Source organism: Micromonospora sp. KC213 (assembly GCF_004348325.1).
Classification (GTDB): domain Bacteria; phylum Actinomycetota; class Actinomycetes; order Mycobacteriales; family Micromonosporaceae; genus Micromonospora.
On the sequence record NZ_SMKF01000030.1, the window covers coordinates 1 to 42,170 of the forward strand.

At 70.8% G+C, this 42,170-nt stretch carries 27 protein-coding genes and 2 pseudogenes; 8 read left to right on the top strand and 21 right to left on the bottom strand.

The annotated features are described in order from the left end of the window. The 5 genes from E1166_RS09575 to E1166_RS09595 all read left to right on the top strand — a co-directional run. Positions 1–485, top strand: a 485-nt coding sequence (locus tag E1166_RS09575; protein ID WP_132337664.1) for a dihydrofolate reductase family protein, incomplete at its 5' end; no start/stop codon positions are given. A gap of 473 nt (positions 486–958) precedes the next feature. Further along, complete coding sequence (locus E1166_RS09580; protein WP_165944298.1) at positions 959–1,834, top strand: MEDS domain-containing protein; 876 nt, start codon at positions 959–961, stop codon at positions 1,832–1,834. Continuing rightward, entirely contained in the window at positions 1,831–2,766 is a 936-nt protein-coding gene (locus E1166_RS09585; protein WP_132337668.1) for a sensor histidine kinase, read from the top strand. The genes E1166_RS09580 and E1166_RS09585 overlap by 4 nt, the downstream gene beginning before the upstream one ends. Positions 2,767–3,056: 290 nt before the next feature. Further along, a complete protein-coding gene (locus E1166_RS09590; RefSeq protein WP_132337670.1) occupies positions 3,057–5,846 on the top strand; it encodes a DEAD/DEAH box helicase in 2,790 nt (929 codons plus the stop codon). An 11-nt stretch (positions 5,847–5,857) separates the two neighbouring features. Next, the gene (locus E1166_RS09595) at positions 5,858–7,156 is read left to right on the top strand and encodes an SWIM zinc finger family protein (RefSeq protein WP_243710264.1); all 1,299 of its coding nucleotides are present in this window, start codon (positions 5,858–5,860) and stop codon (positions 7,154–7,156) included. Between the two features lie 500 nt (positions 7,157–7,656). Here E1166_RS09595 and E1166_RS09600 read toward each other — a convergent pair whose 3' ends face one another. After that, positions 7,657–9,135, bottom strand: coding sequence for a non-reducing end alpha-L-arabinofuranosidase family hydrolase (locus tag E1166_RS09600; RefSeq protein ID WP_132337674.1), 1,479 nt, complete (start codon positions 9,133–9,135; stop codon positions 7,657–7,659). A gap of 1,131 nt (positions 9,136–10,266) precedes the next feature. Here E1166_RS09600 and E1166_RS09605 point away from each other — a divergent pair. Further along, a complete protein-coding gene (locus E1166_RS09605) occupies positions 10,267–12,996 on the top strand; it encodes a beta-L-arabinofuranosidase domain-containing protein (RefSeq protein ID WP_132337676.1) in 2,730 nt (909 codons plus the stop codon). A 94-nt stretch (positions 12,997–13,090) separates the two neighbouring features. Here the strand turns inward: E1166_RS09605 and E1166_RS09610 are convergent. From E1166_RS09610 to E1166_RS09620, 3 genes and pseudogenes are all read right to left on the bottom strand, one after another. After that, a pseudogene (locus E1166_RS09610) lies at positions 13,091–13,243 on the bottom strand (transposase); the annotation flags it as partial. A 39-nt stretch (positions 13,244–13,282) separates the two neighbouring features. Continuing rightward, positions 13,283–15,694, bottom strand: a complete 2,412-nt coding sequence (locus E1166_RS09615; protein WP_132337678.1) for a SpoIIE family protein phosphatase — start codon at positions 15,692–15,694, stop codon at positions 13,283–13,285. 866 nt (positions 15,695–16,560) lie between these two features. Further along, positions 16,561–19,311, bottom strand: coding sequence for a BTAD domain-containing putative transcriptional regulator (locus E1166_RS09620; RefSeq protein WP_132337680.1), 2,751 nt, complete (start codon positions 19,309–19,311; stop codon positions 16,561–16,563). Positions 19,312–19,688: 377 nt separating this feature from the next. On the opposite strand from E1166_RS09620, the gene E1166_RS09625 reads away from it, so the two are divergent. Then, positions 19,689–25,793: a DNRLRE domain-containing protein gene (locus E1166_RS09625; RefSeq protein ID WP_132337682.1), complete on the top strand. Its 6,105-nt coding sequence runs from the start codon at positions 19,689–19,691 to the stop codon at positions 25,791–25,793. Between the two features lie 491 nt (positions 25,794–26,284). Here E1166_RS09625 and E1166_RS09630 read toward each other — a convergent pair whose 3' ends face one another. The 12 genes from E1166_RS09630 to E1166_RS09690 form a co-directional block, all read right to left on the bottom strand. Then, positions 26,285–26,905: a YdeI/OmpD-associated family protein gene (locus tag E1166_RS09630; protein WP_132337684.1), complete on the bottom strand. Its 621-nt coding sequence runs from the start codon at positions 26,903–26,905 to the stop codon at positions 26,285–26,287. Between the two features lie 176 nt (positions 26,906–27,081). After that, positions 27,082–27,315: a hypothetical protein gene (locus E1166_RS09635; protein WP_132337686.1), complete on the bottom strand. Its 234-nt coding sequence runs from the start codon at positions 27,313–27,315 to the stop codon at positions 27,082–27,084. A 736-nt stretch (positions 27,316–28,051) separates the two neighbouring features. Further along, complete coding sequence (locus E1166_RS09645; protein WP_132337690.1) at positions 28,052–28,414, bottom strand: nuclear transport factor 2 family protein; 363 nt, start codon at positions 28,412–28,414, stop codon at positions 28,052–28,054. 9 nt (positions 28,415–28,423) lie between these two features. Further along, positions 28,424–29,431: an amidohydrolase family protein gene (locus E1166_RS09650; protein WP_132337692.1), complete on the bottom strand. Its 1,008-nt coding sequence runs from the start codon at positions 29,429–29,431 to the stop codon at positions 28,424–28,426. Then, a complete protein-coding gene (locus E1166_RS09655) occupies positions 29,428–30,120 on the bottom strand; it encodes a ubiquinone/menaquinone biosynthesis methyltransferase (protein WP_132337694.1) in 693 nt (230 codons plus the stop codon). Before E1166_RS09655 ends, E1166_RS09650 begins: the two co-directional genes overlap by 4 nt. 11 nt (positions 30,121–30,131) lie before the next feature. Beyond that, positions 30,132–30,548, bottom strand: coding sequence for a VOC family protein (locus tag E1166_RS09660; RefSeq protein WP_132337696.1), 417 nt, complete (start codon positions 30,546–30,548; stop codon positions 30,132–30,134). After that, the gene (locus E1166_RS09665) at positions 30,541–30,753 is read right to left on the bottom strand and encodes a Trm112 family protein (RefSeq protein ID WP_132337698.1); all 213 of its coding nucleotides are present in this window, start codon (positions 30,751–30,753) and stop codon (positions 30,541–30,543) included. Before E1166_RS09665 ends, E1166_RS09660 begins: the two co-directional genes overlap by 8 nt. Positions 30,754–30,776: 23 nt before the next feature. After that, a complete protein-coding gene (gene menD, locus E1166_RS09670; RefSeq protein ID WP_132337700.1) occupies positions 30,777–32,474 on the bottom strand; it encodes a 2-succinyl-5-enolpyruvyl-6-hydroxy-3-cyclohexene-1-carboxylic-acid synthase in 1,698 nt (565 codons plus the stop codon). Then, positions 32,465–33,448, bottom strand: a complete 984-nt coding sequence (locus E1166_RS09675) for an o-succinylbenzoate synthase (protein ID WP_132337702.1) — start codon at positions 33,446–33,448, stop codon at positions 32,465–32,467. Before E1166_RS09675 ends, menD begins: the two co-directional genes overlap by 10 nt. Continuing rightward, a complete protein-coding gene (menB, locus tag E1166_RS09680; protein ID WP_132337704.1) occupies positions 33,448–34,263 on the bottom strand; it encodes a 1,4-dihydroxy-2-naphthoyl-CoA synthase in 816 nt (271 codons plus the stop codon). The genes E1166_RS09675 and menB overlap by 1 nt, the downstream gene beginning before the upstream one ends. Next, positions 34,260–35,441 (bottom strand): AMP-binding protein, encoded by a 1,182-nt coding sequence (locus E1166_RS09685; protein ID WP_132337706.1) that lies wholly within the window; start codon positions 35,439–35,441, stop codon positions 34,260–34,262. Before E1166_RS09685 ends, menB begins: the two co-directional genes overlap by 4 nt. Continuing rightward, on the bottom strand, positions 35,441–36,997 hold the full coding sequence (locus tag E1166_RS09690) for an isochorismate synthase (RefSeq protein WP_165944299.1): 1,557 nt from the start codon (positions 36,995–36,997) through the stop codon (positions 35,441–35,443). The genes E1166_RS09685 and E1166_RS09690 overlap by 1 nt, the downstream gene beginning before the upstream one ends. A gap of 617 nt (positions 36,998–37,614) precedes the next feature. Here E1166_RS09690 and E1166_RS09695 point away from each other — a divergent pair. Beyond that, positions 37,615–37,695, top strand: a pseudogene (locus tag E1166_RS09695) (IS5/IS1182 family transposase); the annotation flags it as partial. Positions 37,696–37,786: 91 nt separating this feature from the next. On the opposite strand, the gene E1166_RS09700 reads toward E1166_RS09695, so the two are convergent. The 5 genes from E1166_RS09700 to E1166_RS09720 all read right to left on the bottom strand — a co-directional run. After that, positions 37,787–38,698 carry a Gfo/Idh/MocA family oxidoreductase gene (locus tag E1166_RS09700; RefSeq protein WP_165944300.1) on the bottom strand — a complete coding sequence of 304 codons (912 nt, stop codon included), beginning with the start codon at positions 38,696–38,698 and terminating at the stop codon, positions 37,787–37,789. A 4-nt stretch (positions 38,699–38,702) separates the two neighbouring features. Then, positions 38,703–39,755, bottom strand: a complete 1,053-nt coding sequence (locus tag E1166_RS09705; protein ID WP_132337712.1) for an NAD-dependent epimerase/dehydratase family protein — start codon at positions 39,753–39,755, stop codon at positions 38,703–38,705. Then, the gene (locus E1166_RS09710; protein WP_243710266.1) at positions 39,756–40,994 is read right to left on the bottom strand and encodes a class I SAM-dependent methyltransferase; all 1,239 of its coding nucleotides are present in this window, start codon (positions 40,992–40,994) and stop codon (positions 39,756–39,758) included. It lies immediately after the preceding gene. Between the two features lie 5 nt (positions 40,995–40,999). Continuing rightward, positions 41,000–41,482, bottom strand: coding sequence for a cupin domain-containing protein (locus E1166_RS09715; protein WP_165944301.1), 483 nt, complete (start codon positions 41,480–41,482; stop codon positions 41,000–41,002). Positions 41,483–41,589: 107 nt separating this feature from the next. Beyond that, positions 41,590–42,170 (bottom strand): GMC family oxidoreductase (locus tag E1166_RS09720; RefSeq protein WP_243710265.1); only part of this gene is annotated, 581 nt, incomplete at its 5' end.

Genomic DNA, 42,170 nt, shown 5'->3' on the forward strand with positions numbered 1-42,170 from the left:
TCGCGACCCACTACCCGGAGACCCTGCCCGCCCCGGCCCGCACCGCCCTGTCCGTCACCGCCGAAGGCACCCACTTCGACACCGTGCTGGAAGGGCGCCGCAGCTACGAGATCGGACTCAAGGCCGGGGTCACCAACGCCTTCCCTCACCTTCGCCACCTGGTCTTCTCTCGGACCCTCACCGAGAGCCCCGACCCGACCGTCGAGCTGGTCGCCACCGACCCGACCCAGACGGTACGTGACCTCAAACGCCGGGACGGCAAGGACATCTGGCTGATCGGCGGCGCCGAACTGGCCGGCGCGCTCTACCACCAGATCGACCGACTGATCCTCAAAGTGGGCGCACTGACCGTCGGCACCGGCATCCCGCTGTTCTCCCGCACCGCCACCTTCGACCCCCGCGCCTGGCAACTCACCGACCACACCGTGCTGGACAGCGGTGCCGCCTTCCTCACCTACAACCGCCCCGCCGAATCCGCCGCATAAGGGGATGTGCGCCAACCATCCCTCCTCGCTTCGATCGGCCAACCACGCCGCCACAGCCTGAGATGCTCCGGATAGCCCCGATCAAGAGGTTGATCTAGGGGCGGGAAGGGGGTTCGCGGGCGCGTCCCGAGAGTCGTTCCGATACCCGGCGCGTCATCGGCATCCTTTCAGGGCGACAATGCAACGAACGACCCGACCCCATCGGTCGTTATCGCTTGACCCTGGCCTGACGCGATTTCCCGAACGTTGGTCCGCAAGCGCCGGTGCGGACTCCGAACAGCGCCCGGAAGTCGACTGCGGACCCGATCGTGCCGACGCCCGCAGGTCGATAGGTTCCAGCAAACCGGACACGCCCGAAGGGGCGTATCAGCAGCCTGCGGCGGGATGGTGTGAACACAGTGACGCTGTTGGCGTCGTTAGCGTGCACAATGGGACCGACGACACGCGAGGTGATCGAGGCGAGGGTGTGGACGGTGGAGCGGCTCCAACTCGGTGATCACGTCTGTGTCCTCGTCGACGGTGTCGATGACGGCCTCGAGGTGATCGCGCAAACCGTCGCGGCCGGCCTTGCCGCCGGCGACCGGGTTATCGTGTTCACCGAGTTGGTGCCGCCGGCGCAGGTGCTGGCCGGTCTGGAGGCCCGAGACATCCTGCCCGGCCGCGAGGGTCGGGCCGGGCAGGTACAGGTGGTGTCGGCTCGGGAGGCGTACCTGCCGGCGGGCCGCTTTGAGCCGGCCCGTCTCATGGAATCGCTGCGGGATCACGTCGAGCGGGCGACGCTTGACGGCTATCCGGGGTTGCGCCTGGTCGGTGACATGGCTTGGGCGCTGAGCGCTCCGCCCGGTGTCGACCAGTTGGCCGGCTACGAGGCGCAGGTCAACCACCTGTACATGGATGGGCGGGCGCTGGGTGTCTGCGTTTACGATCGGCGTGCTTTCGACGGTGACCTGCTGCAGCGGATTTCGTGCGCGCATCCCGCGACGCGCGCGACGGCGGTGGGGACGGGCTGGGCGCCGCTGCTGCGTATCCGCCGTACCAGCGATCCGTACGGGCTGCGGCTGATCGGTGAGGCGGACTTCAGCAGCGGCCAGGCGGTGGCCGCTGCCGTCGAGGCGCTGGTGGACCAGCAACCCGACCCACCCGCGCCCATCCACATCGATCTGGCGGGCCTTCGGTTCGCCGACGCGGCTACCGCCGCGCTGCTGACGCGGCTCGCGCTGCGCACGCCTGCCGGCGTGCACCTGTTCGGATGCCACGGCCCGGTGGCAAGGATCCTGGACTGCCTGGGGGCCACCGGGCTGCCGGCGGTACGCTTCAGCCGCGCCGCCGGGACGGAGCTGATCGCATGAGTACGACGACCGCGGACCCGTTCACCCATCCAGCGCTGCTGTACCGTGACGACGACGAATACCTGGCCGGTACCGTGCCATTCATCCGCGAGGGCCTGGCCGTCGGGGAACCGGTCGCGGTGGCCGTGCCCGCCGCCAACCTTGCACTGATCCGGGATGCTCTCGGCGCGGACGCCGAGCGGGTCCTGCTGCGCGACATGATGGTGGCCGGCCGCAATCCGGGCCGGATCATCCCCACCGTTCTGCTGGCCTTCGCCAACGCCAACCCGGGGCGGCGGGTGCGGTTGATCGGTGAGCCGATCTGGGCAGGGCGCAGCGCCACCGAATATCCGGCATGCGCCCAGCACGAGGCGCTCATCAACGCCGCGTTCGCCGGCCGGCCGGCCACGATCCTGTGTCCCTACAACACCCGCCTGCTCGACCCGGTGTGGATCGAGGACGCGTACAAGACCCACCCGGTCATGGTCGACGCCGACGGTGGCTTCGACAGCGTCCACTACGACGAGCCGTCCGTGGTCGCCGCGGCCTTCAACCTGCCGCTACCCGACCCGCCACCGCATGCCACCACCCTCACGATCGACGTGTTCGCCCTACCGGTCGTGCGGCGCATGGCCGCCGAGCACGCCGAGCGGGCCGGGCTGCCACCGCAGCGGATCGCCGACCTGGTCCTGGCCGTGAACGAGCTGACGACCAACACCCTCCGGCACGGCGGCGGAACCGGGAAACTCGCGCTCTGGACCGACGACGACCAGCTGGTCTGTCAGCTCGCGGACAACGGCTACCTCAGCGATCCCCTCGCGGGACGCATCCCCGTGCCGGCCGACGCGCTCGGCGGCGGCCGGGGCCTGCTGCTAGTCAATCAGCTGTGCGATCTCGTCCGGGTCTATACCAGCTCGGCCGGCACCACCATCCGCGCCTACCTGCACCGCTGAATCGACCGACGGCCCACAACGGCAGGACCGGTCTCCGGTCATGCTTCGCCGATGCGACGTCGCACGCCTCCTCGGCGCGTGCGCACGAACGAGCATCTGATCTTGAGCTGACGTGCGCGGCGTGTGCTCTCCAGTCGGTGTCATCGTCGGTTGACCGACGCCAGCGCAGGCCAGCATGGCCGATCGCGGTCAGTTCGTCCGGGAGATCATTCCTGTCACTACGGTACGGTGTACGTTAGCGTGTCGACTGCGGTAGGCGACGTGATGCCTGCCCGATTCCTGGAGGTACGGTGCAACTCGGGCGGTTCGCGGTGATCTTCGAACCGGGCGATCCGCCCCGGACCGGCACGGTCAATGTCTACAACGCCGCCGGCGGCGCCCTCCCGGCTGAGTTCGACGAACTGGGTGAGTGCCGCGAGCTGGATCTCGCGCTCCCCATCGACGGCCCGGTGGCGGCCTGGACGGTGCCGGTCTGCGCAGTGCCGATCGGCGACGCCGTCCGGCACCTCGTCGCGCTGCGCGACCTGGCGGACGTCACCCCCGCCGCCGCCTTCTGGTCCACCGTTGCGGTGACCGGCCTACACCTGGTCGCTCGCGGGCGCCTGCTGCCGGGCGTCTCCCCGAAGGGGTATGACGCCTGGCGGGCGGGCCCCTTCGACATCGCCGACATGGAGCTCATCCGGGCCCTCGCTGCGGCGATGCCACCCGAAGCCCGTGCGGCGCCAATCGACATCGCCGCCGCTCAGCTCGTCCTGCCCGATGCGCAGGCGCTGGTCCGGGCCTTCCTCGACGCGGTGGCCGACACGCTGCCGCGCACCCCGGCGGCTCCCTGGCTGACCGGGGACGTGCGTTTCACCGCCCTTGAACCCCAGCCAGTGGAGGACCTGCGTGGCTGGGCGCGGGAAGTCTCCGCCGGGGTGGACACCGGCCTGCGGGTGGCGCTGCGGCTGGAGGGCCGCGGGGATTTCGACACCACCCCGGTCGTCGCCGTCGTCCGGCTGCGCAGCCTCTCCGACCCGACGCTGGTCAGTGACGCGGCGGCGCTGTGGGAGGGCGCCGACCACGGTCTCGGCCGCCGGGCGACCTTCGAGGCGATGCTCGCCGTCCGCCGGGCCGCTGCGGTGTGGCAGCCGTTGCAACGGCTCCTCGACGAGGCCGCGCCGGTCGAGTTGGAGCTGCTCGACGAGGATCTGGTCGACCTCCTCGGGGGTGCCGAGGAACAGCTGGCCGGTGCCGGCATCGACATCGAGTGGCCACCCCAGCTCTTCCGCGAGCTCAACGCCCGGGCGCTGGTCAGTTCCCCGCCGGAGCGGCCGGCCCACATGGCGGAGTTCTTCCGTTCTGCCGTGCCGATGCCACTGAGTTGGCAGCTCACCCTGGCCGGCGTGCCGCTGACCGATGGGGAGATGGATCTGGTGGCCAGGTCTCGGCCGATCCTCCGGTTACGGGACCAGTGGGTAGCCGTCGAGCCGGAGCTGGCCCGCAAGGCCCGAGAGCGGCAGTTACGGCCCCTGACGGCGTACGACGCGCTGGCCTCGACGTTGATCGGCAGCGCCGAGATCGACGGTGATCAGGTCGAGGTGGTGGCTGACGGTTGGTTGGGCACGCTGCACGAGTGGATCGCCGATCCGGAGGGCGGCCCCGAGCCCCTGGCCCCACCGTCCGGTCTCCAGGGCACCCTGCGTGACTACCAGCTGCGTGGTCTGCGGTGGCTGGAACGGATGACCATGTTCGGCTTCGGTGGCTGCCTCGCCGACGACATGGGCCTGGGTAAGACCGTCACTGTCATCTCGCTGTACCTACGACGCCAGGAGAACCCGCCGACCGCTGGTCCGGCGCTCGTGATCTGTCCCGCCTCGGTGCTCGGCAACTGGGAGCGGGAGATCCAGCGGTTCGCCCCCGGCGTCCCGGTCCGCCGCTTCCATGGCAGCGCCCGATCTCTGGACGGGCTGACCGAGGGATTCGTGCTCACCAGCTACGGAACCATGCGCGTCGACGCCGGTTTCCTCGCCCGCCAGGACTGGGGCCTGGTGGTCGCCGACGAGGCGCAGTACGTGAAGAACCGGCTCAGCAGCACCGCGAAGGCGCTGCGGGAGATCCCTGCCCGATCGCGGATCGCGCTCACCGGCACGCCGGTGGAGAACAACCTCTCCGAGCTGTGGGCCATCCTCGACTGGACCACGCCCGGCCTGCTCGACAAGGTCGGCACGTTCCGGGCGCGGTGGGCGCGGCCGATCGAGGTGGACCGCGATGGCGCGGCGGTACAGCGACTGTCCCGGTTGGCGCGGCCGTTCCTCATGCGGCGGCGTAAGTCCGACCCCGGCATCGCACCCGAGCTGCCGCCCAAGACCGTCACCGACCATCTGGTCCCGCTCACCGGGGAGCAGACCATCCTGTACCAAAAGGTGGTGGGTGAGGTGATGGCGGAGATCAGGGCCAGCACCACCCAGATCGCCCGCCGTGGCCTGGTGCTCAAGCTGCTGGTCGGTCTGAAGCAGGTGTGCAACCACCCGGCGCACTACCTCAAGGAGCCGCACGGCAAGCTCAGCGGCCGGTCGGAGAAGCTCCAGCTCCTCGACGATCTGCTGGAGACGATCCTCGCCGAGGACGGTGGCGCGCTGGTCTTCACCCAGTACGTGCAGATGGCCCGGCTACTGGAGCGGCACATGGCCGAGCGGGGGGTGGCGGCGCAGATCCTGCACGGTGGCACACCGGTGCCCCAGCGGGAGGAGATGGTCCAGCGGTTCCAGGCCGGCGAGGTACCGGTGTTCCTGCTCTCGCTCAAGGCGGCCGGTACCGGCCTGAACCTGACCCGTGCGGACCATGTCATCCACTACGACCGCTGGTGGAATCCGGCCGTCGAGGAACAGGCCACCGACCGCGCCTACCGGATCGGGCAGACCAAGCCGGTGCAGGTTCACCGGCTGATCGCCCAGGGCACGCTGGAGGATCGCATCGCCGAGCTGCTGGAGGCCAAGCGGGAATTGGCCGACGCGGTGCTCACCGGCGGGGAGAGCGCCCTGACCGAACTGTCCGAGTCCGAACTGCTCCGGCTCGTGCAGCTCCGCGACGAGGGATGAGGAGCCAGGACGTGGATTTCGACGTCGAATTGGACGACGAGCTGGACGGCGCCGACGACGCGGAGCCGTCCGAGGACGACAGGCGGGCTCGTAGCTTTCCGACGTTCGGACCGGGCAAGCGGATCGGCAAGAAGTTCGCCGACACGTGGTGGGGCAACGCCTGGATCGATGCGATGGAGCGCACCGCGCTCGGCCCGGAGCAGCTCAAGAGGGGCCGCCGGTACGCGTGCGCGGGTCAGGTGGGGTCGATCACGGTGAGCCCGGGCCGGATCTCCGCTCCGGTGCACGACGGTGACCAGTACGCGCCACACGAGACGGTGGTGCGCATCGGAACCCTCTCCGAGGTTCAGTGGGACCGGCTGCTGGACAAGGTCGCCGCGAAGGCGGGACACATCGCTGCGCTACTCGACCGGGAGATGCCGTACGACCTGGTCGACACCGCCGACGACGCCCGGGTCCGGTTGCTGCCCGGTTTCGGTGATTTCGAGCCGGCATGCGACTGCCCCTCCTGGGACCACCCGTGCCGGCACGCCGCGGCGTTGTCGTACCAGGCAGCGTGGCTGCTGGACCGGGACCCGTTCGTGCTGCTGCTGATGCGCGGACGCGCCGAGCGGGAGCTGATCGAGGAACTGCGCGAACGTAACGCCCGCCGCTCGATTGCCGCGACGGACGACGACGGCCTCCTCGGCACGCGCGCGGAGGAGGCGTACGCGGCCCCCCGGGTTCCGCTGCCGGCGCCGAGCCGACCGGTGCACGGCGAGCCGATGGCGCTCGCTCCGCTCCTCGAAGACCACCCGGCGCCCGGCATCCACGCGGAGGCGCTGGGGGTGCTCGTCGCCGACACCGCTTCTCGTGCCCGGCACATGCTCGCCGCGAACCGTTCGGAGGTGCCCGCCCCCGAGCACGACGCCTGGCAGGACGCGGTGCGGCTGGCCTCCCGGATGCCGCGTTCCCGGGTCGCGAAGCGACTCGGTGAGGCCAGCGGTCGGGCTGACGAACTGCCCAGGGCACTCAAGGCATGGGAATACGCCGGGGCAGACGGCGTGGACGCCATGGACGCGGTGTTCAGCCCACCCCGGGAGGTCGCGGCCCGCGCCACGGACGCGTTGCGCGAGGCTTGGGAGGGCGACGGCCCGGCACCCGACGTGAAGAACTGGCGCAACCGGTGGACCGTCGGGCGGGACGTGCAGCTACGGTACGGCCGGGACGGGCGCTGGTATCCGTTCCGGCGTCGCTCCGGGGAATGGTGGCCGGCCGGGCCAGCCAGCCACGACCCGGCCGATGCCCTGCTCGACACGTCCCGCGACTGACCACCGCCACCGAGCGACGTCCGGTCGGCTGGTCGTCACCGTTCTTCCCACTGATGCGGCCACCGGCGCGACGGCCGCGTCAGCGGGCGGGTGCGCCCGCGGCGGATCGAACCTGCTGCAGGGCGGCGTTGGTCGGTGCGGCCGCACCAGTGACGGGCGGCGGCGGGTACGAGGGCGGTGCCGGCCGGCTCACCGCGGCCGGCCCGGTTCCTTCTTCCTTACCCGGCTCATCCAGTGGGCCACGTCCCGCACCGACAAGGGCGCCGCCTTCGCCCGCCACCTCGCCGTTTTCGACGACCAACGGCCGTAGCTCGACGGCGCGGCGCGCCAACCGGGGTGATCCGGGCTCTGCGTGCTGGGCGGGCTCGGCAATGCACCGAGCCCGCCCTCGAGTTCCACCCGATCCTGATCGCGAGCCGTGACAACGCTTGCCCGGTCCGGCGTCCGTCGTTGCCCGCGAGCTCAGGAACACTCGAGCCGGACCTGCGTCACGCGACTAGCTAGCGCTGCAGGGTCAGCACGCCCGGCCGGTACGGCAGGAGGCCGTAGTCCATGCCGTCGGAGCGGGGGTCGCGTCCCTGGTAGAGGAACTGCAGGTTGCACGGGTCGATGGTCTTGGTCTGGTCGGGGTTGGTGCGCACCAGATCGCCGTGGCTGATGTCGTTGGTCCAGGTGGCGCCACTGTTGGCCTTGCCGGCGAAGGGGTTGGTCAGGGTGTCGGCCTGCGGTGTCCACGTACCGTCGAGGCTGGTGGCCGTGAACGAGCGGAAGTAACGACCCTGCGAGCTCTGCGCCTCGACGATCATGAGGTACTGGTTCTGGCCCTGGACCTTGTAGACCTCGACCGCTTCGAACAGCCTCTCCGGCGTGTCGCTCATGATCTTCGTGTAGCTCGAGCCGAAACTGCCCGGGAAGTTCCCGAGGGGCATGCTGGACCGGTAGATGTTGCCGAGGTCGTCGGCGAAGAACATGTACATGTTCTTGTCGTCGGCGATGAGGGTCTGGTCGATGGGGGCCCCGGTGGGGAGGGTGCCCGTGAACAGCTCCTGATGCGCTCCCCAGCCGTTGGGGTTGGTGGGGTCGGTCGAGGTGCGGTAGGAGAAGGTGTATGGCCAACCCCACTGGTACGCGAGCACCCAGATGTTCTTCGGGGCGTGGTACAGAAGAGTGGGCGCGACGGCGTTGAAAGGCAATTTGGTCTGGGTGGCCGACGCCATGTCGGACCAGTTCGTGAAGGGGCTGAACATCGTCGACTCCCAGGCCCCGTTGACCCGGGTGTCGTGCGTCGTCCCGTAAACCAGCTTCTTGCCGTTGTGGACGACGGCGGTGAAGTCCTTGAGCGAGACCCACCCCGACGCCGGTTCCGCCAGCGGGCCCGTCGACGTCCAGCGGTACGTGGAGGGTAGGGCGCAGGCGCCGCCGTCGACGCGAACGAGTTGCCACTGCTGGTTGGCGCCGTTCCAGTCGTCGTACTGCTGGATGTTGGCGCCGTCGGCGGTCGACAGGCCCCCCACCTCGACGGCCTTGCCGCTGTTGCGGTTGATCAGTCGGACGTAGCCGCTGTCGGAGTCGACCAGCCGGAACTGCTGGTTGGTGCCGTTGGTGTCGGTCCACTGCACGATCGCCGCGACGTTGGCGGTGGAGGAGCCGGACACGGCGGCGACCTTGCCGGAGTGACGGGCCTTGAGCCGGTAGTAGCCGCCGCCGGAGTCCACGAACTGGAACTGCTGGTTGTTGGCGTTGGTGCGGTTCCACTGGATGAGCCGGGCGCCGTCGGCGGTGGACGCGCCGTTGACGTCGAGCGCCTTGCCACTGTTGCGGTTCACCAGCACGTACCAGGCGGTGGTCTCCACCGTGGCGGCCGACGCCGGCGTGGCCACCGTGAGCAGCCCGCCCACGACCGCCACGACTGCCGCAGCGGCCAACCCCGACCGCCACCGACGACGCCACCTCACGGTGCGCGCAAACCCAACCGACATAGCATCCTTCCTTTCCTCATGTGGGACCGCAGACATCAAGCGAGCCTGGCAGTGGTTGGTGAGCCGACCCACCGGCATGGACATAGACGTCTGCCTATGTGAGCGCTAACATCGACGGCCAAATATCGGCCGGCACGTCAACAATCAATGCGGCACCCGAGTTGGGTGTGCAGCTCCCCCGCGGCACCGGTCGCCCGGCACCCCGACATGCGGCTCGACGGGACCGCGCAGCGCTGCCGCACCCGGCCCAGACGAGCGATGACCGGCTGCCCGTGCGGCCGGTTACACGTTCGTGTCCAACGAGTTGCGGCACATCCTCAGCGATCAGCGTGGGGCAAGTCAACACCCGGGACCTCGCGACCGTGACAGGTTGCGGAGATCATCACCACCAGCCACCACAAGTACGGAAAGCCCTTTTTGATGCCTTGCTCGACGAAGTGAGACCCAGCCTGACGACACAGTCGATTGACGCGGCCGGCTACCATCCCGACCCCTGTACGTGCCACCGGACGGTGTCGGTGCGCCGGTCCTCGCGCAGTGCCAGATACGCCAGTGTGAACACAGACCCACACGGCCGCCACTGCTTCAGCAGTGGAGCCCACTGTCCGAGCGACAGCTTCTTCCGCCCCGCAACCGAGCGAGCGACCCGACCAGATCAAGGTGCACCGGGACTGGACCCGGAGGGTCGACAGCTTCCGCTCACCGCCGTCGAAATCATCCGGGGACGACGGCCACCCGCCGTGACACGGCTGGCCGACACGCAAACCTTCTGGGTGAAGCAGTCGCCTACCACCTGCAACAGCGGCTCGCCGAAGGGATTGACAGCATAGGTGTTATCGCTAACATTCTGCGGTAACACCGCCTTCACCTGTCCGTCACCCAGGGTCTTGACGGCAGCCTCGGGTGGCGAGCAGGCACATTTCCCTCCCCCAGCCCGCATTCCACCGCCCTTCAGCCACCACAGTGGCCCGCCCCTGTTGACGCTCACATCCCGGGTTGCGGACACTTGCTGCAGCCGTCACCCCCGGTTGAACTCCACGCGACCCACAGCGATGCCGGCGCCCCTCCCCCGGAACGCGAGCGCCGGCCGCCCGCACAACCGACGACCACCCCGCAGACCACGGAGGCCCCATGTCCTCGCCAATCAGCCGGCGCCGTCTGATCCAGGCCGTCGGCGCGACGGCGGTGATGTCCGCTACCGGCGCCGCCACAGTCGGTGCCGCGCCCGCGGCCGCCGCCCTTGCCCCAGCCCGGCCGGACATCGGCGTCTCGGCATTTCCGTTCGACCTCGGGCAGGTCCGGCTGACCGCCAGCCGGTGGCTGGACAACCAGACCCGCACCCTGAACTACCTGCGCTTCGTCGACGTCAACCGGCTGCTCTACAACTTCCGCGCCAACCATCGCCTCTCCACCGGCGGTGCCGCGGCACCCGGCGGCTGGGACGGTCCCACGTTCCCCTTCCGCAGCCACGTTCAGGGGCACTTCCTGACCGCCTGGGCGCACGCGTGGGCGGTGCTCGGCGACACGACCTGCCGGGACAAGGCCAACCTGATGGTGGCCGAACTCGCCAAGTGCCAGGCGAACAACGTTGCCGCCGGCTTCAACACCGGATACCTCTCCGGGTTCCCCGAGTCCGACTTCACCAGCCTCGAAGCGCGGACGTTGACCAACGGCAACGTGCCGTACTACTGCATCGACAAAACCCTCGCCGGCCTGCTCGACGTGTGGCGTCACATCGGCAACACCCAGGCCCGCGACGTCCTTCTGGCGCTCGCCGGCTGGGTCGACTGGCGCACCAGCCGGTTGACCACGAGCCAGATGCAGGCCATGCTGGCCACCGAGTTCGGCGGCATGAACCTCGTCCTGACCGACCTGTACCAGCAGACCGGCGACGCCCGCTGGCTGACCGCCGCCCAGCGGTTCGACCACGCCGCCGTCTTCGACCCGCTGGCCGCCAACCAGGACCAGCTAGCCGGGCTGCACGCCAACACCCAGGTTCCCAAGTGGGTGGGTGCCGCCCGTCAGTTCAAGGCCACCGGCACCACCCGCTACCGGGACATCGCCAGCAACGCGTGGAACATCACCGTCGACGCGCACACCTACGTCATCGGCGGCAACAGCCAGGCCGAGCACTTCCGAGCCCCCGACGCCATCGCCACGTACCTGCGCACGGACGCCTGCGAGGCGTGCAACACGTACAACATGCTGAAGCTGACGCGTGAACTGTGGCTGCTGGACCCGAACCGCGCGGCCTACTTCGACTACTACGAGCGGGCGCTGCTCAACCACATGATCGGTCAGCAGAACCCCGCCGACAACCACGGTCACGTCACCTACTTCACACCGCTAAACCCCGGTGGCCGGCGTGGCGTCGGTCCGGCGTGGGGCGGTGGCACCTGGAGCACCGACTACGACTCCTTCTGGTGTTGCCAGGGCACCGGGCTGGAGACCAACACCAAGCTGATGGACTCCATCTACTTCCACAACGGCACGACCCTGACGGTCAACCTGTTCATGCCGTCGGTGCTCAACTGGTCGCAGCGCGGAATCACGGTCGCCCAGACCACCTCGTACCCGGCCAACGACACCACGACCATCACCGTCACGGGCTCGGTCGGCGGGTCATGGACAATGCGGATCCGAATCCCGGCGTGGACGAGCGGGGCGGGCATCAGCGTCAACGGCACGCCGCAGAACATCGCCACGACGCCGGGCAGCTACGCCAGCCTGACCCGCTCCTGGACCTCCGGGGACGTGGTCACGGTCCGCCTGCCGATGCGCGTCGTCCTGGCCGCCGCCAACGACAACCCGGCCGTGCAGGCGATCACGTACGGCCCGGTGGTGTTGTCCGGCAACTACGGCAACACGGCCCTGAGCGCGCTGCCCTCCCTCGACCCCACCTCGATCACCCGGACCAGCACCAGCGCGCTCGCGTTCACCGCCGTCGCCAACGGCTCCCCGGTCAACCTCGGGCCCTTCCACGACGCCCACGGGCACAACTACACCGTCTACTGGGCCACCGGCGGGGGCACCGCCAGCTTCCGCCTGGCCAACGCGGCCAGCAACCTGGTGCTCGGCATCAGGGACATGTCCACCGCCGACGGCGGGCTTGCGCTCCAGTGGGGCGACACCGGCACCGCCGACCACGACTGGCAGATCGTGGTCGACGGGACGGCGGTACGGCTGCGCAACGTCAACAGCGGCAAGGTGCTCGGGGTGGACAACATGTCCACCGCCGACAACGCCCGTATTCTCCAGTGGGCCGACAACGGCACCGCCGACCACCTCTGGACCCTCGTCGACGCGGGCGACGGTTCACACAAGCTGCGCAACGTGCACACCGGCAAGCTGTTGGCGATCCTGGACGGGTCGACGGCACAGGGGGCCCAGGCGGTGCAGGACCAGGACAACGGCAGCCGGGACAACCAGTGGCGGTTCATCCCGAACGGCGCCCGCCGGCTCCAGAACCTCAACAGCGGGCTGGTGCTCGGTGTGCAGAACATGTCCACCGCCGACGGCGGGCTGGTCATCCAGTGGAACGACAACGGCACCGCCGACCACCTCTGGACCGCGATCGTGGACACCGACGGCTACCTGCGCCTACGCAACTCCCACAGTGGCAAGGTGCTCGGCGTCGAGAACATGTCGACCGTCAACGGCGCCCGGGTCCTGCAGTGGGCGGACAACGGCACCAACGACCACCGATGGCGGCTGCGGTACGGCCGCAACGGTTACTTCCGCATCCAGTGCGCCAACGGCGGCCGGGTCCTCGGCGTCACCAACGGGTCGACCTCGGCCGGCGCACAGGTCACCGTCTGGGACGACAACGGCAGCGACGACCACCTCTGGCGGTTCATCTGATCCCTGCGCGGACGTGAACGCGCCGCTCGGCGGCGGCCCGGTGGGCAGGGCTTTCCCGGCCCGCCCAGGCCGCCGCCGAGCGGGTCGGGCGACGCGCTGCGTAGATCTCATCCAGAGGCCGGTGAGACCAGTCGGTCATCTCCTCGACCACCTTGTCAGTGATTCGCGAGATCGTCTCCTTGCTGACCGGCGCGCCGTAGATCTCGGCGACGTGCACGCTGATCTCCCCGGTCGTCAGACCTCTGGCAGCGGGGACGGCGGGTAGCCGGTCGGCGGATGGCGCGTGTCAAGCTCGTTGTTCGGGCGGGCAGAGTTCGAACCAGACGGTTTTGCCGGTTCCGGGAAGTGGTGCGGATCCCCACGCGTGGGCGAGGCGTTCGATGATGTGCATGCCCCGGCCTGTGTCGCTGGAGCTGTCGATGGATCGTTTGACGGGTCGACGGTTGCTGCTGTCATGCACGTCGATGCGTAGTCGTTGGCCCATGGTGATGCGGACTTCCACGTCGCCGGCCGTGTGTTGCACCGCGTTGGCGATGACTTCGCCGAGGATGAGGCCCGCGTCCTCGCGCAGCGGGTGCTGGTCCCACGCGGCCAGGATGTCGTCGGCGAAGTGCCGGGCAGCCGATGTGCTGGTGGCGTCACCGCGGAAGCGTCGTCGGGCGGTGCGCGGCCCGGGCGGCGGTGCTGCGGTGACGGTGAGTGCGAGGATGGCCACGTCGTCGCGGCGTGGATACGGTCCGATGTCGGCCTTGACGAGGTGTTCCACCAAGTCTTCGGGATTGTCCGTTGGTGCCGAGTCCAGCGCCGCGAGCAGGTCCGTCAGACCCTGGTCGAGGGGGTAGCGGCGGTCTTCGACGAGGCCATCGGTATAGAGCACGAGGCTGCATCCGCTGGGCAGCAGGAAGGTGGAGTCGTGGTAGTGGGCGCCGCGGACGCCCAGAGGTGGTCCCGTCCTCAGTGGTAGGCAGCGGGCGTGCCCGTCGACGCGCAGCACGGGAGGTGGGTGCCCGGCGAGCACGGCGGTCGCGGTCCCTTCGGTCAGGTGCAGCTCGAGGTAGCAGCAGGTGGCCATGGCGTGAGGCTCGAACCGCAGCAGCAACTCGTTCACCCGACGCATCACCCCCGTGGGGCTGTGTCCGTCAGCGGCGTAGGCGCGGATGGCGTTGCGTAGTTGGCCCATCATCGCCGCTGCCTGAGGGCTGTGGCCGGCGACGTCACCGATGACGACCGCTGCGGTGTCCGGATCGATCTGGATGACGTCGTACCAGTCGCCGCCGATATCCGCGCCCTGGGTCCAGGGCAGGTACCGCACGGCGTGTCGTGCGCCGCGCAGGGTGGGTAGCGCGGTCGGCAGCAGGGCCCGTTGCAGGTCTGCCGCGATCGACAACTGAGCCTGAAAGAGGAATGCGCGCTGCAACGCCTGGGCAGCGAGCCGACTGAACGCGATCAGGTTCTCGCGCTCGTCCTCGTCGAACTGCCGCGGACGGGGGTAGCCGATCACCAGCGCGCCGAGTACCTGCCCGCCGGTGCTCAGTGGTAGGAACGCCCACGCGGCCCTGCCCCCGCCAGGGACGGCGGCGCGTGTGTCAAATTGTGCCCTGGCGAACTCCTCGGGCGAGCCGAGGTAGCGTGGCTGGCCGGTGGTGCTGACGCCGGTGGCCGGGTAGGGGTGGGACAACGGCAAGGCGCGCAGCGCGGCGACGACGTGGTCTTCGTATCCGGCGTGGTAGCGCAACACCAGCCGGTCCTGCTCGGTGAGCAGGACCGCGAGGCTGTTCCCGCCCGCCGAGGACCGTACGACCTCGCCCAACGCGTCATACACCTGCTCCGGCGTACTGGCCGCGACCAGTGCGGCGGTGACGGTCTGCAGCGCCGCGGTGCGGGTCGCGGCCGCGCGGACCTGCGCCGCGATGCTCTCGAGCTGCAATTGGTGACCGACCTGTTCGGTGACGTCGCGGTAGGACACGGCGACGACATCGACATCGACCCGGGTGACCTTCAGCTCCCACACCTGCCCGGTGGTGGGTGAGGTGAGCTGCTGCTGCCACGGTTCGCCCCCATCGGCGACCTGGCGAAAGAACGGGAGTAGGCCCAGCTCGGTGCTACTGGCGGAGGTTTCGCTGACCCGGTGCCCGACAAGCTCTTCGACGGTGCGGCCGGCGACCTTGGCGCCGATTTGATTGACGTACTCACGGGTGAAAGCCGCAATCGTTCCGTCGTCGTCACGAACCGCCCGCAGCAGGGCGAACCCGTCGAACGCCGCGTCGAGTGCTTCGTACAGCCGAGTCCCGCCCTCCGTCTGCGCCCCCATGGTCAGCTTGCTGAGATCGACGAACCGTGCGATGAACCCGTCCCCGAACGGCACCACCCGGAACTCGAAATGCCCCGTCACGCTCGCCCGGTCGTAGTACACGGTGCGAACAGCTGGCACCCGCTCCTGCACCACTCGCCGATAGAACGGCAGGGTGCCGTCGGTGACGGTGTCCGGCCACAACTCTCGGTAGCCGCGTCCGATCAACTCTTCCCGAGGGCGCCCCAGAAAGCGGCCACCGGCCTCGTTGAGATAGACCAGCCGGAAGTCGACGATGACCGCATCCTGATCACGAACCGCAGCGGCCATCGCACACCCATGAGGATCGGAATCCAGAAGGGCCAACACGTCCGCCGAAGGGGCAATGCCCGGCAGGTCTCCGCTCATCGCCGTCCCCTCGCCAAGCCGCCACCCGACAGCCTAATACTCCAGCCGCACCCGAGGGAGTGCGTCGATTTCGGCTCTGTCTCACATCCGGTGGTGACGAGGCGTCCTCCGGCGACCAGCGCTGCTCGCTGGCGGCGTTGCTGGGATACGGCTTCCAATCACCCATGGCCGGAGTAACGCCGCAGCCACCTGACGTCCACGAGCAGGACTCGCATTCCACCTTGCCGCCGCACTCGCCTCGACGGAGGGCCTACGCGTCGTCTGGAGTCGACACCTGGTACGCGCTCGACGCCCTTCCGAGGGAGCCATCCCGGGACGAACACCACGCGCCCTACGGCGATCGGATGCAGGAACCGGGCGTTGACTTCCGGAATTTACTCGGTGCAGGATGTGGCGCAACGCATTGGACACCGGCGCGAAACGAGGCTCGGACGGCCTTCAGCCGCCCTTGCGGCCCCAACTTCCGTACGCTGCCCGATCTGCCGGGCAGCGCGTCGCGTGCCGATACCGCTCCGCAGAGGAGAACCCCCGGACACCGGATGACGTCGTACGAGTGAAGCCTTGATTGTTAACGCTGACACCCACCGGGTCAGCCGGTTCCGGTCGATGGTCGCCTGCCCCCTGACCTCTCCGTCTTCCCTGTCGATCCGCTGATCCGGATGTGAGCCCGAACATCCGGGCCGCGAGGCAACACATCCCGCGTCAGATCGTCGCCGACAACCTCCCGGTGGCCGACACGAATTGTCGCGCGAACGAGGTCGAGAACAACAACCGGATGAACCGCTACGGCCGTGGCGTGGGCCGGGTCCATCCGCTACCACAAGACGGAGACTTCGTACGGCGTGACCTGAACCGAGCAGGGCACATCACTCGAGTTCGGCGCGCAGTTTCTCCGCGTCGGGGTGCCCCAGCCCGTCGAAGATGTGCAGCGCCTCCTGCCGCGACCGCCGCGCCGAGGCCGGCTCGCCCGCCAGGTCGTACGCGGCGGCGAGCTTGGCCAGGGTCTGCCCTTCATTGTTGAGGTCGCCGGCCTCCCGGAACAGCTCCAGCGCCCGCCCGTAACCGGCCACCGCCTCCCACGGCTCGCCGCGCTGATGGTGGATGTAACCGAGGCTGTCCCACGTGACCGCCTCACCGAACCGGTCGCCTGCCTTTCGCAGCAGGGCCAACGCCGCCCGGCAGTCGTCGAACGCCTGGTCCAGCTCTCCCAACTGCGCGTGCTGCCAGCCCACGGTGTTACGGGCATTGGCGGTCATCACCGGGTCGCCGAGCCGCTCGTACCGCAGCATGGCCTCCCGCGCGTGGTGCAGTGCGTCACGGAAACGGCCGTCACGCTCCGCCACCCAGGACAGGTTGCCGTGCACCTGCGCCGCCCCGGCCTCGTCACCGCACCGACCGTACAGCGCCAGCGCCTGGCGCAGGTGGCTGTCCGCCTCGCGCAGCCGGCGCAGCCGGCTGTAGGCACGGCCCAGGTTGCGGTGGGCGTGCGCCCGGGGCAACGGCCCCGCGTCGTGTCCCGCCGCGTCGAGCGCTGCGTGATGCACCGCGACGTAGTCGTCCCAGTGTCCCTGTCGATCGAAGTAGGTCACCAGTGCCCAGGCCAGCTGCCAGCGGTGGCCGTCGAAGCCGGCCGGCGCCGTCAGGGCGAGGGCCACGAGCACGGGGTGCTCCACGGTGAACCATCGCATCGCCGCCTGGGCATCGGCCGGCGCCTCGGGGCGCACCCGGGCCTGGGGCGGCGCCAGCACGATCGCGTCCCGCCGGGGGTTCAGCAGCCGATCCGCAGCCAGCGCGGTGTGCAGGTAGTGGTCCAGCATGCGGTGCGTCGCCATCCGCCGCCGCCCCTCGTGGTCGAGGGTGCGGACCAGTTCGGCAGCGTACCCGCGCAGCAGATCGTGCATGCCGTACCGGCCCGGGGACGGCTCGTCCAGCAGGTGGGCGCGGGTGAGCGCGACCAGCGCCCGGCGGGCCACCTCTTCGTCAACGCCCGTCAGGCTCGCCACGGCAGCCACCGAGACGCTCGGCCCGGGGTGCAGGCCGAGCAGCCGGAACACCCATGCCGTGGTGGCGTCCAGCGTCCGGTAGGACACCGCGAGCACCGTGCGCAGGTCGCTGCGCGGACCGCCCCCGTCGAACCGGTCGAGGCGATGGTGCGCGCGCAGCTCGGCGGCGAGGGCCGACAGCGAGAACGAGGGACGGCCGGCGGCCCGCGCCGCGACGACGGCCAGGGCCAGCGGCAACCGTGCGGAGGCGTCGATGATCTCCCGCACCGCCTGCGGTTCCCGCCGCACCCGGTCCGCGCCGAGCCGCCGGGCCAGCATCTGGCACGCCTCGGCCGGCGAGAACAGGTCGAGCGGCACCGGCACCGCCCCCTCCACGGCCACCAGCCCGGCGAGGTCTGCCCTGCTGGTGACGATCGTGAAACAGGACGTCGCGCCGGGCAGCAGTGGGCGCACCTGGTCGGAGTCGCGGGCGTTGTCCAGCACCACCAGTATCCGCCGGTCGGCCAGCAGACTGCGGTAGAGGCCCACCTGCGCGTCCAGGCTGGTCGGGATCCGCCCTGCCGGCACCTGCAGTGCGTCGAGCAAGCCGCGAACCGCCTCGGCCACGGTCATGGCCGGGCCGGCGGGATCGAACCCCCGCAGGTCCACGTAGAGCTGACCATCGGGGAACCGGGTGTGCGCCCGGTGCGCCCATAGCACCGCCAACGCGGTCTTGCCCACCCCGGCGGTGCCGGTGACCACGGCGATCCGGGCTCCGGACCTGTCGCGCACGGCCGCGTCCAGGTCGGCGAGCTGTCCGGCACGGCCGACGAAGCCCGGCAGCTCGGCGGGGAGCTGCCGGGGCACGGTGACCGGCAGCCCGCCGGCCGCCGCATCGTCGCCGCGCAACAGCAACTGCTGCGCTCGTCGCAGCACCACACCCGGGTCGACACCGAGTTCGTCGGCGAGGCGGGCCCGGACAGCCGCGTAGACGTCGAGCGCCTCCGCGGTCCGGCCGCAACCGTGCAGGGCGAGCATCAGCTGGGCGTGCAGCCGTTCCCGGAACGGGTCGGCTTGCACCGCCTGCCGCAGCGGGCCGACCATCTCGGCGTGCCGCCCAGCGGCAAGCTCGGCGTCGTACCACTCCTCGGCCGCGGCGAGGCGGCGTTCCCGCAGCTCGGGGCCCCGGGCGGCGCGCATCGCCTCGGTGGTGCCGCCCATCTCCGGCCCAGGCCACCGAGCCAGGGCCCGGCGCAGCAGGTCGGCCCGCGCGGCCGGGTTGCCGGTCTCGCGCTGGGCGTGGGCCACCGCCTCGTCGAAGTCGTGCAGGTCGAGCTCGCCGGGCCGCACCATGATCAGGTAACCGGGTGGGCGACGAACAATGGTCGCCGCGCCGAGCCGCCGGCGCAGGCCCGACACATACGCCTGCACCTGGCCGCGAACCGTCGCCGGCCAGGTCTCCCCCCAGGTGAGGGCGACGATCTGTTCCTCCGAAACCACCCGGTTGGCGTTCAGCAGGAGCGCGGCCAGGATGGTGCGGGGTTTGGGCCCGCCCAATGGCACCGGCACCCCGTCGTCGTGGACCGTCACCGGCCCCAACAGGTGGTAACGCCGGCCCCAGTTCCGGTCGTTCATCGCCCCACTATGGATCATCGTCGCTCGATCAGTTGGCCCCGTTCCCAAGCTGTGAGTCGCGGCGTCACGCCGGTAATCCGCACGCCTTCCGCCGGCCACCCGAGCACCGCCGGCCGTTCACCGGTACGGGTTTCCCGGCCTGCCGGTCGAAGGGTTTTCGAAGCGTTGGTCCTTACCGTGACGCCTGCCCTGATCCACGGGGCCGTCCGCATCGCCGACGACGTCGCCGCCTCCGTGTTGCGAGCCGCCCGCGCAACACGGAGGTGAGCGGCGCGTCGATGGAGACGGTCCGCCCCGCCTGACCGACGCACGGGGTGTCACCGGGACGGGGCCCACACCGACGGCGAGAGACGCCTCGGCTCACTGAGGAGGTCGTAATGGCTAGACAGGGAAGAAGGTGGGGTCGGGCCCTCAGGGCCGGGCACCCCGGCGGTGCCGGCGGTCGTCGGATCGCGGCGGCGCTGAGCGTCGTGCTGGCGGCCGGCCTGGGCGCGGCGGTGCAGGCCCGACCGGTGCAGGCGGTGCCGGTACAGGGACCGACGGCACCTGTGGGCGAGCCCGACGGGCCGCTGCAACGGCCAGACGAGCCGGCGGCGCTGGCCACCGCGCGGCTGACCGGCAAGCGGGTCCTGATCAGCCGCCGGACCACCGAAACCACCGAGTTCTGGGCGCTGCCCAACGGAGCGGTCGAGGCGGAGATCAGCGCCGGGCCGGTGCGCATGCGGGGCGACGACGGCGACTGGGTCGACGTGGACACCACGCTGCGGCGCAACCCGGACGGCTCGGTGACGCCGGTGGCACACCCGTACGGGCTGAAGCTGTCCGGCCCGGCCGACGTCGGCGAACACAAGTTGATCCAGCTCGGCACCGGCGGACAACAGTCGACACTCGGCTGGTCCGGCCGGCTGCCCGAGCCGACCCTCGACGGCGCCAAGGCCACCTACCCGGAGGTCCGCCCCGGGGTCGACCTGGTGGTGACGGCGACCCGCACCGGATATGAGCAGACCCTCGTGGTCAAGAATCGGCAGGCTGCCGCCCAGGTCCGGCAGATTCGCCTGCCCTGGCGCACCCCCGGGGCGGCGACCACGGTCGCGGCGCGAGCCCGCCAGCTACCGGCGCTGATGTGGGACTCCCGGGTCGATCGGGCCTCCGGGGAGCGCACGCACCGGGCGGCGGTGGGCGTACGGCACGAGGGCACCGGCGCGAAGTCCACGCTGGTGCTGACCCCTGACGCCAGGTTCCTCACGGACCCGGCCACCACCTACCCGGTGGTGATCGACCCGTCGCAGAGCCTCGGCCCGAACTTCGACACGTTCGTGCAGAACACCTACACCACCGACCAGTCGACGGCGACGGAGCTGAAGCTGGGTACCCACGACGGTGGCGCCACCAAGGCCCGGTCGTTCCTGAGCTTCCACAACCTGTCCTGGCTGTGGGACAAGCGGGTGACGGCGGCGACCCTCAGCCTGTGGAACTACCACTCCTACTCCTGCTCCGCCCGGTCGTGGGAAGCCTGGCAGGTCAACCCGGTCAACAACACCGCCCGGTGGACCGCTCAACCGGCCTGGCTGGCAAAAGCGGGCACCTCCACCGAGACCAAGGGGTTCAGCACCTCCTGCGGTGCCGGCCGGGTCAGCGTGCCGGTGACCCTCGCCTTCCAGAAGACTGCCGAGGAGCGCTGGCAGACCTCGAACATCGGCCTGCGCGCCAGCAGCGAGACCGACAGCTACGGCTGGAAACGCTTTCACTCGGCCGAGGGGGCGAACCCGCCCAAGGTCACGCTGACCTACGAGTCAAAGACCGCGGTCACCGCCCAGGCCACCGCGCCCTCCACCGTCTGCGCCACGGGCGTGGACCGGCCCCACGTCGCCAGTCTGACCCCGCAGCTGCGGGCCCAGGTCACCGACGCCGACGGGTCCTCCGTGCACGCCACCTTCGAGTGGCACGCGGTCGGCGGCGCGCTTGTCGGGTCGGCGACCGAAGGGCCGGGCGCGTCCGGCTCCTGGCTGTCGACCACCGTCCCCGCCGGGGCGTTCGTCGAGGGCGGCAGCTACGCGTGGCGGGTGCGCGGCAGCGACGGCACCGAGGCCGACGCCTGGTCGCCGTGGTGCGAGTTTACCGTCGACACGGTCACCCCGGCGGCGTCTCCCACCGTCTCCTCGACCGCCTACCCGGCCGGGCAGTGGGCCGGTGCCGCCGGCACCACCGGCGGCTTCACCCTCGGCGCGGCCGGGGTGGCCGACGTCGCCGCCTACGAGTACGGGCTGGACATCAATCCGCCGAACCAGGTCGTCAACGCCCCCACGCCGGGCGCGAACGTGTCCCTGTCACTGACTCCCGCCTCCGACGGCCCGCACACCCTCTACGTACGGTCGCGGGACCGGGCCGGCAACCGGTCGCCGCTGCGCGCCTATGCCTTCTCGGTGGGCGGCGGCGCGGTGACCGGCCCGCGGACCGGCGACATCACCGCGGCGAAGACCGCCATCACCGGGGTCGGCCGGCCCACGGCCACCGGCGTGACGTACCAGTGGCGGCGCGCCGACACCGACGCGTGGGTCGACCTCCCCGCCGCGCACGTCACGGTCGCCGCCGGCGGCGGGAAGGTGACCTGGCCGTTGCCGACCAGCGGCGGCGGCGTGTTCCCGAAGCTGAACTGGGACGTGGCCGCCACCCTCGCCGGTGTGGACGCCCAGGCGGTCCCCCGGGACGGTCCCCTGCAGCTGCGCGGCAGCTTCGTCGGCGGCACCGCCGCCGCGTCCGGCGCGGTCCGGATCACCTTCGACCGGAACCAGGCCACCGCCGCCACCGAGGAGATCGGGCCGGGCACCGTCAACCTGATCACCGGTGACCTCTCCGTCACCGACACCGACGTGTCGGTGGACGCGTACGACAGCGACCTGACCGTCGGCCGCACCTACCACAGCCGGCGCTCCGCCCAGACGGACGCCGCAGCGATGTTCGGCCCCGGCTGGGTGTCCGGCGCCGCCGTCGAGGAGGCCGACGCGGCCTGGACCGGGCTGACCGTGTACGGGTCGCTCGTGCAGGTGGGCACCACCGACGGGGACACCGTCGGGTTCTCCCGGCGCACCGCCACCGTCTTCGACCCCGAGGTCGGAATGGAGTCGCTGAAGCTGACCCACACCGCGGCCACCGACACGTACACCCTCACCGACACCGACGGCACCGCCGTGACGTTCACCCGGGTCGCCGGCGCCGCCGCCGGCCGGTACGTGCCGACCGCCACCCGCACCCCGGGCAGTGACCAGACCACCACCTGGAGCTGGGAGCGGGTGACCGTCGCCGGGCAGGAGGTGCTGCGCCCGACCCGGATGCTCGCGCCGGTGCCCGACGGGGTCAACTGCGCGACGCTGACCCGCGGCTGCCGGGCGTTGGTGTTCCGGTACGCCACCGCCACCACCGCCACCGGCGGCGCGGAGGACACCTGGGGCGACTACCTCGGCCGGGTCAAGGAGATCGGGTTCACCGCGTGGGACCCGGACCAGGCCACCCCCGCCATGCGGACCGTGGTGCTGGCCCGCTACGCCTACGACGACGCCGGTCGGTTGCGGGCGCGGTGGGACCCGCGGCGGGACCGGGCCGACGGCGGCGTCGTCCGACACCAGTGGGAGACCTACGCCTACCAGGCCGACGGGGTGCTGTCCACGGTCACCCCGCCCGGTCAGGAGTCGTGGCGGTTCCGCTACACCACCGTCCCCGGTGACCCCGGTGCCGGCCGGCTGCACCAGGTGAGCCGGTCCGCACTGGCCGCCGGCACCGCCACCGACACGGTCGTCTACCGGGTGCCGGTCTCCGGCGGCGGCGCCCCGTACGACCTGTCACCGGCCCAGACCGCCCGCTGGGGGCAATCCGAGCCGCCGACCGACGCCACGGCGGTCTTCCCCGCCGACCAGGTGCCCTCGGGTAACCCGGCGACCGGCGCCCTGCCGTCGAGCTGGGAACGCGCGTCGGTGACCTACCTGGACGCCAACGCCCGGGAGGTGAACACCGCCGTCCCCGGCGGGCACGTCACCGCCACCTGGCGGGACGCGCACGGCAACGTGATCCGTTCGCTGACCGCCGCCAACCGGGCCCGGGCGTTGGACGACGCGCCCGGCGACACCCCGGAGCGGGAGAGCGGCCTGGCCCTGGACCACTCCACCGAACAGGTGTGGTCCGACGACGGGCAGCGGCTGCTGTCCACCCTCGCCCCGCGTCGTGAGGTGGTGCTCCCCAGCGGCGCCACCGTCCTCGGTCGCACCCTGACCCGCAACACCTACGACCAGGGCGCGCCGTCGGCCGGCGGCCCTTACCACCTGGTCACCACCCGGGAGGACCTGGTCCGGCACTGGGGGCCGACCGGTGTCGAGGTGGACACCGACAAGCGCACCACCAGCACCGCCTACGACTGGTCGCTGCGCCAGCCGACGGCGACCACCGCGGACCCGGGCGGGCTGGCCCACAGCGTGCGTAGCAGCTACGACCCGGGCACCGCGGTGGAGACCTCGACCACCACAGCGGCCGGTGGCGCCTCGACGGACACCCCAGCCACCCGCCGGACGGTTGTCTACCGGGCCACCGCCGGCTCCGGGCACGCCGAGTGCGACCTGCGGCCGGAGTGGGCCAACCTGCCCTGCCGGGTGCAGCCGGGCGGGCAGCCGGCCGAGGGACCGGAACTGCCGACGACCGGCACCACCTACGACATGTTCCACCAGCCCCGGGTGGTCACCGAACGCACCAGCGCCGGAGTGCTGCGGACCACCACCACCCGGTACGACGAGGCGGGGCGCGAGTACGAGACGACGGTCACCGGGCCGGCCGGCTCCGGCACCGCCGTGCCGGCCGAACGCAAGGTGTACGACCCGGTCACCGGTCTGCTGGTGCGGACCCAGTCGGTCAGCGGCGGCACGGTGACCGCCGAGATCGTGCGCGGCTACGACACGTTGGGCCGGCTGACGTCGTACACCGACGCCGACGGCAACGTCTCGACCACCACGTACGACCTGCGGAGCCGGGTGGCGACCAGCGCCGACGGGCGGGGCACCAGGGTGCACACCTACGACGGCGGCACCGAACGGCGCGGCCTGCTCACCTCCGTGCACGACAGCCAGGCCGGCCTGTTCACCGGCCGTTACGACCCGGACGGCACCCTGGTCTCGGAAAGCTGGCCCAACGGGGTCGTGGTGAGCCGGCAGGTCGACCCGAGCGGTGAGCCGGTCGCGGTGGCGTACACCCGGCCGGGTTGCGCGGCCACCGACTGCACCCTGTTCCGCGAGTCGGTGAACCGCTCCGCCCACGGCCAGGCCCGGGAGATCGTGAGCACGCTGTCGCACCAGGCGTACCGCTACGACCAGGTCGGCCGGCTCACCCAGGTCCAGGTCACCGCGGGAGAGGCCTGCACCACCCGGACGTACGCCTTCGACGCGGCCAGCAACCGCCGGTCGGGCACCGAGTACGGCCCGGCCGGGGACGGGGGTTGCCAGGCCACGAACCCGGCGGCGACCCGGACGTGGAGCTACGACACCGCCGACCGGGCCACCACCGCCGGGTACGCCTACGACACGCTGGGCCGTACCACCCGCGTGCCCGCGGTCGACACCGCGAACCCGGCAGGCGGGCAGGTCACCGTCGGCTACCACGTCACCGACCTGGTGGACACGATCACCCAGGGCGGGCGGAGCACCGACTACCGGCTCGACGTCGGCGGCGAACGGATCCGTTCGTGGACCGACACGGCGGGCACCGAGACGGTCACCGCCGTGCACCACTACGACGGTGACGAGGACACGCCGGTCTGGACGCAGGAGAACGCCACCGACCACACCCGCCCGGTGGCCGGGCTGGCGGAGCTGGCCGGAATCTGGAACAGCGCCGCCGGCACCGTCGGCTGGCAGCTGACCAACCTGCACGGCGACGTGGTCGCCACCATCCATGGCGACGACGCCGGCCTGAGCACGGTCGGTGAGGCGTCCGAGTACGGCATTCCGGACGACGAGGTCGGCGAGCGCCGGTACGGCTGGCTCGGCGGCAAGCTTCGCGCCGCGGACGCCCCATCCGGGCTGGTGCTGATGGGGGTCCGGCTCTACAACCCCGCCACCGGCCGGTTCCTGCAGGTCGACCCCGTCTACGGAGGCAGCTGCGGTCGCTACGAGTACACCTGTGCAGACCCGGCCAACAAGCTGGATCTGGACGGCAAACGCATTTGCGTGTGGAAGTGGTGCTGGAACCGCAGCGGCGGCCACGGTAAGACCCGATGGTGCGGCACCTGCTGGCTCAACCACGGCGCGAAGAAGTTCTACAACTTCACCAACAAGTGGAAGAAGCGCGCCAAGCGCTACGGCAGGGCCTGCGCCTACGGCGCGTTCGGCGGGGTCGTCGCGGACTCCATCAAGAACCGCAAGGCGTTCCGGGGCAAGTGGCGCTCATGGGGCTACGCCGGCTGCTTCGGCTTCATGTACACGAAGTGGTCACGCGGCCGGTGGTGACAGTCGGATGACGCCGCGGGCCGGGCCGTTCGTACCGGCCCGGCCCGCACAGCCGGCGGGCGGCTGCCCGCCGGCTGCCGCTGCTGGCCCCGGTGGTGACCGCATTGTCAACGTCTCCTCGGGGGGGGGCGACCCGGATGGCGACGCCGCAACTGACCTCCTCGTTGACGAAGGAGGCGATGCACGTGCTCACCCCAGCCTCGCGCTGCTGCTCGGCGGCCGGGGAATCACCGTCGCACCGGGCATCACCCACCCGCCATGAACGCATGGTTGCGCGACAACGAGCCCGGGCAGCGGGCCGTTGCGGCGATGACGGCGCTCGGCGGGATCGTGCCGCCCGGGACCAACCTGCACAACCCAACGCTCCCCTCCCCCGCGTTCACCGACCGACAGCGCACCACGTCGCCGCCCACTCACCAACCGCGCCGCGGCCTGAGTGGGTCTGTCAAACGAACGGCTCTGTCTCACGGCGGCAGATCAGTGCTGCTTGATCATGAAGATGCGGATTGCGGCGAGTTCGGCGGCTTGGCCTTCTGCGGATAGATCGTCTCGTGGCGGGCCAGCATGGCGACGAACTCGCCGATCTTCCGCTCGCGGGTCTGCGCCCGTTTGACGGCATTGAGTCGGTGGATGAGGGCGAACCGGTTGGTCTGGGTGAGTACGTCGAACATGGCCTGGGCGGCGGGGTCGGCGGCGATGGCAGCGAGGAGGTCGGCCGGCACCTCGGCTTCCGACGGCGGGGCGTAGGCCGCCGCCCACCGCCCGTCCGCCTTCGCGGCTTCCACCGCGGCGCGGCCTGGGGGCAGCATTCGCCCCTGCGCCTCCAGGCGGGCCACGTTGGCAACGTTGCGTTGTGACCAGGAACTGCGGGGCCGGCGAGGGGTGAACCGGATCCACGAGGTCTCCTGGTCCCGTTTACGGGCCTGCCCGTCGATCCAACCGAAGCACAGGGCCTCGTCGACCGCCTGCTGCCAGGTCAGCGTCGTGACGGTGCCGCCCTTCCTAGTCAGGGCGAGCCAGACGCCGGGCGACGTGGCGTGGTTGGCCGACAACCATGCGCGCAGCGCGTCGGCGTCCGCGACGATCAACTCATCCAGTTCGACGCTCGCCATGACGGCAGGCTAGCCGATACGACCTAGCCACAGCCTCTGCCTGGCAACCAGCCCGAACCGCCGGGCTGCCGACGCACCGGTCGCTCGGCGAGTCGGGGCAGGACCTCGGTTCTCGGGACGATCTCGTCGTCGGGGTGCGCGTCTCGGCTTGCCCACCAGCCGCCGCACGGTCCGCCCTAGGCCAGGTCACGCGCCGACGCGGCGCGCCGTGGCGTCCGTTTGCGTTGCCAGGCGCCGATCACCACGGCCGCCAGCAGCCATGTGGCGAGTAGGACCAGTACGGTGACGCGGACCGTCGCTCCGGCCACGGACGCGCTCAGGGTGGTGAGGTTCGTGCCGGCGTGCAGCAGGATCGCGAGCAGTGCGCTGCCGCCGGTGCGTTGGAAGACCCAGGTGTAGACGACGGCCACGGCCGGCAGCTCCAGGAGCAACGCCCAGGGGAGCGCCCGGCCACCTGCAGGCCCTCGGTGAAGAACAGCGGCAGGTGCCACAGTGCCCAGAGCAGGCCGAGCAGGACGCTCGCCAGGACCGGGCCGTAGCGGTCCAGCATCCGGGGCAGGGCAAACCCGCGCCACCCTGTCTCCTCGCCCAGGCCGTCGGTCAACGCCAGGACCGGCACCAGCACCGCCGCTGAGGCGACACCCTGCTCGAGCATCATCGGGCGGCCGAGTTCACCGGACCACCCGGCGGCGGCCGTGGCCGCCCACACCAGCGCCCAGAACGCCGCCGAGCCAACCAGCACCAGCACGTACCACTGCCAACCGACCCGCCAGCGGGTCAGCCGGGCACCGAGGTCGCGCAGGGCGCCCCCGCCTACGAGCGCAGCTGTCAGGACGGCGGCGATGGCGGCATCCAGGTCCAGAACGTGCCGACGGTCGTGGCCAGCCCTCGGGTGCCACGGCGCGAGGAACCCACACGGCCCAGGTCAGCAGGAACGCCAGCAGGAAGAACGTCGTCGTGGAAATTGACCGGCAAGAGTGCGCACGCCGCTCAGTACCACGGTCCAGCGGCACGGCAAACAGTCCCCCGCGACCTTGATGACGTCGACCGTTGCGAGGAATCGTCAACGGCTGCGGACGGGGTGCCGCGACCGGCCAGCGTTCCCAGCTCGGCAGTGTTCGGCGCAGGGCAAGGATGGCCGGTCGATCACGTCGCGAACAGCGGAGCCAGGTCGACGAAGATGCGGTAGTCGGTGATCAGGCCGGCGCCGTCCCGCGTCCAGATCGACACGGCCGGGACGGTCACCGTCCTGCCGTCCAGCCGGTGGTAGTCGACGGCCAGCTCGACCACCGTGTCGGCGGCCACCTCCCAGTGGTTGACGATGTGGTGACGCAGGCTGCGGATGCTGGCGAAGAAGCCGGTGACGCCTTCGGCGATGGCCGGCCGACCGAGCACCGGCTCGGCGTTGCCGAAGGTGAAGCGGCCGTCGGGTGCGAACAGCGCGGCGAAGCCGTCGGCGTCGCGGTGGTCGACGAGCGCGAAGACCTGGCTGATGACGTCGGTGGGCATGATGCCTCCTCAGCGTGACACGACGGGGTGCGCCGTCGCCTGCGGCAGCAGGCGTGGGAACAGGCCGCCGGCGTTGCCGCCGGCGATCCGGTCGAGCAGGTGCGGGGTTGCGGCGTGCAAGCGGTACAGCCGGGTCCAGCTCTGCCCGGCGTGCTCGGCGGGCATGAAGGGGAAGTCGGTACCGAACACCACCCGGCTGGGGTCGGCCAGCGCGTGCAGGCTCGGCAGGGTGTACGGGTTGGCTGACAGCGCCGTGTCGAAGTAGAGGCGCTGCAGCGCGCCGACCGGGTCGGCCGGCAGCCGGTGGGCGACCGCGGGGCTGATCACCGCCGCGTCGGCGAGCCGGCCGGCGAGGAACGGCACCGTCCCGCCGGCGTGCGCCACGATGAGCCGGAGTCCGGGATAGCGGTCCAGCGCGCCGGCGTAGAGCAGGTTGGCGATCGTGCGGGTGGTGTCGAACGGGAACTCGTAGACCGACGCCGGCAGGTCGAACGTGGGCTGGTCCCGTCCGGCCGGGCGGGCCGGGTGCAGGAACGTCGGTACCTGCCGGCGGTCCAGCTCGGCCAGCACTGGCTCGAACGCGGGGTCGCCCAGGTACTCGCCCCGGTAGTTGGTCAGCAGCCCGATCCCGTCGAGCCGCAGCACGTCGAGGGCGTACGCCAGCTCGTCGAGCGCGGCGTCGATGTCGGGCAGCGGCAGCACGGCGAACGCCCCGAACCGGGTCGGCGTGTCCGCCACCAGCCCGGCGAGGTACTCGTTGAGCTGCCGGGCGAGCCGGCGGGCGAGATCCGCGTCGGCGAAGTGCACGCCGGGCTCGGTGATCGACACCACGGCGGCGCCGATGCCCAGCCCGTCCATCATCGCGAGGCTGGTCGCGGGCGACCAGTCGGGGTAAGCCACGCCGGGGATGGGCCTCAGCAGGCCGGCCGACTCCAGGACGGCGCGGTAGAAGCCGGGGACGACGTGATGATGCACATCGATCGCTGGGCCGGTTACGGCCAGCTCCGGGCCGGTCACGGCCGTACCCCGTAGTGCAGCGCGACGGCTCCCCCGGTCAGGTTGGTCCAGCCGACCTCGGCCCAGCCCGCCGCGCGGAGCAGCCCGGCCAGCTCGGGCTGGCGGTGCCAGGCGTTGATGGACTCCCACAGGTAGACGTATGCCTGGGGGTTGGTGCTGACGAGGCGGGCGATCAACGGCACGACACGACGCAGGTAGCCCAGCCACAGGCGGTGCGCCACCGGGTTCGGCGGATGGCTGAAGTCGCAGACCACCAACCGTCCGCCCGGCCGGCAGACCCGGCGCATCTCGGCGAGCACCCGCCCCACGTCGGCCGTGTTGCGCAGCCCGAAGGACATGGTCACCACGTCGAAGCTGGCATCGGCGAACGGCAACCGCAGCGCATCCCCCGCGACGAACCGGGCCATCCCGACGCGGCGCCGCCCGATCCGCAGCATCCCCAGGGAGAAGTCGCAGCCCACCACCCGTACGCCGGGGCGGTGCACTGCGATCGTGGAGCTGCCCGTACCGGCGGCGACGTCGAGCACGCGGTGCCCCGCCCGGACTCCGGCCACCCGGGCGGCCGCCCGGCCCCACGCGCCGGTGCGGCCGAGCCAGATCGCCGCGCGAGTGCGGTCGTACCCCTCGGCGACCTCGTCGAACATCGCCGAGACCTGCCGTTCGTTCTTGTCGAGCTGGGCGCGGACCATGCGGGGACTCCTTACTTCTCGGCCGGTACGGCGAAGAATTCGAGCTGGATGTGGTCCGGGTCGCGGAAGACCAGGACGGCGTTACGCGGGTCGAGCGTGGCCGGCGCGACCGGCGAGTACGGCACGCCCAGCGCGTCGAGGTGGGCCGCCCAGGCGTCGAGCTCGGCCCGGCCGTTGACGGCGAAGGCCAGGTGATCCAGGCCGGGCCGGCGCTCGTCGAAGCGTTCGGGCGGGGCACCCCGGTGCTCGACGACGCCGACGAGGATCCGGGCGGCACGGTCGGCCAAAATGATCTTGCACCGCTCGCCGCCACCCTCCTCGAACCGCACCACGATGCGCAGCCCGAGCACCTCGGCGTACCAGTCAGCACTGCGCGCGGCATCGGTGACGGTCAGTGCCACGTGCTGCACCCCGGCAAGCTCAGGCATCACATGTGTCCTCGCCGGTCGCGCCGCCCGACGGGCGGCCCCGGTCGAGCAGCAGCACCGGGATGCCGTCGACGATGTCGTACGCGCGGCCACAGCCGGTGCAGGTCAGCGTCCGGCCGTCGGGATCGGCGCGCAGCGGCGCGTGGTCGGTGTCCGGGCAGGCGAGCACGTCGAGCAGGTCGGGGTCGAGGGCGAGGTTGGGCATGGCGTACTCCTGTCGTGAGGGGGTCAGAGCGCGGCGTCCAGCGCCGTGGCGACGTCCCGGCGGAGCCGTCGGTGCAGTACCGCGTTGGGCTCCCGGGCGGTACGGACCTCGACGATCCGTGCACCCGGGCGGGCGAGCTGGTAGGCCAGGTGACCGGGCTCGTCGACGCGGGCGTACCGCCAGCCGGCGGCGGCGGCGACGTGGGCCAGCTCGGCGCCGTGCGGCGTACCGAACAGCTCCTCGAAACCGTCGTCGGTCCCGGCGGCTTCGAGCAGCGAGAAGATTCCGCCGCCGTCGTTGTTGACGACGACGAGCGTCAGGTCGGGTGCCGGCCCGGAGCCGAGCAGCAGGCCGTTCTGGTCGTGCAGGAACGACAGGTCGCCGAGCAGCCCGTACGCCCGGCCGCCGCCCCGCTCCCGGTGCGCCAGCGCGGCGCCGATCGCGGTCGAGACCGCGCCGTCGATGCCGGCGAGTCCGCGGTTGGCCAGCACGGTCAGTCCGGCCCGCGGTCGCATGGTCCGCTCCAGGTCGCGGATCGGCATGCTGGCGGCCACGAACAGCAGGCCACCATCGGGTACCCGCGTCGCCACATCCCGGGCCACCCGCGGCTCGGTCAGTCCGCTTACGTCCAGCACACCGTCCAGGGCGGCGCAGGCCACCCGGTCCAGCGCCTGCCAGCGGGCCAGCCACGCCGGGTCGCGCGGACCGGTCAGGAGCGGCCGATCCAGCGCCGGCACGACCAGCGCCGCGTCCCGGGTGGGGTCGTCCCACGCCGGGTGTGGGTCGACGACCGTGTTCGGTACGTCGCCGTAGCGTCCCAGCAGTTCCCGGGACAGGCCGGGACGGCCGTACGTGACGATCGCCTCGGGGGCCAGCTCGGCGCGGATCGCCGGGTGGGCCAACAGGTCCACATAGGACGTCAGTGCGTGCGGGCCGCGCCGGGCGCTGCTGTGCGGCTCGGCGAGCAGTGGCCAGCCGGCCGCCTCGGCGAACGCGACCGCCCCGGCAGCGTCCGCGCCGGCGCCGGCCACCACCAGCCCGCGCGGGGGTACGACGAGATCCGTCACCGGCGGTGCGGCGGGCGACACGACGGTCCACGCTTCGCCGCCGGCCCGCCCGTCGAGCGGCTCGGGCCACGGGGCCGGCGTACCGTCCAGGCGCGCCTCCCGCAGCGCCACGTTCACGTGCACCGACCCGGTACGGGCCGCATCGACCGCCCGGCTCACCACCGAGCGCCAGTACCGTACCTGCCCACGCCGCCGTTCCGGCACGCCCAGATCGATGAACAGACGCACGGACGCGCCGTACAGCTTGGTCTGGTCGGCCGTCTGGTTGGCGCCGGTGCCGCGCAGCTCCGGCGGCCGGTCCGCGGTGAGCACGATGAGCGGCACCCGGTCGTGGTGCGCCTCCAGGACGGCGGGGTACAGGTTCGCCGCGGCCGTACCGGAGGTGCACACCACGGCGGCGGGACGGCCGCTGGCCCGGGCCAGACCGATCGCCAGGTAGCCGGCGGAGCGCTCGTCGACCCGCACGTGCACGACGATGCGGGGATGTGCCCACAGCGCACGGGCCAGCGGGGCCGAACGGGAGCCCGGCGAGACCACCGCGTCGGTGACCCCGCACCGGCTCAGCTCGTCGGCCAGCACCGTGGCGAGTGCGGTCGCCGGATCGAGCGTCAAGCCGTCCACAGCAGATCCGCCGGGCACTGTCGTCACTGACATGCCTGCTCCTCGACCGGCTCGGCGGGACGGACCATCTCGCGGTGGGTTTCGGCGACCCGGCGCAGCCACCAGCGGGTGCGTTCCGGATCGGCGGGCCGGGACCGCGTCAGCCGCACGGCGTCGATGGCGGGCCTGCGTACCGGAATCTCCCCCGTGACGGGAACCAGCGGATCGACGACCGGGTCGTCCGCGAGCAGCCGCGCGGTGCCCAGACCACAGGCGTACGGCAGCGCCGGCAGCGCCGCCGCGAGCGCCACCCCGGCCGCGAGGCCGACCGAGGTCTCCAGCGCCGATGACACCACCGCGGGCAGGCCGGCCGCCTCGGCGACCCGCAGAGCTCGGCGGACCCCGCCCAGCGGCTGCACCTTGAGGACGACGATGTCGGCCGCGGCGCGCAGGCCGACGATCCGGGTCGGGTCGGCGGCGAGCCGGACCGCCTCGTCGGCGGCGACCGGCACGTCCACGCGCCGGCGTACCGCCGCCAGCTCGGCCAGGCTCCGGCACGGTTGCTCGACGTACTGCAGACCGACCCGGTCCAGCAGGCGGATCATGCGTACCGCCCGCTCCACCTCCCATGCGCCGTTGGCGTCGACCCGGATTGCGCCCCCCGGCCCGAGCGCGTCCCGGACCGCCTGCACGCGATCGAGGTCGTCGCCGGCACTCTGGCCCGGCTCCCCGACCTTCACCTTGGCGGTACGGCAGCCGCCCGACGCCCGCACGATCGCCTGCGCCCGCTCCGGCCCCACCGCGGGTACGGTCACGTTCACCGGCACCGAGGTGCGCACCGGCGCCGGCCAGCCCTCATCCGTCGCCTCCCGGCAGGCGGCCAGCCAGCGCGCCGAGGCCCCGCTGCCGTAGTCGAGGAACGGGGAGAACTCGCCCCACCCGTGCGGGCCGTGCATCAGCACGCCCTCCCGTACGGTGATGCCGCGGAACCGGGTACGCAGCGGGATCGCATACGCGTAGGCGGCCATCACGGCCGTCGCGGAAAGCGGGCAAAGTCCGGCTCACGCCGGGACACGTACGCGTCGCGACCCTCCTGAGCCTCCTCGCTGAGGTAGTACAGCAGCGTGGCGTCACCGGCGAGCTGCTGCACCCCGGCCAGCCCGTCGTCGGCGGCGTTGAGTGACGCCTTCAGCAGACGCAGCGACAGCGGCGAGTGCCGCAGCATCTGCCGGCACCAGGTGACCGTCTCGTCCTCGAGCCGCTCCACCGGAACGACGGCGTTGACCAGGCCCCAGTCCAGGGCCTGCTGGGCGTCGTACTGCCGGCACATGAACCAGATCTCCCGGGCCCGCTTCTGCCCGACCGTACGGGCGAGCAGGCCGCTGCCGTACCCGCCGTCGAACGAGCCCACGCGCGGGCCGGTCTGGCCGAAGCGGGCGTTGTCCGCCGCGATGGTCAGATCGCAGACCAGGTGCAGCACGTGCCCGCCACCGATCGCGTACCCGGCCACCATGGCGACCACCGGCTTGGGTGTACGCCGGATCTGCACCTGCAGGTCCAGCACGTTCAGCCGCTCGGTGCCGTGCACGTCGCGGTACCCGCCGTCGCCGCGGACACGCTGGTCGCCGCCCGAGCAGAACGCCTGGTCGCCGGCGCCGGTCAGGATGATCGCGCCGACCGACGGGTCGTCGCGCGCCTCGTCGAAGGCGCGGCACAGCTCGCTGACGGTGGTCGGGCGGAAGGCGTTGCGTACCTCAGGACGGTTGATGGTGATCTTCGCGATGCCGTCCGCCAGCTCGTAGCGGATGTCCTCATAGTCGCCCTTGGCGTTCCAGATGGTCACGTCTGGTGCTCCTCTTCTCTCGTCAGAATGGCGATCGCCGCGCCGCGGTCGACCTTGCCCGAGGCGAGTCTCGGCAGATCCGGCACGACCAGCAGGCCGCGCGGGGCGGTCCAGCCGGGCGCGTACGTGGCGACATGGCGCCGCAGTGCGGCCAGCGCGGGAGGCCGGCGCGGGTCACTGGGTACGACCGCGGCGACGACCCGCTGACCCCACTCCTCGTCGGCGACGCCGCCCACCACCACGGCCGCCACCGACCGGTGGGCGCCCAGCAGCGCCTCCACCTGCTGCGGATGTACCTTTCGACCGCCGGTGACGATCACCTCGTCCGCCCGCCCGAGCACCTCCAACCGCCCGGAGGCGGTCAACCGGCCCAGATCGTCGGTACGGAACCCGGTGCCATCGAAGGCAGCCGCGGTCAGCGACGGGCGCAGCCGGTATCCCCGCGCCAGGACCGACCCGGCGACGCGTACCCGCCCGTCGGCGTCGATGTCGACCTGCACCCCCGGCAGCGGACGGCCGTCGTACACGCAGCCGCCGCAGGTCTCGGTCATGCCGTAGGTGGCCGTCACCCGTACGCCCGCCGCCCGCGCCTCGGCCAGGAGCGCCGGTGCCGTGGCCGCCCCACCGACCAGTACAGCGCCGAAGTGTCGCAGGTCGGCACCGGCCCGCAGGGCCCGGTAGAGCATGGTGGGTACCAGCGCCACGTATGCGGCGTCAGCACCGGCCAGTGCCGTCGGCTCGAAGTGCTCGCCGAACACGGGTGTCGTTCCGGCGACCAGCGCCCGGACGAGCACCTGCAACCCGGCTATGTGGTACGGCGGCAGGCAGGCCAACCAGCGCCCACCCGGCCGGGCGCCGAGCGCGTCCAGCGACGCCGCCGCCGATCGGCGCAGAGCCTCGGCCGGCAGCTCGACGCCCTTCGGCGTACCGGTCGAGCCGGACGTCACGACCACCGCCGCGACCTCGTCCGGACAGTCGGCCGGGTCGGTCAGCCGCTCGGTCCGGCCGTCGGCCGTCACGACCACGTGCGGGCGCAGCTCGTCGAGAAGGGCGGCGACGCTCGCCGGCGGCCCCGGGGGCACCGGCAGCACCGCCGGACCCCCGTCGAACGCGGCCGCGACCGCGTCGACGAACCGGCTCCCGCCCGGTGCCAGGTGCGCGTGCAGCGGCCGGCCCATCAGGCAGCGTCCCATCGCGCCGGGGCCGCAGCGTCCTGGACGGCGTCGGGGCTGCGCACTGGGCCGGACGCCGCAGAGCCGTCGAGGACCGCGTCGAGCGCGGTGAGCATCGGCCGGAGTTTCAGGTCGGTCTCGGCGTACTCGTCGTCCGGCCTGGAACCGGCCACGATGCCGCAGCCGGCGAACAGTGCCGCTCGATCACCCGATACCAGCGCGGACCGGATCGCCACCGCCATCTCGCCGTCCTGCGCGGCGTCCAACCAGCCGACCGGCGCGGCGTACCAGCCCCGATCGAACGGCTCGTTCCGGGCGATCCAGCGCAGCGCCGCCCGGCGCGGGTAGCCGCCCACCGCGGGCGTCGGGTGCAGGCGCTCGACCAGGTCGAGCAGGCCCACTCCCCGATGCGCCGGTACGGCCGCGGTGACCGTACCGACCAGATGCTGCACGTTTCCCAGCCGCAGGATCCCGGGCCGCGCCGAGGCGCGGACGTCGACGCAGACGTCGCTGAGCACGCGGGCCACGAAATCCGTCACGACGGACTGCTCGTGCCGGGTCTTGACGTTGTCCAGCAGCGACTGCGCACCGGCCGCGTCCGCGGCCGCGGTCGTGCCCCGGGCCGCCGAGCCGGCGAGGCTGTGCGCCGTCACCTCGCCGTGCGCGACCCGTACCAGACACTCGGGCGTGCCGCCGAGGAACCAGTAGCCGGCGAACCTGGCCGCGAAGACGGCGCCCTCGGAGAAGCCCTCGGCGAGGCGGTCCACGGCGGCCGGTACGGCGAACGGCTGGTCGGCGTGCAGGACAACCTGCCGCGCCAGGACCACCTTCGTCAGGTCGCCGCGGTGGATCTCCTCGACGGCCGCGCCGACCGCGCGCCGCCACTGCTCGGCGTCGGGTACGTCGAAGCGGACAACGAGCCTCGGCGGGCTGTCGACCGCCGGGTCCGGCAGCGGCTGCTCATCGGTCTCGGCCAGCAACTGTGCGGCCAGCTCCAGTCGCGCGTCGGCCAGCGCGGTCGGGTCGGCGTCGGCAGCCAGCCGGGCGGTGAGCGCCAGGTGGGTTGAGCCGTCGCCGAGCCGGACCACCTGTGCGGCCGGGCACCAGGTCAGCGAGTCGGGCACCCCACCGGTCGGATGCCAGCGCCCGGGCTGGAACGCGAAGCCGCCGACCAGGAGCGGGAAGCCGGCCCGACCGGCAATCCCCGAGCCGCCGGTGACAAGGCCGCGGGTGTACCTGCGCCACGCGCGGCGTACCACCGCGAACCGGTCGGCACCCTCGGCGGACAGGTCGAGCGAGCTGCCGACGCCCAGCGACTCGACGCCGGTCCAGCGTGACGTCCAGTAGAAGACGCGCCCACTGAGGCGATCAGCGCGCCGTAGCAGGGCCCGAGGCTCGACCCTGGGCAGCGGCCGTGCCCAGGCAACCAGCACCGGACGGCCGTGCCGGCGCGCCGCATCGTGGGCCGCCGCGAAGGCCCGCCGCACGTCGGCCGGGTCGGTCATCGGGTCCAGGCGGCTGGGCGGCGCGGCCGCTGTCCGCGCCGCTGCCGTAGTCATCATGTCTGCGTCTTTCATCAGGTGCCCCAACCGCTCGCGCTCGGACCCGCGCACGGGCGATCGCAATTCCTGTCTCCACCGACCGACTGGCTAGATCCGACCGCCGTTCTGGCGGCTCTGTGGCGGAGGCTGGCAGTCGCAGAAACGCCTGCTTCTCCTGTCGCACCCTCGTCCGGTTCGTGCCATCAGAATCGGCGGCGGAGGGTGGTCGTGGCAGACCACTTCGTGGCGGAAACTGGTGGACCACATGCGGAACGCGGACCGCGGCCATCCAAACCGGCACGCGCAGGTTCCTGACGGCCGTGCGATGGTAAGGCCGGGACGTCCCGAATTGGTAAGACCGGGCCCGCAGCGAAAGGCGGCGGGCAGCCTCGTCAGGCTGCGACCCGGGTGCCCGGTACGCCGAGGCTCGCGCCGCTCAACGGGTCCACGTCCGCACATCGACACGAGCGAGCACAGAGCGATCGCCACACGTCGACACGCTGTGACGCTCGGTCGGCGGCAGAACTGCCCACCTGATCAAGTTCACGGCCCAGGTCGGCTACGGCTTACTGCTGGGCGACGCCTTCGCCGCCTGCGACGCCCAGGTGCGGGATCAGTGGCCCGACCAGGTCACCGCGCACCTCGACTGCGGCTACGACAGCAACCGGACCCGTGACCTGCTCGAAGAGATCGGCTTCGACGCCGAGATCGCCCGCAAGAGGCGTGCCCGCCCCGGTCCACATCGGCAACGCTGAGTAGTCGAGCGGACCAAATCGAACAACCCGCGAGACACCGATGAGACCTCACATATCAGACGTAGGTGATTGTAGGTGTCGCGCTGGCGCCGGCGAGCACCTCGGCCACTCTCACCGCGAGCGCTAGATCGGCGCCACTGGAATGGACGTCGTCACCACGTATAGCCGCGACGAAGGTCTGTATCTGCTTGTCCAGCGGCAATGTCTCCGCAATGCCGATCGGGACGCCGTTGACGGTCAGCAGGTGTGCGGCAAAGGTGTCGTACCAGAACTCGTCGCCGTCGACCAGCCGCACCCGGAACCGGTGATGCTTGACCGTCGCGGAGTTGGTGAAGCGCGACGTGACCAGCGTTTCACCGACACTGATGCCCACGTGCCAGGTTTGCCGCCCCGGCCCCGAGACCTCGCACCGTGCGAACACTTCCGTCACCGGATCCTTGTCGCCGAGGAGGTCGAGCGCCATGGCGATGTCGTGGGGGCCGTAGTCCCAGAGGACGTCGCAGTCCGGGCGCACCGGCCCGTCACCACCGGCGGTACTGGATATCGTGCTCACTGCCCGTCCCGCGATGCGCTCGCGCATCTCGCGGAATGCTGGTGCGTGAAGGTGCTGGTGGCCGACCATGACCGTACTTCCCCGGGCTTCGGCAAGATCCCGGATGGATCGGGTCTCGCTCAGGCTGAGCGCCAGTGGCTTCTCGACCAGCACGGGGAGAGCGGCGTCGAGCGCCAGAGTCGTGATCGCGTAGTGAGTTGTCGCCGGTGAGGCGATGATGACACCGTCTATCGCGGCGTTTCGGATGAGCGCGGCAGGCGAGTCCCAGCGCACCGCGTCAGCGCGCCCGGTTCCTCTGCCCCCGGCCGTGTCGGAGATCAGCACCTCACCGGTCGACCAGATGCGGCCGACGGTTTCGACGTATCTCGAACCCCACCGCCCTGTGCCGATGATCCCCAGCCTTATCCGCTGCACGAGATCACCTGTAGTACTCCTGAGACCACTTGATGAATTTCCGCAGGCCATCGGTGAAGGGAACGGAGGGCTGATAGCCCAGGTGGTCGAACGCCTTGGTCAGGTCCGGGCATCGCCGCATCGGCTCGTCACTGGGGTAACTGTCCGGATAATCCCGCACGGTGTACGTGAGGTCGGGTGCCGGCACATCATCGCGAATCAGGTTCAACAGGTCGATGATGGAGATTTCCGGTTCTGATGCACCGACGTTGTACGCCTCGCCCGGACGCCCACGCAACAGCGCCAGCAGGAACCCGGTGATCGCGTCCGTCGCGTAACAGAAGGTACGGGTCTGACTCCCGTCGCCGTAGACGTCGATCGCCTGCCCATTCGAGAGCCGAGCCGCGATGTTCGGCATGATGCGATAGTCTTCGCGACTCAGGCCGGGCCCATAGACGTTGAACGGCCGTACGATCACCGCCTCCACGCCGAATTGTTGTACGTAGACCCGCAACAGACTCTCGCCGAATCGCTTCGACTCGTCATAGCAGCTTCGCGGACCGAGGCACGAGACGTTCCCGTTGTAGTCCTCGGACGTCGGCACATGGGCGGCGTCGGGGTTCCCGTAGATCTCCGATGACGACAGGAACACGAGCCTTGCCTCATCGGTACGGGCGACGTCGAGCATGTTCCGCAGGCCCTGGGTGGCGACGTCCATGGTTTCCAACGGGAACTTACGGTAGTAATACGGGCTGGCGATGCCGGCCGCATGAACGACGAAGTCGACTTTCGAGTCCGGGCGGAAGGGCCGAATCACGTCGTGTTCGATGTATGTGATGTGCGGGTCCTCCGGCGGTGCGGTGCCGGCGTCGGCGGGCGTCCTCAGGTTGTCCATCGCCAATACGTGGCAGGGCTCGCGCAGATACGCGGAATTGAGCCTCCGGAAGACGGCCGTCAAGTACTGGCCCACGAAGCCGCGAGCGCCTGTTATCAGGACACTCTTGCCGTCGAACCGCTGTGCGTACACCCCCAGGCCGACGCAGATGTCGTCAATATCCGAATCGATGAGTGAACTCAATCAACTGCCCTCCCCGTCCAGCCGTTCCAATGTCAGAGGATTCAACCAGAGACCAGACCAGTCCGCGTGGCCGGCGACGATGTTGTCGTAGTAGTTCCATGCGAAGACAAGTGCGCAGTATCGCTGAGCGGACACCTCCGCGAGCTTCTCGGGGCCGACCACGGGTATGTGTGTGCCGGGCGTGAAGAGTCCCCGCTTGAGGGGGCTGTCTTCCACTATGAACTCGAAATCGTTCGCATCGAGTGCGAAGGAATACATGAGGGTCGTCAGTTTCGCCGGCGCCCCGTAACCACATAAGCGCCATCCGTCGTCCTTCAGGGACGCGACGTGCTCACGCAATCTCTTCCCCTGCGTCCGGATACGCTCCCCGAAGCTCTCGTACGTTCGGGCGGAGAAGAGCGCCGCCGCCTCCTCGGATTTCACGAGCTCCGCCACTCGTGGGCTCACGACACGATTGTCGCTCGCTACGTAGACACGGATCGAGCCTCCATGGGTAGGAACCCGCTCCACGTCGAACAATGTCATTCCCATACGGTCGAAGAAGCGGACCAGCGGGCGGACGGTGTGGTATGCGACATGCTCATGGTAGATCGTGTCGAATAGCAGACCCTCGACGACATCAGCGAGGTAGGAGACCTCGAAGATGAACACCCCGCGAGAGCCGAGCATTGTGCGGACGGCAGAAGTGGCCTGCTCCAGATCACCGATGTGAGCGAAGACGTTGTTCGCCGTGACCAGGTCCGCGGGGCCGAATCTGTGTCGCAGGTCGAGCGCGACGGCGGGGTCCAGGAAGGCCACCGTTGTGGGAATTCCCCGGGATTCGGCGATCTCGGCGATCCCACGCGCGGGCTCGACGCCGTGCACACGGGTCACTCCGTGATCGACGAACTGCCGCAACAGTGTTCCGTCGTTCGATCCGATGTCGATGACGAACGACTTCTCATCGAGGCCGAGCAGGTCGATCGCCCGCCTGGCGTAATTCGAGAAGTGCTGGACGAATGACGGAGACGTCCCCGATGCGTAGACATAGTTGTCGAACAGGGTCGACGGGCTGACCACCGCGGCCAGCTGGAGGTGTCCACAACGCGGCGACGGACAGAGCTGGAGGTCCAGGGGATAGCGCGCTTGGTCCTTCGGCTTGTCCACGAACTCGTTCGCGCAAGGTGTGGGCGGGAGCGACAGGACCACATGATCGACCGTTTCCGTCCCGCACAGCGCACACGTGCGGCGTTCATGCATCGAGCTCACGACGGCGTTCCCGTGTCGACCTCGGAAGCGTTCGGGTCGACGGTGTACTGGTACTGCCCGGTGAACCGAGACCAGCTGACATCGAACATCGACGGTACGCGCACCACATCACTCTCGTGGGACTCGTGGTCGCGCTTGTTCCGTGCGAACGTCATGAACGTGGTCCGCTCAGGGAAGTACATCACGTGCGCAACGCGGGGTGGCGTGAAGAAGAGCTGGCCCGTCTTGAAGGTTCTTACCTGAACGCTTTCTGCGCCGTCCACAGGTCTCCACCCGTAAACGATGCTGCCGGACAAGACGTACGCGTAGTGCCAGTCGGTCTTGTGATAGTGGTTCGCGCGAACAGCGCCAGGGTGGCTCTCGATGAGCGCTACCGAGGTGAACCTCTCGAGCAGCACGTTGAGAATACTGCCCGCCGCGTTGACGAAGGGTTCATCCAGTGGAACGTGCGGGTCGTCGGGGTAACGTTCCTCATCCACGCTCTTCGTGTACTCAGCATGTGACAGCGGGTGTGGCTGTGAGTTCATTGTTTCCTCCCAAGCGGAACCACGGAGCAGGGCCCGCGTCCGGCGATGTCTTGTTCCCGTCAGTACGCCTTGTCGCGCAGCAGCCCCGCCGCGAACCGCCCCGCTCTCACCGCGATCGCCATGATGGTGAGGGTCGGGTTCTGCCAGCCGCCGGAGGGGAAGCAGGCGCCGTCGGCGACGAAGACGTTCGGTGCGTCCCAGCAGCGATTGTTCCGGTCCACGACGGAGTCGGCCGGTGACCGGCCCATCCGGGCGGTACCCAGGTCATGGACGTTGCGGCCGGGCGCCGTCAGCGTATCCGCGACGGCGGTGAGCCTCAGGCCGGCGACCCACGCGGCCCGCTCGACCTCGCTCCGCATGGCGTGGTAGAGCCGGTCCTCGTGCGGCCCGTATCCACATTCGATGATCGGCACGGGGACACCCCACCGGTCTCGGGTGTCGCTGAGCCGCACCCGGTTGTGCCAGTACGGCAGCATCTCCCCCTGCGCGTCGATTCCGCCCGGCGCCGGACCGGAGTCGCCGCGCTGCAGCGTCACCCAGAGGGCGAACGGGCGGACGTCGCCAGTCTCCGGCTGCGGCGGCGGGACGAGCAGGCCGCTCTGGCGGCCGGCCGGCGGGTGGGTGGGCATCGGCGGGTGAC

What these genes read in the sequence shown, in the direction of transcription:
- E1166_RS09585 (WP_132337668.1), top strand. Translation starts at nt 1,831, where the DNA reads ATGAGTACGACGACCGCGGACCCGTTCACCCATCCAGCGCTGCTGTAC.
- E1166_RS09600 (WP_132337674.1), bottom strand. Translation starts at nt 9,135, where the DNA reads ATGTCGGTTGGGTTTGCGCGCACCGTGAGGTGGCGTCGTCGGTGGCGG.
- E1166_RS09605 (WP_132337676.1), top strand. Translation starts at nt 10,267, where the DNA reads ATGTCCTCGCCAATCAGCCGGCGCCGTCTGATCCAGGCCGTCGGCGCG.
- E1166_RS09615 (WP_132337678.1), bottom strand. Translation starts at nt 15,694, where the DNA reads ATGAGCGGAGACCTGCCGGGCATTGCCCCTTCGGCGGACGTGTTGGCC.
- E1166_RS09620 (WP_132337680.1), bottom strand. Translation starts at nt 19,311, where the DNA reads ATGAACGACCGGAACTGGGGCCGGCGTTACCACCTGTTGGGGCCGGTG.
- E1166_RS09625 (WP_132337682.1), top strand. Translation starts at nt 19,689, where the DNA reads ATGGCTAGACAGGGAAGAAGGTGGGGTCGGGCCCTCAGGGCCGGGCAC.
- E1166_RS09630 (WP_132337684.1), bottom strand. Translation starts at nt 26,905, where the DNA reads ATGGCGAGCGTCGAACTGGATGAGTTGATCGTCGCGGACGCCGACGCG.
- E1166_RS09645 (WP_132337690.1), bottom strand. Translation starts at nt 28,414, where the DNA reads ATGCCCACCGACGTCATCAGCCAGGTCTTCGCGCTCGTCGACCACCGC.
- E1166_RS09655 (WP_132337694.1), bottom strand. Translation starts at nt 30,120, where the DNA reads ATGGTCCGCGCCCAGCTCGACAAGAACGAACGGCAGGTCTCGGCGATG.
- E1166_RS09660 (WP_132337696.1), bottom strand. Translation starts at nt 30,548, where the DNA reads ATGCCTGAGCTTGCCGGGGTGCAGCACGTGGCACTGACCGTCACCGAT.
- E1166_RS09665 (WP_132337698.1), bottom strand. Translation starts at nt 30,753, where the DNA reads ATGCCCAACCTCGCCCTCGACCCCGACCTGCTCGACGTGCTCGCCTGC.
- menD (WP_132337700.1), bottom strand. Translation starts at nt 32,474, where the DNA reads ATGTCAGTGACGACAGTGCCCGGCGGATCTGCTGTGGACGGCTTGACG.
- E1166_RS09675 (WP_132337702.1), bottom strand. Translation starts at nt 33,448, where the DNA reads ATGGCCGCCTACGCGTATGCGATCCCGCTGCGTACCCGGTTCCGCGGC.
- E1166_RS09685 (WP_132337706.1), bottom strand. Translation starts at nt 35,441, where the DNA reads ATGGGCCGGCCGCTGCACGCGCACCTGGCACCGGGCGGGAGCCGGTTC.
- E1166_RS09690 (WP_165944299.1), bottom strand. Translation starts at nt 36,997, where the DNA reads ATGATGACTACGGCAGCGGCGCGGACAGCGGCCGCGCCGCCCAGCCGC.
- E1166_RS09710 (WP_243710266.1), bottom strand. Translation starts at nt 40,994, where the DNA reads ATGCATGAACGCCGCACGTGTGCGCTGTGCGGGACGGAAACGGTCGAT.